This window comes from Streptomyces sp. NPDC096079, from assembly GCF_040303145.1.
In the GTDB taxonomy this organism is placed as follows: Bacteria; Actinomycetota; Actinomycetes; order Streptomycetales; family Streptomycetaceae; genus Streptomyces.
This window is the reverse complement of sequence record NZ_JBEOST010000004.1, coordinates 358958-415412: the sequence shown is the minus strand read 5'-3', so window position 1 is coordinate 415412 and position 56455 is coordinate 358958. Positions and strand designations below refer to the sequence as shown.

At 72.4% G+C, this 56455-nt stretch carries 51 protein-coding genes (1 of these 51 only partly in view); 27 read left to right on the top strand and 24 right to left on the bottom strand.

Features of this window, described 5'->3' with window-relative positions:
- Positions 1–3428 carry the 5' portion of an AAA family ATPase gene (locus ABTY59_RS12225; RefSeq protein WP_352018826.1) on the bottom strand. The gene continues 1075 nt to the left of window position 1, outside the view, so only the first 3428 of its 4503 coding nucleotides appear in the window; the start codon lies at positions 3426–3428; its stop codon lies beyond the left edge, outside the window.
- A gap of 58 nt (positions 3429–3486) precedes the next feature.
- Between ABTY59_RS12225 and ABTY59_RS12220 the strand changes: the two genes are divergently transcribed.
- A complete protein-coding gene (locus ABTY59_RS12220; RefSeq protein WP_352018825.1) occupies positions 3487–4479 on the top strand; it encodes a translation initiation factor 2 in 993 nt (330 codons plus the stop codon).
- Between the two features lie 120 nt (positions 4480–4599).
- On the opposite strand, the gene ABTY59_RS12215 is transcribed toward ABTY59_RS12220, so the two are convergent.
- Positions 4600–5598: a hypothetical protein gene (locus ABTY59_RS12215; protein WP_352018824.1), complete on the bottom strand. Its 999-nt coding sequence runs from the start codon at positions 5596–5598 to the stop codon at positions 4600–4602.
- Positions 5599–5699: 101 nt separating this feature from the next.
- Here ABTY59_RS12215 and ABTY59_RS12210 point away from each other — a divergent pair, with 101 nt between their 5' ends.
- Entirely contained in the window at positions 5700–6116 is a 417-nt protein-coding gene (locus ABTY59_RS12210) for a VOC family protein (RefSeq protein WP_352018823.1), read from the top strand.
- Here the strand turns inward: ABTY59_RS12210 and ABTY59_RS12205 are convergent.
- Positions 6050–6790 carry a DUF6597 domain-containing transcriptional factor gene (locus ABTY59_RS12205; protein ID WP_352018822.1) on the bottom strand — a complete coding sequence of 247 codons (741 nt, stop codon included), beginning with the start codon at positions 6788–6790 and terminating at the stop codon, positions 6050–6052. The genes ABTY59_RS12210 and ABTY59_RS12205 overlap by 67 nt on opposite strands.
- A gap of 20 nt (positions 6791–6810) precedes the next feature.
- Positions 6811–7935, bottom strand: a complete 1125-nt coding sequence (locus ABTY59_RS12200; protein ID WP_352018821.1) for a YihY/virulence factor BrkB family protein — start codon at positions 7933–7935, stop codon at positions 6811–6813.
- A 17-nt stretch (positions 7936–7952) separates the two neighbouring features.
- On the opposite strand from ABTY59_RS12200, the gene ABTY59_RS12195 reads away from it, so the two are divergent.
- The 14 genes from ABTY59_RS12195 to ABTY59_RS12130 all read left to right on the top strand — a co-directional run bounded on the left by ABTY59_RS12195 (position 7953) and on the right by ABTY59_RS12130 (position 21445).
- Positions 7953–9590, top strand: a complete 1638-nt coding sequence (locus ABTY59_RS12195) for an acyl-CoA dehydrogenase family protein (protein ID WP_352018820.1) — start codon at positions 7953–7955, stop codon at positions 9588–9590.
- Between the two features lie 292 nt (positions 9591–9882).
- Positions 9883–11196, top strand: coding sequence for a GAF domain-containing protein (locus ABTY59_RS12190; RefSeq protein ID WP_352018819.1), 1314 nt, complete (start codon positions 9883–9885; stop codon positions 11194–11196).
- A 145-nt stretch (positions 11197–11341) separates the two neighbouring features.
- Complete coding sequence (locus ABTY59_RS12185; protein ID WP_352018818.1) at positions 11342–11911, top strand: GNAT family N-acetyltransferase; 570 nt, start codon at positions 11342–11344, stop codon at positions 11909–11911.
- 144 nt (positions 11912–12055) lie between these two features.
- The gene (locus ABTY59_RS12180; RefSeq protein ID WP_351188065.1) at positions 12056–12139 is read left to right on the top strand and encodes a putative leader peptide; all 84 of its coding nucleotides are present in this window, start codon (positions 12056–12058) and stop codon (positions 12137–12139) included.
- Positions 12140–12275: 136 nt separating this feature from the next.
- Complete coding sequence (locus tag ABTY59_RS12175; RefSeq protein ID WP_352018817.1) at positions 12276–13973, top strand: nitrite/sulfite reductase; 1698 nt, start codon at positions 12276–12278, stop codon at positions 13971–13973.
- The gene (locus tag ABTY59_RS12170) at positions 13970–14149 is read left to right on the top strand and encodes a hypothetical protein (RefSeq protein ID WP_352018816.1); all 180 of its coding nucleotides are present in this window, start codon (positions 13970–13972) and stop codon (positions 14147–14149) included. The genes ABTY59_RS12175 and ABTY59_RS12170 overlap by 4 nt, the downstream gene beginning before the upstream one ends.
- Positions 14146–14853: a phosphoadenylyl-sulfate reductase gene (locus ABTY59_RS12165; protein ID WP_352018815.1), complete on the top strand. Its 708-nt coding sequence runs from the start codon at positions 14146–14148 to the stop codon at positions 14851–14853. Before ABTY59_RS12170 ends, ABTY59_RS12165 begins: the two co-directional genes overlap by 4 nt.
- On the top strand, positions 14835–15416 hold the full coding sequence (gene cysC / locus ABTY59_RS12160) for an adenylyl-sulfate kinase (protein ID WP_502995356.1): 582 nt from the start codon (positions 14835–14837) through the stop codon (positions 15414–15416). Before ABTY59_RS12165 ends, cysC begins: the two co-directional genes overlap by 19 nt.
- Positions 15413–16348, top strand: a complete 936-nt coding sequence (gene cysD / locus ABTY59_RS12155; protein WP_352018813.1) for a sulfate adenylyltransferase subunit CysD — start codon at positions 15413–15415, stop codon at positions 16346–16348. The genes cysC and cysD overlap by 4 nt, the downstream gene beginning before the upstream one ends.
- Entirely contained in the window at positions 16348–17688 is a 1341-nt protein-coding gene (locus ABTY59_RS12150) for a sulfate adenylyltransferase subunit 1 (RefSeq protein ID WP_352018812.1), read from the top strand. Before cysD ends, ABTY59_RS12150 begins: the two co-directional genes overlap by 1 nt.
- 205 nt (positions 17689–17893) lie before the next feature.
- Positions 17894–19003: an aliphatic sulfonate ABC transporter substrate-binding protein gene (locus ABTY59_RS12145; protein WP_352018811.1), complete on the top strand. Its 1110-nt coding sequence runs from the start codon at positions 17894–17896 to the stop codon at positions 19001–19003.
- A gap of 33 nt (positions 19004–19036) precedes the next feature.
- On the top strand, positions 19037–19831 hold the full coding sequence (locus ABTY59_RS12140; RefSeq protein ID WP_352018810.1) for an ABC transporter ATP-binding protein: 795 nt from the start codon (positions 19037–19039) through the stop codon (positions 19829–19831).
- Positions 19818–20702 (top strand): ABC transporter permease, encoded by an 885-nt coding sequence (locus ABTY59_RS12135; protein WP_352018809.1) that lies wholly within the window; start codon positions 19818–19820, stop codon positions 20700–20702. The genes ABTY59_RS12140 and ABTY59_RS12135 overlap by 14 nt, the downstream gene beginning before the upstream one ends.
- 8 nt (positions 20703–20710) lie before the next feature.
- Positions 20711–21445, top strand: coding sequence for a sirohydrochlorin chelatase (locus ABTY59_RS12130; protein WP_352018808.1), 735 nt, complete (start codon positions 20711–20713; stop codon positions 21443–21445).
- A gap of 53 nt (positions 21446–21498) precedes the next feature.
- Here ABTY59_RS12130 and ABTY59_RS12125 read toward each other — a convergent pair whose 3' ends face one another.
- A complete protein-coding gene (locus tag ABTY59_RS12125) occupies positions 21499–22071 on the bottom strand; it encodes a TIGR03086 family metal-binding protein (protein ID WP_352018807.1) in 573 nt (190 codons plus the stop codon).
- A gap of 172 nt (positions 22072–22243) precedes the next feature.
- Here ABTY59_RS12125 and ABTY59_RS12120 point away from each other — a divergent pair, with 172 nt between their 5' ends.
- Positions 22244–22708 carry a hypothetical protein gene (locus tag ABTY59_RS12120; protein WP_352018806.1) on the top strand — a complete coding sequence of 155 codons (465 nt, stop codon included), beginning with the start codon at positions 22244–22246 and terminating at the stop codon, positions 22706–22708.
- Here ABTY59_RS12120 and ABTY59_RS12115 read toward each other — a convergent pair.
- The 5 genes from ABTY59_RS12115 to ABTY59_RS12095 all read right to left on the bottom strand — a co-directional run bounded on the left by ABTY59_RS12115 (position 22705) and on the right by ABTY59_RS12095 (position 27175).
- The gene (locus ABTY59_RS12115; protein WP_352018805.1) at positions 22705–23331 is read right to left on the bottom strand and encodes a mycothiol-dependent nitroreductase Rv2466c family protein; all 627 of its coding nucleotides are present in this window, start codon (positions 23329–23331) and stop codon (positions 22705–22707) included. The genes ABTY59_RS12120 and ABTY59_RS12115 overlap by 4 nt on opposite strands.
- 74 nt (positions 23332–23405) lie before the next feature.
- Positions 23406–23960, bottom strand: a complete 555-nt coding sequence (locus tag ABTY59_RS12110; protein ID WP_352018804.1) for a DUF1697 domain-containing protein — start codon at positions 23958–23960, stop codon at positions 23406–23408.
- 139 nt (positions 23961–24099) lie between these two features.
- Positions 24100–25392: an ABC transporter substrate-binding protein gene (locus ABTY59_RS12105; protein WP_352018803.1), complete on the bottom strand. Its 1293-nt coding sequence runs from the start codon at positions 25390–25392 to the stop codon at positions 24100–24102.
- Complete coding sequence (locus ABTY59_RS12100; protein WP_352018802.1) at positions 25389–26231, bottom strand: carbohydrate ABC transporter permease; 843 nt, start codon at positions 26229–26231, stop codon at positions 25389–25391. Before ABTY59_RS12100 ends, ABTY59_RS12105 begins: the two co-directional genes overlap by 4 nt.
- Positions 26228–27175 (bottom strand): carbohydrate ABC transporter permease, encoded by a 948-nt coding sequence (locus tag ABTY59_RS12095; RefSeq protein ID WP_469541852.1) that lies wholly within the window; start codon positions 27173–27175, stop codon positions 26228–26230. The genes ABTY59_RS12100 and ABTY59_RS12095 overlap by 4 nt, the downstream gene beginning before the upstream one ends.
- 132 nt (positions 27176–27307) lie before the next feature.
- Between ABTY59_RS12095 and ABTY59_RS12090 the strand changes: the two genes are divergently transcribed.
- Positions 27308–28165: a phosphotransferase enzyme family protein gene (locus tag ABTY59_RS12090; RefSeq protein WP_352018801.1), complete on the top strand. Its 858-nt coding sequence runs from the start codon at positions 27308–27310 to the stop codon at positions 28163–28165.
- 44 nt (positions 28166–28209) lie between these two features.
- Positions 28210–29034: an alpha/beta fold hydrolase gene (locus ABTY59_RS12085; RefSeq protein ID WP_352018800.1), complete on the top strand. Its 825-nt coding sequence runs from the start codon at positions 28210–28212 to the stop codon at positions 29032–29034.
- Here ABTY59_RS12085 and ABTY59_RS12080 read toward each other — a convergent pair.
- The 4 genes from ABTY59_RS12080 to ABTY59_RS12065 all read right to left on the bottom strand — a co-directional run bounded on the left by ABTY59_RS12080 (position 29031) and on the right by ABTY59_RS12065 (position 33496).
- Complete coding sequence (locus tag ABTY59_RS12080; RefSeq protein ID WP_352018799.1) at positions 29031–29753, bottom strand: 3'-5' exonuclease; 723 nt, start codon at positions 29751–29753, stop codon at positions 29031–29033. The two genes, ABTY59_RS12085 and ABTY59_RS12080, sit on opposite strands and share 4 nt — an antisense overlap.
- Before the next feature lie 86 nt (positions 29754–29839).
- A complete protein-coding gene (locus ABTY59_RS12075; RefSeq protein WP_352018798.1) occupies positions 29840–31144 on the bottom strand; it encodes a DUF5919 domain-containing protein in 1305 nt (434 codons plus the stop codon).
- A 121-nt stretch (positions 31145–31265) separates the two neighbouring features.
- Complete coding sequence (locus ABTY59_RS12070; RefSeq protein WP_352018797.1) at positions 31266–32588, bottom strand: copper amine oxidase; 1323 nt, start codon at positions 32586–32588, stop codon at positions 31266–31268.
- Between the two features lie 53 nt (positions 32589–32641).
- Entirely contained in the window at positions 32642–33496 is an 855-nt protein-coding gene (locus tag ABTY59_RS12065; protein ID WP_352018796.1) for a Tat pathway signal sequence domain protein, read from the bottom strand.
- Between the two features lie 138 nt (positions 33497–33634).
- Between ABTY59_RS12065 and glgX the strand changes: the two genes are divergently transcribed.
- A complete protein-coding gene (glgX, locus tag ABTY59_RS12060) occupies positions 33635–35755 on the top strand; it encodes a glycogen debranching protein GlgX (protein ID WP_352018795.1) in 2121 nt (706 codons plus the stop codon).
- On the opposite strand, the gene ABTY59_RS12055 is transcribed toward glgX, so the two are convergent.
- Entirely contained in the window at positions 35724–36944 is a 1221-nt protein-coding gene (locus tag ABTY59_RS12055) for an MFS transporter (protein ID WP_352018876.1), read from the bottom strand. The genes glgX and ABTY59_RS12055 overlap by 32 nt on opposite strands.
- 90 nt (positions 36945–37034) lie before the next feature.
- On the opposite strand from ABTY59_RS12055, the gene treY reads away from it, so the two are divergent.
- Positions 37035–39362 carry a malto-oligosyltrehalose synthase gene (gene treY / locus ABTY59_RS12050; RefSeq protein WP_352018794.1) on the top strand — a complete coding sequence of 776 codons (2328 nt, stop codon included), beginning with the start codon at positions 37035–37037 and terminating at the stop codon, positions 39360–39362.
- Between the two features lie 34 nt (positions 39363–39396).
- Complete coding sequence (locus ABTY59_RS12045; protein ID WP_352018793.1) at positions 39397–39960, top strand: hypothetical protein; 564 nt, start codon at positions 39397–39399, stop codon at positions 39958–39960.
- Here the strand turns inward: ABTY59_RS12045 and ABTY59_RS12040 are convergent.
- The 3 genes from ABTY59_RS12040 to ABTY59_RS12030 form a co-directional block, all read right to left on the bottom strand.
- Complete coding sequence (locus ABTY59_RS12040) at positions 39938–40432, bottom strand: hypothetical protein (protein WP_352018792.1); 495 nt, start codon at positions 40430–40432, stop codon at positions 39938–39940. The genes ABTY59_RS12045 and ABTY59_RS12040 overlap by 23 nt on opposite strands.
- Positions 40433–40532: 100 nt before the next feature.
- Positions 40533–41675, bottom strand: a complete 1143-nt coding sequence (locus tag ABTY59_RS12035) for a cytochrome P450 (protein ID WP_352018791.1) — start codon at positions 41673–41675, stop codon at positions 40533–40535.
- 140 nt (positions 41676–41815) lie between these two features.
- On the bottom strand, positions 41816–42367 hold the full coding sequence (locus ABTY59_RS12030; RefSeq protein ID WP_352018790.1) for an FHA domain-containing protein: 552 nt from the start codon (positions 42365–42367) through the stop codon (positions 41816–41818).
- Between the two features lie 136 nt (positions 42368–42503).
- Here ABTY59_RS12030 and ABTY59_RS12025 point away from each other — a divergent pair, with 136 nt between their 5' ends.
- Together ABTY59_RS12025 and treZ are read left to right on the top strand one after the other, a co-directional pair.
- Positions 42504–43493 carry a GNAT family N-acetyltransferase gene (locus ABTY59_RS12025; RefSeq protein ID WP_352018789.1) on the top strand — a complete coding sequence of 330 codons (990 nt, stop codon included), beginning with the start codon at positions 42504–42506 and terminating at the stop codon, positions 43491–43493.
- Between the two features lie 53 nt (positions 43494–43546).
- A complete protein-coding gene (treZ, locus tag ABTY59_RS12020; protein WP_352018875.1) occupies positions 43547–45298 on the top strand; it encodes a malto-oligosyltrehalose trehalohydrolase in 1752 nt (583 codons plus the stop codon).
- 66 nt (positions 45299–45364) lie between these two features.
- Here treZ and ABTY59_RS12015 read toward each other — a convergent pair whose 3' ends face one another.
- The 4 genes from ABTY59_RS12015 to ABTY59_RS12000 form a co-directional block, all read right to left on the bottom strand.
- Complete coding sequence (locus ABTY59_RS12015) at positions 45365–46507, bottom strand: aminopeptidase P family protein (RefSeq protein WP_352018788.1); 1143 nt, start codon at positions 46505–46507, stop codon at positions 45365–45367.
- 92 nt (positions 46508–46599) lie between these two features.
- Positions 46600–47559: a DUF1444 domain-containing protein gene (locus ABTY59_RS12010; RefSeq protein ID WP_352018787.1), complete on the bottom strand. Its 960-nt coding sequence runs from the start codon at positions 47557–47559 to the stop codon at positions 46600–46602.
- Between the two features lie 49 nt (positions 47560–47608).
- Entirely contained in the window at positions 47609–48490 is an 882-nt protein-coding gene (locus tag ABTY59_RS12005) for a LysR family transcriptional regulator (RefSeq protein ID WP_352018786.1), read from the bottom strand.
- 4 nt (positions 48491–48494) lie between these two features.
- Entirely contained in the window at positions 48495–49019 is a 525-nt protein-coding gene (locus tag ABTY59_RS12000; protein WP_352018785.1) for a tetratricopeptide repeat protein, read from the bottom strand.
- Positions 49020–49110: 91 nt separating this feature from the next.
- On the opposite strand from ABTY59_RS12000, the gene ABTY59_RS11995 reads away from it, so the two are divergent.
- The gene (locus ABTY59_RS11995) at positions 49111–49860 is read left to right on the top strand and encodes a CTP synthase C-terminal region-related (seleno)protein (RefSeq protein ID WP_502995359.1); all 750 of its coding nucleotides are present in this window, start codon (positions 49111–49113) and stop codon (positions 49858–49860) included.
- A gap of 357 nt (positions 49861–50217) precedes the next feature.
- On the opposite strand, the gene ABTY59_RS11990 is transcribed toward ABTY59_RS11995, so the two are convergent.
- A complete protein-coding gene (locus ABTY59_RS11990; protein WP_352018783.1) occupies positions 50218–50625 on the bottom strand; it encodes a hypothetical protein in 408 nt (135 codons plus the stop codon).
- 5 nt (positions 50626–50630) lie between these two features.
- Positions 50631–54164 (bottom strand): ALF repeat-containing protein, encoded by a 3534-nt coding sequence (locus ABTY59_RS11985; RefSeq protein WP_352018782.1) that lies wholly within the window; start codon positions 54162–54164, stop codon positions 50631–50633.
- Between the two features lie 399 nt (positions 54165–54563).
- Between ABTY59_RS11985 and ABTY59_RS11980 the strand changes: the two genes are divergently transcribed.
- Positions 54564–55100: a hypothetical protein gene (locus ABTY59_RS11980; RefSeq protein ID WP_352018781.1), complete on the top strand. Its 537-nt coding sequence runs from the start codon at positions 54564–54566 to the stop codon at positions 55098–55100.
- A 256-nt stretch (positions 55101–55356) separates the two neighbouring features.
- Positions 55357–56455 (top strand): S1 family peptidase (locus tag ABTY59_RS11975; RefSeq protein ID WP_352018780.1); only part of this gene is annotated, 1099 nt, incomplete at its 3' end.

Here is a 56455-nt window from a genome sequence, read left to right as displayed (position 1 = left end):
AGCAGTCCCTGACCGTCCGGTTCGAACGCCATGGCGCCCTCCCGGGGGGCGTCCAGAGCGAGCGTGGCCTCGCGTCCGGGCCGGCCGACGGACCAGATCCGGACGGCCACTTCCTCGTATCCGGCGAGCAGCGTTTCGTCGCCGTACCGCCCGAAGGCCAGGCCGCGCGCGTTCGAGGGGTACGTCTCCGCCTTCTCCACGACCGGCCGGCCGGACCCGGCCTCGCACCGCCAGACGTACACCGCGGTCCCGTCGGCCACGGCGAGGAGGCCCTCCGTGGGCGAGACCGTGAACGCCGCCGCGTCCAGCGCCGGTGCCGCCAGGGTCACGCCGGGATCGGTCCCGGACTCGCGCAGACCCGCGTCACCGTTGCGGGCGCGGTCCACCTCGAACAGTTCCACCCGCTCGTCCCCCGCCGCCAGGACGAACATCCGCGTGCCCAGCGTGAGGGCCGCGAGCTGCCGGACATCCGCCGGACGGACCTCCTTCAGCCGCACGTCCAGGCGCGTGCCGCCCTCCCAGGACCACACCCACACCCGGTCGCCGTCGGCCGCCAGGGCCGCACGCCCGCCGCCCAGTTCGGCCGCCGACAGGGCGCGCACCGTGCCGCCCCACCGGTACTCCCGGTCGGGCGTCCGGGAGCTCCCGCGCCAGAAGTACACGGCCTGGTCGTCGCGGGCGACGGTGGCCCAGCCGGCTCCCGCGCCCAGCTCGCGCACCGCACCGAGCGGGCTTCCGCGCTCGCCGCCGGTCCGGGGCAGCCGGCGGGTCAGCAGCCGGGCGCCCGAACGGGGGTCCAGGACGTGGATCTCCCCCAGCCCGCCGGCGGTCAGGGTGTCCGTGCGGGTCAGCCCCGCCGCCCCCGTGCCGGCGCGCCAGCTCAGCGCCCGCGCACCGCCCGGAGGCGCCGCGCGTCGCCACTCCGGGGGGTCCGGCGGGACGTCGGTCCAGTACTCCTGCCAGGGCAGGAAGCCCTCGGAGCGCCGCAGCGTCCGGTACGTCGCGTCGCGGTGGCTGACGAAGGCGGCGGCGCTGAGCAGGGCCTTGCGCTCCAGCAGGACCGACGGCGGCAGCGGGCCGGAGACGCGGGGGAACGCGTTCGCGACCCTGCCGTACAGCGCGGCGCCGTCGCAGTCGCGGGCCAGGCCCGCCGCGAGCGGCAGCATGACATCGGGGTTCGTGCGCAGCAGGAACCCCGCGTCCTCGAAGAGCTCCCGAAGGGCGTCCGGCCCCACCTGGGCGGCGTGGGCGCCCAGGTATTCGAGGGTGTACGCGTCGGCGCGCGCCCAGTCGCCGCCGGCCCGGGCGCGCAGCGCGTCCAGCACCCTGCGGTGCGCCTCCCGTGCGGTCAGTCCGGCGTCGGAGAGGAAGAACTCGCCGTAACTCGGATGGGCCAGCTGATAGCGGATCCGTCCCGCCGTCCGGCGCCCGCCGTCCTTCTGGGTGGCGACGATGCCGCCGTCGGCGCTCCGGCACACCTGGCGCAGGTCCTCCGGTGTGAGCTCCGGTGAGCCGGCGTCGCGCAGTCCGTCGGCGAGCGTCAGCCAGGCCGCGTCCGGAGTCAGCCCGGGGCCCTGGATCACGGCGAGCGCCCGCAGCACCTCGTGGGCCCGCCGTCCGCCGGGCTGCTCGCCGAGGTGGCGCGTCTCCTCCGCCAGGCGGGTGCGCAGGTCCATGCCGCCGTCACGGGGCCAGGCGAGCAGTTCGGCCTCGGCGGCGACCGTGGTCCGCCGGGCGAGCCCGGTCGCGGCCAGCCGGGCCACCAGGAAAGAGCCGTGGCTCTGCCCCGCGACGAGTTCCGCCGTCCACTCGCGGTCCTCCCGCCGCGCCTCGCCCCGGTACGGGGAACGCTCGGTGTCCAGGACGGACAGCATCATGCCGGTGATGCTCGCGCGCGCCTCGTCGTCGTCCCCGAGGACCACGGGTTCGACGCTGAGCTCCAGGGTGTCCAGGAGCGACTCCTCCTCCGCGGGCGCGGTGCTGCGCCGGCGGGGCTGGGTCCGGGTGCCGACGATCACCCGGACGCCGGGCGTGCTCGCCAGGGGACCGAGGACGTGCCGGGCGATCGCGTGCGCCTGGTCCGGGAGGGCCTCGTCGAGCGCGTCGAAGACCAGGTTCACCGAACCCGCCCGGCCGACGAGCTCCTTGAAGGCGTCGGTGAACCTCTCCGACGTCACCGGCTCGTCCGGCAGCGGCGGCGCCCCGTCGATGTCCGCCAGCACCTCCCGCAGATGTGCGGCCAGCGAGTGGGCGGACTGGCCCCGGCAGCTCAGCGCCGCGTGCACGGACCCCGCCCGGGGCAGCGTCGCGGGGTCGAGGTCCTGGCCGAGGGTCTCCCGCCAGCTCGGAAGGGAGGTGAGCGCCAGCCGGCCGAGCAGCGCCGTCTTCCCCGTGCCCGCCAGGCCCGTCACCGCGAGCAGACCCTTCGGGTGGGTGTCCATCCAGCGCACGATCCGGCTCAGCGCGTCCCGCCGGCCCGCGAAGTGGCGGCTGAGATGGCTGTCGTCCTCGAGACCGAACTGCTCGGCCTCGATCCAGGGCTTCCGCCGCGAGAGCACGGCCGGCGTGTACACGGGCGGGTCGGACTGGTGGTAGTGGGGGTTGTCGAGGAAGTCGTTGGGGAGCGCCCGGACCTCGCGGCAGTCCGGTCGCTGCGCGGGTTCGTCGAGACCGTCGTCCGCGGCCCGCGCGTCCACGGCGCGGCAGAGGTAGGGCAGCGGCAGATACAGCGCGGACGGCTCGAACGGGCGGGCCTGGTCGTCCGCCACGAAGTCCGGCTTCGCCAGGGCCTCCTCCAGCCAGGTCACCCAGCGCCCCGCCGGCACCTGCGCGTCCGCCCCCGAGGTGCCGATGACGGCGAAGCCCTTGCGCCGGGTCTCGCGTGCCCGGACCACCGCGGGGTCCCGCTCCAGGTCCACGGCGTGCCGCACGGCCTCGCCCAGGGAGTTGTAGCTCTGCGAGGAGCAGGCGTCGATGACGAGCAGGGTGTCCGTCTCGTGCTCCGGCCGCAGCAGCGTCCCCACCAGCTCGACGAGGGAGACGGCCCGGGCGGGGTCGAACTCTCCCGACTGCCAGGAGTCGGCGCAGGCCAGGAAGTAGCCCTCGTCGCCGCGCTGGACGCCGTGCCCCGTCCAGTAGAGGGTCTTCCGCCGGGCGCCGTCCGCCAGGAACTCCTCGATTCCTGACCACAGTTGCTGCCGGGTCGCCCCGCCCCTGTCGACCCGGAGGGTCTCCCCGAAGCCCAGCCCCTCCCGCATCGTCTCCGTGAAGCGGTCGCGGACCTCGGTCAGCTGCGGGCGCCCCAGCCTCCGCCGCTCCGCCGGATCCGGGTGGAGGTACTCCGGTACGGCGACGGTGCCCACCAGGGAAGAGGACCGCCGCTCGGCCTTCAGCAAGGACAGCCGCCCGTGCGGACTGTTTCGTACCATGAGACCGGCAGCACCCCCCCGAGTGTCCATCACGCCTTATTCAACAGTGGAGTTGGCGATGCGCGACAGGTTCACGGTAGTCGGCCGGGCAACTGGCTGTCATCTCTTCGAGGGGGACGGGACCCGGCCCATCGACGAGGAGAACGTCCACGTCAAGCACACTCCGAAGCGGGTGCAGTTCCCCGAGGAGATCGCCGCCTGGCGGCGGTCCATCGAGGCGGAGGAGGAGCGCAAGGAGGCCGGCGGGCTGCCGCACCGGTGGAACAACGCGCGCTTCGCGGTCGAGCGGGTCGTCGTCACCCGTACGCATCTGTCCGAGGAGCCCGTGGTGTCCCTCGCCCTGCGGGACGCCGACTACTTCGACTTCCTCACCACCTCGCTCAACCTGGACAGCCGGCCGCAGCGCAACGGCCTCACGCTGCGCCAGCAGTACCTGGACGGCAGGGATCCGGTCGACGCGCCCTCGTGGATGAGCTGCAGCTTCGGCGTCAACGTGGCCCTGGAGACCGGCAAGGACGGCAAGATGCTGTTCTCCCGGCGCAGCGCCCAGGTCGCCGGGCCGAACAGCGCGCGGTGGAACTCCTCCGCCAACGAGGGCCTGGCCAGGCAGCACGACCTGCCCCGGGACGGCAGCCCGATCAGCCTGCACGCGGTGGCGCGCCGCGCCCTCTTCGAGGAGCTCGCCGTGCACGACGAGGACGACGTCCGGGTGGAACTGCTCGGGTTCGGGCTCGACCTGGTCAACCACCAGTGGGCGGCGTTCTTCCGCGCGGTGGCACCCGGGCTCGACGAGCCGGCGCTGCGCCTGCGCTGGACGCGGGGCGTCACCGACAAGTGGGAGCACGACCGTTTCGCGTTCGTGGACGCGGACCCGGAGGCGGTGCTCGGCTTCCTCGCGGACGAGCCGGAGGAGCGGTGGACGCCCTGCGCGCCGGCCCTCTTCTACCTCGCCCTGGTGCGCGGGGCGGTGGAGCGCGCCGGCGGTGACGCGGCCGGCCGGGCCGCCGTCGAGCGCGCCGAGCGGAAGGTCCTGGCGGACCGCGGTCTGTGAGCCGAGGGGGCCTGGACGGGGCTCGGCTTCGTTCGGGCCGCGGCTTCGTTCGGGCCGGGACGGGGCTCGGCTTCGTTCAGGCCGGGACGGGGCTCGGCTTCGTTCGGGCCTCGGCTTCGTTCAGGCCGTGGCGAGCAGGGACACCAGGACCGTCGTGAGCACCACGGTGACCAGCAGGGCGGGGGTGCCGGGGGGCGGGGACCAGAGGCGCGGGGCGGGGGCCGGGTCCCCGGCGGCGGCGCGGGCGCGGGCCAGTGCGGCGGCCGGCGGGTCCTGGGGCAGGTCGACCAGCCAGGGGCGGCGGGGGTCGTGACGGACGAGCGCCGCGCGGTGGACGCGGACGTCCTGGAGGTCTAGGGGGTGCTCGACCTCGATCCGGTACGGGGCTCCCCGCTCGGGCCGGACGGTCAGGTCGAAGACGAAGGCGGTCCCCCGGGTGGTGAGGGCGTTCAGGAGGGCGGGCGCGTGCGCGGCCCGCCCCGTGGGGACGGGTCCTCCGGCCACCCCGGGGCGGTGGCTGAGCCGCGCCCGGCCGAGGGCGACGAGCAGCGCCACGGTGCCGTTGAGCCCCAGCATCATGATCCAGCGGGGCCCGTCGAGGGCGGCGAGGACGAACCCGGTGGCGGCGAGGGTCCCCGGGACGGCGGCGAGCAGGGTGGCCGGTGCGACGAGCAGGCGCAGCAGGGCGGGGAGCGCGAGGCGGCCGCGCGGGCGCGGACGCTCGTCCCGCTCCTCGGCGGGACCGCGGCGCACCGCCCGGACCGCGCCCGTCATGACGAGGGCGACGCCGAGCGCGGCGAGGCCGTACGCGGCGAGGAGCGCGTGGTCGTCCTCCCGGCGCACGAGGAGCCCGAAGGCGCCGAGGAGCGCGGCGACACCCGCACCGGCGATGCCCAGGCGGGGCGCGGCGAGCACGGTCGCGAGGACCGCCGAGACCACCGCGAAGGGGATCGCCGGGCCCGCGAGGTCGTTCGTGCCGCAGCCCTCGGAGTCGCAGTCCCAGCGCACGCCCGAGTTCTCGGTGGCGTACACGTGGAAGAGGTACCAGGTCTGCCAGAACAGCAGGACGGCCGCCGCGGCCCAGGGCCAGGACGTCCGTCCGTACGCGCGCGTGCTCATGGCCCGACCGTAGCCGCAGGGGCGGGCGGTACGGGAGGGGGCCGGGTCCCGCGTCCGATTCGTACAAGACCGGCCGCGGACCCCGTGCCTACCGTGCGGTCATGGACACAGCACCGCGCATCACGCCCCGTTTCGACCTCGTCGGCCTCGTCGTCTCGGACATGGCCGCCTCGCTCGCGTTCTACCGGCGCCTCGGTCTGGACGTCCCGGCCGGGGCGGAGTCCGCCCCGCACGTGGAGGCGGCGCTGCCCGGCGGGCTGCGGATCGCCTGGGACACGGAGGACGTCGTCCGCTCCTTCGATCCGTCCTGGACGCGCCCCGCGGGCGGGAACCGGGTGGAGCTCGCGTTCCGGTGCGGGTCGCCCGCGGACGTGGACGCCGTGTACGAGGAGCTGACGGCCGCCGGGTACCGGGGGCACCTGAAGCCCTGGGACGCCGTGTGGGGGCAGCGTTACGCGGTGGTGCTCGACCCGGACGGCAGCGGCGTCTCGCTCTTCGCACCCAGGGAGGCCGTGTAGGCGCCGAGCGTGGTCCCGGCCAGGGCCCGGGTCTCCCGGGCGAGGTGGGCCTGGTCGGCGCAGCCCGCGCGCAGCGCGGCCTCCGCGTAGGGCACGCCGGCCCGGACCAGGGTGAGCGCGCGCTGGAGGCGCAGCACGCGGGCGAGGGTCTTGGGGCCGTAGCCGAAGGCGTCCAGGGAGCGGCGGTGCAGTCGGCGGACGCCGAGCCCGACCGCCTCGGCCGTCTCGGCGACCGGCCGGCCCGCGTCGAGGCGCGCCACGACGGCCCGCAGCAGCGGATCGGGCTCCGGGGTCGCGGCGGCGCGGCGCAGGACGAGCTCCTCCAGGGCGGCGGCGGGGTCGGGGGCCTCCGTGATCCGCTCGCCGAGCCGTCGCGCCTCCGCGTCGCCCCACAGCGCGCCGAGGGCGACGCGGCGGTCGCGGAGCTCATGGGCGGGGACGCCGAAGAAGGCGGGAGCGTCGCCGGGGGCGAAGCGGACGCCCGCGTACCGAGCGGCGAATTCACCCGGCAGGAACGCGTGTGTGTCAGGTCCGGCGACGAGGAGGGCGCCGTCGGCCCAGATCAGGTCCATGCAGCCGTCGGGCAGCACGGGCCGCTCCGCGGCGGGTCCCGCGACGGCGGTCCGGGACCACAGCACGGCTCCGTCGAGCAGGGCGGGGCGCTCCTCGTACACCCTTCGAGCCTACGGCGGGCTCAGTCCTTCTCCCAGCCCGAGTGGAGGCGGGACTTCACGTCGTCCGGCGGGAGGAACCTGGACCAGCGCTCGGGGAACTCGGACGGCATGTCCGGGTCGTCCTCGTCGACGTCCTCCGCCTCGGCCCGCACACGGGCGACGAGTTCGGCGGCCTGGACGGCGCGGGCCCGTTCGTTGGCCTCGCGGGCGGCGGCGGTGGCGACCGAGGGCCAGACGCGGTCGATGGCGGCGTTCACGGCGGCGCCGACGAGGACCGCGAAGGCCGAGATGCCGATCCAGAGGAGGACGGCGATGGGGGCGGCGAGCGAGCCGTAGATGGTCGGTCCCTCGACCTGGCTGGTGAGGTAGATCCGCAGCAGGAAGCTGCCGAGGACCCACATCGCGAGGGCGACGAGGGCGCCGGGGATGTCCTCGATCCACGGCGATCTGACGGGCACGGACACGTGGTAGAGGGTGGTGAGGAAGGCGACCGAGAGCAGGATGACGGCCGGCCAGTAGAGGACGGCGACGACCTCGGTGCCCCAGGGGACGAGTTCGACGACCCGGTCGGGGCCGACGACCGCGAGCGGCAGCACGACGGCGCCGATGAGCAGCGCCACGATGTAGAGCAGCAGGGCGAGGAGCCGGGTCTTGACGATGCCCCGGTGTCCGTCGAGTCCGTACATGACGGTGATGGTGTCGATGAAGACGTTCACCGCGCGCGATCCCGACCAGAGGGCGATGGCGAAGCCGAGGGAGATCAGCTCGGGCCGTTTGCCCTGGGTGATGTCGTCGAGGAGGGGTTCGGCGATCTCGTGGACGCCACGGTCGGAGAGGACCGTGCCGGCCGCGTGGAGGATGTTCTCCCGGATGCTGGCGACGGTGTCGGTGTTGGTCCAGTCGTCGGCGTAGCCGAGGACGGCGATCAGGCCGAGCAGCAGGGGCGGCAGGGAGAGCAGGGTGAAGAACGCCGCCTCGGCGGCGAGGCCGAGGATCCGGTACTCGATGCACGAGTTGACGGTGTCCTTGAGGAGCAGCCAGACCATCTTCCGCTTCGAGACGTTGCGGTAGAGGACGCGTGCCCGGTGGAGCCTGCTCCAGGGCCGACGCTCGGGCCGATCGGGTGTTTCTCTTGCTGCCTGCACCTGCTTACCGTATCGGCATGGCAGCGAGCACCCACACCGTGACCAACCAGGCTCCACCCCTGGTGGGGTACGACGTCTTCAGGAGCGACCGGGCGCTGGCGGAGGCGGTCGACCGGCACCTCGGACCGGACCTCCTGGCGGAGGTGCGCGAGGAGCTGTCCCTGCTCGGCCGGGCGACCGGTTCGGAGCAGGTACGGGAGTGGGGCGAGCAGGCGAACGCGCATCCGCCGCGGCTGCGGACCCACGACCGGTACGGGCACCGGATCGACGAGGTCGCGTTCCATCCGGCCTGGCACCGGCTGCTCGGGCGGTCCGTGTCGGCGGGGCTGACGCACGCGTGGGGCCGTCCGGGGGGTCACGTGCGGCGCGCGGCCGGGTTCCTGGTGGCGTCGCAGGCGGAGGCGGGGCACGGCTGCCCGGTGTCGATGACGCACGCGGCGGTGCCCGCGCTGCGCGCCGAGCCGGAGCTCGCGGCGGTCTGGGAGCCGGCGGCGCTCTCGCACGTGTACGAGCGGGAGCTGCGGCCGGTCGCGGAGAAGCCCGGGGTGCTGCTGGGCATGGCGATGACGGAGAAGCAGGGCGGCAGCGACGTCAGGGCGAACACGACGGAGGCCCGTCCCCTGGCGGCGGACGGGGAGTACGTCCTGACGGGGCACAAGTGGTTCTGCTCGGCGCCCATGTCGGACGCCTTCCTGGTCCTCGCGCAGGCCCCGGCGGGGCTGACCTGCTTCCTGGTGCCGCGGGTGCTCGCGGACGGCTCGCGCAACGCCTTCGCGCTCCAGCGGCTCAAGGACAAGCTGGGCAACCGGTCGAACGCCTCCGCCGAGGTGGAGTTCGACGGGACGACGTGGGCGCGCCGGGTCGGCGAGGAGGGGCGCGGGCTGCGGACGATCATGGGCATGGTCGCGGCGACGCGGCTCGACTGCGCGCTGGGGTCGGCGGCGCTGATGCGGCAGGCGGTGGCGCAGGCCGTGCACCACGCCTCGTACCGCTCGGCCTTCGGCGGGCCGCTCGTCGAGAAGCCCCTGATGCGGAACGTCCTGGCCGACCTGGCCCTGGAGTCGGAGGCGGCGACGGTCCTGGCCATGCGTCTCGCTTCGGCGTACGACGCCGGCACCCCGCGGGAGTCCGCCCTGCTGCGGATCGCGGTCCCGGCGGCGAAGTACTGGGTGACGAAGCGCTGCGTGCCGGTGGTGGCGGAGGCGCTCGAATGCCTGGGCGGCAACGGGTACGTCGAGGAGTCGGGGATGCCCCGGCTGCTGCGGGAGTCGCCGCTCAACTCGGTCTGGGAGGGCTCGGGGAACGTGCAGGCGCTGGACGTGGTGCGGGCGCTGCGGACCGAGCCCGCGGCGCTCGACGCGCTGCTCCGCGAGGTGGGCGAGGCGCGGGGCGCCGACCACCGGCTGGACCGGGCGATCCGGGACCTGCTCGGCGAACTCGCGGACCTGGAGGGCGTGGAGGCGCGGGCGCGGCGGCTGACGGAGCGGCTCGCACGGGTGCTCCAGGGTGCGCTGCTCGTGCGATGGGCTCCGCCGGAGGTGGCGGACGCGTTCTGCGCGGCGCGGCTCGGCGGGGACGCCGGTGCGGCCTTCGGGACGCTGCCGCACACGCTGGACCTGCGGGCCCTTGTGGAGCGGGCCCGGGTCGAGGTGTGACCGGCCGCCGCGAAGTGGTCCGCGCGTACCAGGGGTGGGCCTGAGGGGTGTGCGTGTCGGTCAGGCCGGCACGCGCGGAAAAGCGGGGGTGGTGCTGCGCCGACACGGCACCACCCGCCGCTCGCACCACCCTCACGCAGGAGACGGTCGATCGCCAGAGTTGCAAAGGGTTGCAGGATTACCCGAACCGGGCCTCGCCGGGCGGTCCCGGACGGCACGATGGGCACCGACACTCCGGACATCTGCCCTGTGCAGAACCGATACAGCACCCCGGGGTGGCTGGGAGAGACCGATGAAGAACACGCAGCTCGACATGAAGCGGCTGGCCGCCATGGACGCCGCTCAGGCCACCCGGCTGCTGCATCGGGTGCGCGAGGAGACCCTGGCGGGCCGCAGGCCCCCCATCGCGCCCCGCCCGGTGATCGACGCGTCCTGGCAGCGGATGGCCCGCCTCGGCCTCGACCCGGACCAGGGCACGAGCACCGTGCTGCTCCAGCGCGACGAGCTGGAGCAGCGGCGCAGGACCACGCTGCTCGCCGAGGTGATGCAGACGCTGAGCGGCGGGCTCGCCGGCATCGCCGACGCCTCCCTCCAGATCATGGTGGTCACCGACGAGCACGGCCGGATCCTGTGGCGGCAGGGGAACACGGCCGTGCTCCGGCAGGCGAACGGGATCTGCCTGGAGGAGGGCGCGGCCTGGACCGAGCACGCCACCGGGACGAACGCGGTGGGCACCGCGCTCGCCATGGGCCGGGCCGTACAGGTGCACTCCGCCGAGCACTACGTGCAGGCCCTGCACAACTGGACCTGCGCGGCCGCGCCCGTGCACGACCCCCGCGACCAGCGGCTCCTGGGGATCCTGGACGTCAGCGGACCCGCGTCCAGCTTCCACCCGGCGATGCTGGCGCTGGTCGGCTCGGTGGCGCAGCTCGCCGAGGCCGAGATGCGCGACCGGCACCGGCGCTCGGTCGAGCGGCTGCGGGCGGTGGCGGCGCCGATCCTGTGCCGGGTGGGCGGCCGGGCCGTCGCGGTGGACGCGCACGGCTGGACGGCGGCGGTCACCGGACTCGCGCCGGTGGACCGGATCCCGCTGCCCAAGTCCTTCCGGGCCGGGCGGGTCTGGCTGCCCTCGCTGGGCGTGTGCGCGGTGGAACCGCTGCCGGGGGGCTGGCTGCTGCGCGTCGAGGAGGAGGCGCGCGCCGAGGAGCCGGGCGCCCAGGAGGCGAGCCGGGTGGTGCTGGACCTGAGCCGGCCGCGCCGCTGGACGGTGGCCGTCTCGGGGGTCGCGGGGAGCTGGCAGCAGGAGCTGAGCCCCCGGCACGCGGAGCTCCTCTACGTCCTGGCCCTGCACCGCGACGGGCGGACGGCGGCGGAGCTGGCGGGCGACGTGTTCGGGGACCGCACCCGGACGGTGACCGTCCGGGCGGAGATGTCCCGGGTGCGGCGGAACCTGGCCGGGGTCCTCGCCCATCGCCCGTACCGCTTCCGCGAGGAGGTCGCGGTGGAGGTCCTGCGCCCCGAGCACCCGGAGGACCTGCTGCCCCACTCCACCGCGCCCGCCGTCCGCGCCGCGCACCGCCGTCCCGGGACGGTCCCGCGTCCGTGAGGGGGCGCGGGGCCGGGGCGCGGGCGGCCTCGCGCCCCGGCCCGGGCCGGGTCGTGGCCGGCCCACCGTGTCCGTATGCCGGACAGCCCGTCCGCCGGGCCGGAACAGGGTGGGAATCCGGCGCTCCGCATGATGCGATGGCCCCATGAGCATCACTCTCACCACCTGGTCCCTCGAACAGACCTCGCCGTCCGATCTCCGCCCCTCGCCGGCCCCCGCCGGCGGCGACATCACGATCGCGCGTGCCGAGGTGCCCTCGCCGGAGTACAGCCGCTTCCTCTACACGGCGGTCGGCGGCGACATCCGCTGGAACGACCGCCTGCCGCTCTCGTACAAGCAGTGGCAGGAGATCGTCGAGAAGCCGGGGGCCGAGATCTGGGTGGCGTACGACCGGGGGACGCCGGCCGGATACGTGGAGCTCGACCCGCAGCCCGACGGTGTCGTCGAGATCGTCTACTTCGGTCTGATACCCGCCTTCCGCGGCCGGCGGATCGGCGGCCACCTCCTCTCCTTCGGCACCGCGCGCGCGTGGGACCTGGCCGAGCGCTGGCCGGACCGGGAGGCGACCCGGCGCGTCTGGCTGCACACCTGCTCGCTCGACGGCCCGCACGCGATGGACAACTACGAGCGGCGCGGCTTCCGCCTCTTCGACACCAAGGTGGAGGAGGTCGAGGAGTCGGAGACCCCCGGCCCCTGGCCCGGTGCCCACGCCTGAGCCGGGCGCCCGGCACGGCGAAGGGGCCCCGACCGGGGCCCCTTTCGCGTGACCTGGAGCACACTGTCTCGCAGATCGAGACATCTATGTCCAAATACCGGACGATGCTGGACTGGGTCCAAAGTCCCGTGACACGCTTCCGTCATGTCTGGAACTGGAATTGCCTTGGTGAGTCGGCGGCACGTCGACCTCGGCCGCATGTCCAGCGCCATCTGTTCGGCGCGCTGAGAGAACCAGCACCGCCGCGATCTCCTTTCCACCCGACTCTGCCCCATCCTGCTGCGCACTGACGCGCCACCCTCTGACCTGAGCGCGAGTGTGCAGGTCAGAGCCGCCCTCTCGCAGTCCCGAAGGACAAGACGCCATGGCCGCCACCCCGGAAAACCCCACTCCCGCCGCCGCCCGCCGCAAGGCCGGGCGCCACCGTGGCGAGGGTCAGTGGGCCGTGGGGCACTTCACCCCCCTGAACGGCAATGAGCAGTTCAAGAAGGACGACGACGGTCTCAATGTGCGGACACGTATTGAGACGGTCTACTCGAAGCGCGGCTTCGACTCCATCGACCCCAACGACCTGCGCGGACGCATGCGCTGGTGGGGCCTCTACACCCAGCGCAAGCAGGGCCTGGACGGCACCAAGACGGGCGTGCTGGAGCCGGAGGAGCTGGACGACGAGTACTTCATGCTCCGGGTCCGCATCGACGGCGGCCGGCTGACCACCGAGCAGCTCCGGGTCATCGGCGAGATCTCCGAGGAGTTCGCCCGCGGCACCGCCGACATCACGGACCGGCAGAACGTCCAGTACCACTGGATCCGCATCGAGGACGTCCCCGAGATCTGGAACCGCCTGGAGGCGGTCGGCCTGTCCACCACCGAGGCCTGCGGCGACACCCCGCGCGTCATCCTCGGCTCCCCCGTGGCCGGCATCGCCGCCGACGAGATCATCGACGGCACCCCCGCCATCGACGAGATCCAGCGGCGGATCGTCGGCAACAAGGACTTCTCCAACCTGCCCCGCAAGTTCAAGTCCGCGGTCTCCGGCTCCCCGCTGCTCGACGTGGCGCACGAGATCAACGACATCGCCTTCGTCGGCGTGGAGCACCCGGAGCACGGCCCCGGTTTCGACGTCTGGGTCGGCGGCGGTCTGTCCACCAACCCCAAGCTCGGCGTCCGCCTCGGCACCTGGGTCTCCCTCGACGAGGTCCCCGACGTCTACGAGGGCGTCATCTCGATCTTCCGCGACTACGGCTACCGCCGGCTGCGCAACCGCGCCCGCCTGAAGTTCCTCGTCGCCGACTGGGGCCCGGAGAAGTTCCGCCAGGTCCTGGAGGACGAGTACCTGCAGCGGAAGCTGACGGACGGCCCCGCACCCGAGCAGCCCGCGGGCCGCTGGCGTGACCACGTCGGCGTCCACCGGCAGAAGGACGGCCGCTTCTACGTGGGCTTCGCGCCCCGCGTCGGCCGGGTCGACGGCGCCACCCTCACGAAGATCGCCGAGGTCGCCGAGGCGCACGGCTCCGGCCGGGTCCGCACCACCGCCGAGCAGAAGATGCTCGTGCTCGACATCGAGGAGGCGCAGGTCGAGTCGATCGTCTCCGCCCTGGAGGCGCTGGACCTGCGCGTCACGCCCTCGCCGTTCCGGCGCGGCACGATGGCCTGCACCGGCATCGAGTTCTGCAAGCTCGCGATCGTCGAGACGAAGGGCCGCGGCTCCTCGCTCATCGACGAACTGGAGCGCCGCCTCCCGGAGTTCGACGAGCCGCTGACGATCAACATCAACGGCTGCCCGAACGCCTGCGCCCGCATCCAGGTGGCGGACATCGGCCTCAAGGGCCAGCTGGTCCTGGACGACGAGGGCAACCGCGTCGAGGGCTACCAGGTGCACCTGGGCGGCGCGCTCGGCCTGGAGGCCGGCTTCGGCCGCAAGGTCCGCGGCCTCAAGGTCACGGCCGCCGAGCTGCCGGACTACGTGGAGCGGGTCCTCGCGCGCTTCCAGGCGGAGCGCGAGACCGGCGAGCGCTTCGCGACCTGGGCGGCCCGCGCCTCCGAGGAGGCCCTGTCTTGAGCGAGCGAGCCGCCCCGTTCCACTGCCCCTACTGCGGCGACGAGGACCTGCGTCCGAACGAGCAGGGCCACGGAGCCTGGGAATGCGCCGCGTGCAGTCGAGCCTTCCAGCTGAAGTTCCTGGGGCTCCTCGCCCCGGCGACTTCGGATAACACCCCTGGGAGGGAAGCGATATGACGATCGCTCAGGACGCGACCGCGGCCGACCTGAAGGCACTCGCCGAGCAGGCCGGCCGTGATCTGGAGGACGCCTCCGCGCTGGAGATCCTGCGCTGGGCCGTGGACACCTTCGGCGAGCGCTTCTGCGTCACCTCCTCCATGGAGGACGCGGTCGTCGCCCACCTCGCCTCCCGGGTCCGCCCCGGCGTGGACGTGGTCTTCCTCGACACGGGCTACCACTTCGAGGAGACCATCGGCACCCGCGACGCCGTGGACGCCGTCATGGACGTCAACGTGATCACCCTGACCCCGCGTCAGACGGTGGCCGAGCAGGACGCCGAGTACGGTCCGAGGCTCCACGACCGCGACCCCGACCTGTGCTGCGCCCTGCGCAAGGTCAAGCCGCTGGAGGAGGGGCTCACCGCGTACGGCGCGTGGGCCACCGGCCTGCGCCGCGACGAGTCCCCGACCCGGGCGAACACCCCGGTCGTCGGCTGGGACGAGAAGCGGCAGAAGGTCAAGGTCTCCCCCATCGCCCGCTGGACGCAGGACGACGTCGACGCGTACGTCACGGAGCACGGTGTCCTCACCAACCCGCTCCTCATGGACGGGTACGCCTCCGTCGGCTGCGCCCCCTGCACCCGCCGCGTCGCGGAGGGCGAGGACGCCCGCGCGGGACGCTGGGCCGGACGGGCCAAGACCGAATGCGGACTGCACGGATGACGGACACTCAGACACCCCAGGAGAACCACGTGACCGGTGCCACCATCTGGCTCACCGGCCTGCCGAGCGCCGGAAAGACCACCATCGCGTACGAGCTGGCCGGCCGCCTCCGCGAGGAGGGCCACGCGGTCGAGATCCTCGACGGCGACGAGATCCGCGAGTTCCTCTCGGCGGGCCTCGGCTTCAGCCGCGAGGACCGGCACACCAACGTGCAGCGGATCGGCTTCGTCGCCGAGCTGCTCGCCTCGCACGGCGTGAAGGTCCTGGTCCCGGTCATCGCCCCGTACAACGACAGCCGCGAGGCGGTCCGCAAGCGCCACGGCGCCGAGGGCACCGCCTTCGTCGAGGTGCACGTGGCCACCCCCGTGGACGTCTGCTCCGTCCGCGACGTGAAGGGCCTCTACGCCAAGCAGGCCGCGGGCGAGATCAGCGGCCTCACCGGTGTCGACGACCCGTACGAGGCACCCGAGAACCCCGATCTGCGGATCGAGTCCCAGAACCAGACCGTGCAGGAGTCCGCGGCGCAGCTCCACGCGCTGCTCACCGAGAGGGGTCTGCTGTGACCACCGTCGTCCACACGCACGACAGCACGGACAGTCCGTTCGCGCTGTCGCACCTCGACTCCCTGGAGTCCGAGGCCGTCCACATCTTCCGTGAGGTGGCGGGCGAGTTCGAGCGGCCGGTGATCCTCTTCTCCGGCGGCAAGGACTCCATCGTCATGCTGCACCTGGCGCTGAAGGCCTTCGCCCCGGCGCCGGTCCCCTTCACGCTGCTGCACGTCGACACCGGGCACAACTTCCCCGAGGTCATCGAGTACCGCGACCGGGTCGTCGCCCAGCACGGGCTGCGGCTGCACGTGGCCTCCGTGCAGGAGTACATCGACGCCGGCAAGCTCCGCGAGCGCCCGGACGGCACCCGCAACCCGCTGCAGACCGTCCCGCTGACCGAGGCGATCCAGCAGCACCGCTTCGACGCCGTCTTCGGCGGCGGCCGCCGCGACGAGGAGAAGGCGCGCGCCAAGGAGCGGGTGTTCTCGCTGCGCGACGAGTTCTCGCAGTGGGACCCGCGCCGCCAGCGCCCCGAGCTGTGGCAGCTGTACAACGGCCGGCACGCCCCGGGCGAGCACGTCCGCGTCTTCCCGCTGTCCAACTGGACCGAGCTGGACGTCTGGCAGTACATCGCCCGCGAGGGCATCGAGCTGCCGGAGATCTACTTCGCCCACGAGCGCGAGGTCTTCGCCCGCAACGGCATGTGGCTGACGGCCGGCGAGTGGGGCGGCCCGAAGGACACCGAGACGGTGGAGAAGCGGCTCATCCGCTACCGCACCGTCGGCGACATGTCCTGCACCGGCGCCGTCGACTCCGACGCCACCACGCTCGACGCCGTCATCGCCGAGATCGCCGCCTCCCGCCTCACCGAGCGGGGCGCGACCCGCGCCGACGACAAGATGTCCGAGGCCGCGATGGAAGACCGCAAGCGCGAAGGGTACTTCTAATGAGCACGTCCACCGAGCAGTTCGCCGACGTCTCGGCCACCACCCTGCTGCGTTTCGCCACCGCCGGCTCCGTCGACGACGGCAAGTCCACCCTGGTGGGCCGCCTCCTGCACGACTCCAAGTCGGTCCTCACGGACCAGCTGGAGGCCGTCGAGGCCGCGTCCATCAAGCGCGGCCAGGAGGCGCCCGACCTGGCGCTCCTCACCGACGGCCTGCGGGCCGAGCGCGAGCAGGGCATCACGATCGACGTGGCCTACCGCTACTTCGCGACGCCCCGCCGCCGCTTCATCCTCGCCGACACCCCCGGGCACGTGCAGTACACCCGGAACATGGTCACCGGCGCCTCCACCGCCGAGCTGGCCGTGGTCCTCGTCGACGCCCGCAACGGCGTCGTCGAGCAGACCCGCCGGCACGCGGCCGTCGCCGCGCTGCTGCGCGTCCCGCACGTGGTCCTGGCCGTGAACAAGATGGACCTGGTCGACTACCAGGAGCCCGTCTTCGCCGCGATCGCCGAGGAGTTCACGACGTACGCCTCCGAGCTCGGCGTCCCGGAGATCACCGCGATCCCGATCTCGGCGCTCGCCGGCGACAACGTCGTGGAGCCGTCCGCGAACATGGACTGGTACGGCGGCCCGACCGTCCTGGAGCACCTGGAGACCGTCCCGGTCAGCCACGACCTGACGGCCTGCCACGCCCGCTTCCCCGTGCAGTACGTGATCCGCCCGCAGACCGCCGAGCACCCCGACTACCGGGGCTACGCCGGTCAGATCGCCGCCGGTGCCTTCCGCGTCGGCGAGGAGATCACCGTCCTGCCCTCGGGGAAGAAGTCGACGATCACCGGGATCGACGCGCTGGGCGAGTCCGTGGACATCGCCTGGGCGCCGCAGTCGGTGACGATCCGGCTCGCCGACGACATCGACATCTCGCGCGGCGACCTGCTCGCGCCGAGCGGCGACGCCCCGGCCACCAGCCAGGACGTCGAGGCGACGGTCTGCCACGTGGCGGACCAGCCGCTCGCCGTCGGCCAGCGGGTCCTGCTGAAGCACACCACGCGCACGGTCAAGGCGATCGTCAAGGACATCCCCTCGCGGCTGACCCTGGACGACCTGTCCCAGCACCCGAACCCCGGGCAGCTGGTCGCCAACGACATCGGCCGTGTCGTGGTCCGCACCGCCGAGCCGCTCGCGCTCGACGCGTACGCGGACTCCCGCCGTACGGGTTCGTTCCTGCTGATCGACCCCGCGGACGGCACCACGCTCGCGGCCGGCATGGCGGGCGAGTCCTTCGCCACCGCCAAGGCCGTCGCCGCGGTCGACGAGGAAGAAGGGTGGGACTTCTGATGAGCCAGAACGCTTACGCCACCTTCGCGAAGGAGGGCGGCCGGGTGGGCTCCGGCGCCCTCGGCGCGGGCATGGGAGGTGTCGCGCGATGTGCGTGCTGACCTCGATGTGCCGCGCGAGCGGTACGAACCGGCTCCACCCGCTCCACCCCGAACGACATAAACGCAGACTTCGCTGAGAAGTTGAATCGAGGGGAACACCACCCGTGCCTGCCACCACCCGTACCACCCTGCGCCGCGGCCTCGCCGCCGTCGCCGCCACGCCGCTCCTGATCGGCGCGCTCGCCTCGTGCGGCTACGGCTCCGAGAGCAAGACCGACGAGAAGAAGGTGGCCGCCGAGGGCGAGAAGCTCTCCGCCGACACCGTACGGCTCGGGTACTTCCCCAACCTCACGCACGCCACCGCGCTCGTCGGTGACAAGGAGGGCATCCTCCAGAAGGAGCTGGGCGGCACCAAGCTGGTCGCCACCACCTTCAACGCGGGCCCGTCCGAGATCGAGGCGCTGAACGCCGGCTCGATCGACATCGGCTTCATCGGCCCCTCGCCGTCCATCAACGGCTACGTCAAGACCAAGGGCAGCAACCTCCGCATCGTCGGCGGCGCCGCGTCCGGTGGCGTGAAGCTCGTGGTCAACCCGGCGAAGATCAAGACCCTGGACGACCTCAAGGGCAAGAAGATCGCCACCCCGCAGCTCGGCAACACGCAGGACGTGGCCTTCCTCAACTGGATCTCCGAGAAGGGCTGGAAGGTCGACGCCCAGAGCGGCAAGGGCGACGTCTCCGTGGTCCGCACGGACAACAAGGTCACCCCGAACGCCTACGCCTCCGGCGCCATCGACGGCGCCTGGGTGCCCGAGCCGACCGCGTCGAAGCTGGTCGGCGACGGCGCGAAGGTGCTGCTCGACGAGTCCGACCTGTGGCCGGACAAGAAGTTCGTCATCACGAACATCATCGTGTCGCAGAAGTTCCTGAAGGAGCACCCGGACGTCGTCGAGGCGTTCCTGCGCGGCTCGGTGAAGACCAACGCGTGGATCAACGCCAACCAGGACAAGGCGAAGGCCTCGGCCAACGCCAAGCTGAAGGACCTCTCGGGCAAGGCGCTCGGCGCGAAGGTGATCGACGCCGCGTGGCCGTCCATCCAGTTCACCGACGACCCGCTGGCGGCCACCCTGCAGGCCCAGGCCGACCACGCGGTGAAGGCCGGTCTCCTGGAGAAGCCGGAGCTGTCCGGCATCTACGACCTGAAGCCGCTCAACAAGGTCCTGAAGGCCGCGGGTCAGCCCGAGGTCTCCGACGCCGGTCTCGGCGCGAAGTAACAGCCCGCAGCTGATCCCCAGGAGGTGACGACCATGGCCACGACCGCGACGCTCGCCAAGGCCGAAGACCGTGCGGCGGTGACCCATGCCGCCCGCATCGAGCATGTCTCCAAGTCCTTCGGCGGACCCGCCGGCGGGCAGCTCGTCCTCGACGACATCTCGCTCGATGTCGCCCCCGGCGAGTTCGTCACCCTCCTGGGCGCCTCGGGCTGCGGCAAGTCCACACTGCTCAACCTGGTCGCCGGGCTCGACCGGCCGTCCGCGGGGTCCATCGAGACCCCCGGCGGCCGGCCGGCCCTGATGTTCCAGGAGCACGCCCTCTTCCCGTGGCTCACCGCGGGCAAGAACATCGAACTCGCCCTGCGGTTGCGCGGGGTGCCCAAGGCCGAGCGGCGCGAGGAGGCCGAGCGGCTGCTCGACCTCGTCCGGCTCGGCGGCTCGTACGGCAAGCGGGTCCACGAGCTGTCCGGCGGCATGCGGCAGCGGGTCGCGCTGGCCCGCGCGCTCGCCCAGGACAGCGACCTGCTCCTGATGGACGAGCCGTTCGCCGCGCTCGACGCCATCACGCGGGACGTGCTGCACGACGAACTGACCCGGATCTGGCGGGAGACGAAGCTGTCGGTGCTCTTCGTCACCCACAACGTGCGCGAGGCCGTGCGCCTCGCAGAGCGTGTCGTCCTGCTCTCGTCCCGGCCCGGCCGGATCGCGCACGAGTGGACCATCGACATCCCTCAGCCGCGCCGCATCGAGGACTCCGCCGTCGCGGAGCTGTCCCTCGAGATCACCGAGCACCTGCGTGGGGAGATCCGCCGCCATGGCCAGCACTGACACCAGCCCGAACACCGACGACCTCGCAGGCCTCGAAGCCGGTCTGGACGCCCTCGACACCGTGCACGTCACGCGGACCCCGGTCCGCGAGGTGCTGGTCAAGAAGGTCCTCCCGCCGGTCGTGGCCGTCGCGCTCGTCCTGGTCGTGTGGCAGCTCCTGGTGTCCCTGAAGGTCACCGACGAGTACAAGCTGCCCGCGCCGTCCGCCGTGTGGGACAGCCTGACCACGATGTGGCTGGAGGGCACGCTGCTCTCCGTCCTGTGGACCAGCGTGTCCCGGGCCCTCTTCGGCTTCCTCCTGGCGCTCGTCATCGGCACCCCGCTGGGCCTGCTCGTCTCCCGCGTGAAGTTCGTGCGCGCGGCGATCGGCCCGATCCTCGCGGGGCTCCAGTCGCTGCCCTCGGTGGCCTGGGTCGCTCCGGCCGTGCTCTGGCTCGGCCTCAACGACAGCATGATGTACGCGGTGATCCTGCTGGGCGCCGTCCCCTCGATCGCCAACGGTCTCGTCGCCGGCGTCGACCAGGTCCCGCCGCTCTTCCTGCGGGCGGGCCAGACGCTCGGCGCGACCGGCCTCAGGGGCGCCTGGCACATCGTGATGCCGGCCGCGCTCCCCGGCTACCTGGCCGGCCTCAAGCAGGGCTGGGCGTTCTCGTGGCGTTCGCTGATGGCCGCGGAGATCATCGCGTCCTCGCCCGACCTGGGCCTCGGTCTCGGCCAGCTCCTGGAGAACGGCCGCAACAACATCGACATGGCGGGGATCTTCCTGGCGATCATCCTGATCCTGATCGTCGGCATCGCCATCGACCTGCTCATCTTCAGCCCGCTGGAGCGCACGGTGCTCCGCCGCCGCGGCCTGCTGGCGAAGGGCTGAGCCGCACCGTGAACCGTCCCGTCCTCCTCGTGATCGCCCACGGCAGCCGCGACCCGCGGCACGCGGCGACCGTCCAGGCGCTGGTGCGCCGGGCCGGTGCGCTGCGGCCGGGGCTGCGCGTGGAGACGGCGTTCCTGGACTTCAACCTGCCGTCGGTGCCGGGGGTGCTGGACCGGCTCGCGGCGGACGGTGTCCGGGAGGTCGTGGCCCTGCCGCTGCTCCTCACCCGGGCCTTCCACGCGAAGGCCGACATCCCCGCCGTCCTGCGGCAGGCGCCCCCGTCCCTGAGCGTCCGCCAGGCGGAGGTCCTCGGCCCTTCGCCGCTGCTGATCGCGGCGGTGGAGCGGCGGTTGTACGAGGCCGGGCTCACGCCCGGCGACAAGAGCGCGACCGGGGTCGTCCTGGCCTCGGCGGGCTCCACAGACCCGGAGGCGATCGCGGTGATCGCAGAAACGGCGCGGGAGCTGCGGCGCACCGGTTGGTGCTCCGTGCGGCCCGCGTTCGCCTCCGCATCTCTCCCGCGCACGGAGGACGCCGTGCGGGCGCTCCGTGCGGATCCGGGCGTCCGCCGGGTGGCGGTGGCCCCGTACGTGATCGCCCCGGGCCGCCTCCCGGACCGCATCGCGGCCGGCGCGGCCGGGGCCGACGTCCTGGCGGACGTCCTGGGCCCGTCCCCCGAACTGGCCGCGCTGCTGGTGGAGCGGTACGAGGAGGCGCGCCGCCCGGTGGCCCGGACCGCCTAGGGGGTGTTTCGAAAGTCCACCGCGGGTGCTGTGCGGGACTTCCGAAACACCGCCTAGTCCTTCGGGTTCCGGCCGCTGAGGGCCAGGGCGCGGGTGAGGGCCGGGGTGTCGGCGGGGACGTCCACGGGCGGGGCGAAGCCCTCGTACTGGCGGTAGACCTCGGCGTGCTCCTCGACGACGCCGAGGACGAAGACCGCCGTGTCCTCGGGGACCGTGAAGTCCTGGCCGGTGGAGCGGGCCAGGTCCCAGCCGTGCAGGGCGAGTTCCTTGACGAGCAGCGCGGCGATGGTCGGGGCCGGCATCGTGACGTACCCGGTGTCGACCTCCCCGTCCCAGACGCCGGGCCGCTCCCAGGCTGCCAGGGCGCGGTCGAGCTGGGCCGTGTAGCGCTCGGCCCAGTCGGTGTCGGCGGTGAAGTCCCGCGCGGTGGTCTCCTCGGGGAGCTTCGTGCGCAGGGCTCGGTGTTCGAGGCCGTGCGCGGAGTAGAGGACGAGGTGGTTGGCGAGTTCGCGGACCGTCCAGTCGGCGCAGACGGACGGCGTGCCGAGCTGTTCGGCGGTGACGGCGCGGGCGACCCGGCCGGCCTCGGCGGCACAGAGAGTGAGGTGGTGGTGGATCTCGTTCATGCCGCCGACCGTACGAAGGGCCCGCTCCCCCGGTCTTGAACTTTCGCGACAACTGAGCGTCATCCGCACGCCCATTGAACATTCAATGGGCGTTTCGCACGATTTGCTGGCTTTCTGAAGCCGTCAGTAGACTGAACGCAAGAATGTTCGGATCCATCCCAGAGGAACGAACATGACTATCCTCACTCATTCGAAACTGCACGGTCGGCGGCACACGACCGCCGGCATGGCGGCGGTCGTAGCGGCCGCCATCAGCCTCGCCGTCCCCGGCGCGGCATCGGCGCACACGGCACCGGCGAGCACCCCCAAAGTGGCCTCCCTGGTGAACTGCGGGACCACTCTGCCGTGGCTGTCGCCCTACGAGTTCGGCGGCCATCTGAAGCTCAACGGCGGCTGCTTCACACTCGACCGCCACGTCTTCCTCGTGGTGAAGTACAACAACGGCACCATCGCCTTCAAGAAGTGGGTCGTCTCCAAGGAGCAGCAGGGCCTCGCCGGAGGCTGGGTCAACACCGACACCGGCCTGAAGGCTCCCTGCTCCGGCCCGAGCAACGGCTACGCGCGCGGGTACGACGAGGCCACGGACCGGTGGTCGCCCCGGTATCCCGTGACGATCGGGTGCGTCTCCTTCGACTAGCCGAAGTCGAGGCCCCCGGTGCGGGTGCGCTTGAGTTCGAAGAGGTCGGGGTGGGCGGCGAGGGCGCGGAAGCTGTCGAACAGTTCGGCCGCCTTCTCGCCCCGTGGGATCGCCCGCAGGACGGGGCCGAACCAGACGGTGCCGTCGACGTGGATCGTCGGGGTGCCGACGTACCCCTCGGCCTCGGGGTCCTTGCCCGTGTCGTGGCTGCGGCGGACCGCTTCGTCGTGGGCCGGGTCGTGGGCGGCGGCGGCCAGCTCGGGCGGGAGTCCGAGTTCGGTGAGCGATTCGGCGATCACGGCGTCGAAGTCCTTCTGCTTCTTCTCGTGGATGCGCGTGCCGTACGCGGTGTAGAGCGGGCGCAGGATCTCCTCGCCGTGCTGCTCGGCCGCGGCGGCCGCCACCCGGACCGGGCCGAGGGAGGCGTCGACGAGTTCGCGGTACCAGTCGGGCAGGGTGTTGCCCTCGTTGTGCAGGTACAGGCTCATGACCTTGAAGCGGAGGTCGATGTCCCGGTGGCGTTCGACCTCCAGGATCCAGCGGGAGGTGATCCAGGCGAAGGGGCAGGCGGGGTCGAAGTAGAAGTCGACGACGGGGCGGGGCGTGGTCTCGTTGCTCGTCATGTCGTCGAATCTAGCCGCGAGTTGGCCCGCTTCCACGGGCCAATCGGCGGCCTTGAGACTGGGCCACTCAGCGGTCACTTCTCCCGTGTCATCTCGACGAGCTTGACCACCGTGTTCCAGTTCCTGGCGGTGGCGACGAGCCCCTTCACGACGGACGGGCGGGACACGGCCTCGCCCAGCTTGGACTTCCCGAGGCCTTCGGGGGTGTAGAGGTAGAGCACCCGGTCGCCGAGGGCGTACTCCTCGGGCAGGTGCGCCGCGCGGTCGATCGAGGCGAAGCGTCCGGGGTCGGCGGGCTCGGAGTAGTAGATGGCGTGGAGCTGCTTGCCCTGGAGTCCGGCGGCCGGGAAGGGGCAGGCCTCGGCGACGGCGGAGAGGTAGTCGCCGTCGCGGACGAGGCAGTCGACGGGGAAGCCGAAGTGGTCATCGACGGCCGCTTCCAGCGCGGTCCTGAGTTCCTCCTCGCCGACGCCGGAGCCGGTGGTGAAGACGGCGTTCCCGCTCTGGAGGTAGGTGCGGACGTCGGTGTGGCCGAGGCCTTCGAGGAGGGTGCGGAGTTCGGCCATGGGGACCTTGCGGTGCCCGCTCACGTTGATGCCCCGGAGCAGGGCCGCGTAGGTCTTCGTCATGGGCCCAATGTAGGGGGCCACCGCGCCTCGTGGGGGGCGGCACGGTGACCGGTTCGAACCCTGTCCGATGGAGCGGGCCCGGAGAAGACCCTTCACCCATCTGTGACTTATTCAACAAGGTTTCGTAATGACGAATCCGTCATCTGCGCTGATAGCGGGCGAGGACCCGGTTGCCGTCCTCGACCAGCCGTCTGCGCAACTCGGGAGCGTCGATGGCTCCGCTGTAGTACTCCTGGAAGGCCGGGGTCGCCACCTTGTCCTTCCACTCGGGATAGCCGCGCACCGACTGCGCGGGCGCCGGCCGCAGACGGGCCGCGACCGCCACTCCGGTCGCCCAGCCGTCCCGCGCGGTGTGCAGGGAGGGGTCGGCGAGCGCGGCGGTGCCGGTCGGCAGCATCCAGTCGCCGCGCGCGAGCCGCACCATGTTGGCCGGGCGCAGGAAGAAGTCGAGGAAGGCCGCCGCCTCCTTCTTGTGGGGGCTGGACTCGGCGATCGAAAGGGTCTGCGGGGAGACGCCCTGGGCGAGGCCCTCGCTGCCGACGGGCGCGGGGAGCACGGTCCACTCGAAGCCCGCGGGCGCCTGCTGCGCGATCTGCTGGCGGTAGGCGAAGCCCAGGGGGACCATGGCGTACTTGCCGGCGAAGAAGCCGGGCAGGGTGTCGGAGCCGCCGCTGCCGAGGGTGGTGCGCGGCGCGGTCCGGTCGGTGACGACCTGGTCGTGGACGGTGCCGGGGACGATGCCGTCGGCCTCGGTGAAGTCGAGGGTCACCCGGCCGTCCGGGCCCCGGTGGAAGAGCCGGCCGCCGGCCGAGACCCCGAGGTTGAGGCTGACCGAGACGGGTTCCCTGAGGGGCCAGGCGACCGCGTACCGGCCGGGTCCCATGCTCCGGGTGAGGTCCTGGGCGATCCGCCGGAACTCGGCCCAGGTCCAGGGTCTGTCCGGGGTGGGGACGCGGACGCCGGAGGACTCCAGGATCTTCCGGTTGGCGATGAGCACGCGCGGTTCCTGGAGGAACGGGACCCCGTGGACGCCCTCGCCGAAGGTGGTGGTCTCCCAGGCGGCGGCGGGGATGTCGGCGCGCAGCCGTGCGGAGAGCAGCGGGCGGAGGTCGGCGAGGTCGCCGCCGTAGGCGAAGTCGGCCAGGTCGTCGGAGGCGTCGTGGATGAGGTCGGGTGCCTCGCCGCCCTCGAAGGAGGTGAGGAGCTGGTCGTGGACGGAGTCCCAGCTGCCCTGGACGTAGTCGACCTGGATGCCGGGGTGGGCGGCGTTCCACTCCCGCACCAGCTGCCGGTTGACCTCGACGGACTCCTTCTGCCAGGCGAGGGACTGGAACCGGAGCCGTACGACACCGTCGTCGGGGCCGTCGTCGCCCGCGGTGCAGCCGGTGAGGAGGAGCAGGAGCACGGCGGCGAGGGCGAGGAACCGTCTCATGACTTCACCGCCCCGGCCAGCGTCCCGCCGGTGATCCGTCTCTGGAGGAGGCCGAAGACGACGAGGGACGGCAGGGTGGCGAGGAAGGCCGCGGCGGCCAGCGGGCCGAGGTCGGCGACGCCCTCGGCGCCGAGGAAGTGGGTGAGGACGACCGGGAGGGTCTGCCTCTCCGGGGACTTGAGGAGGACGAGCGCGAAGAAGAACTCGTTCCAGGCGGTGACGAAGGCGAAGAGCGCGGTGGCGACGATGCCCGGGGCGAGCAGCGGGGCGGTGACCGAGACGAGGGTACGGATCCGGCCGGCGCCGTCGACGGCCGCGGCCTCCTCCAGCTCGGCCGGGACGGCCCTGACGTATCCCATGAGCATCCAGAGGGCGAAGGGCAGCGACCACACCACGTACACCAGGACGAGTCCGGCGACGCTGTCGATCAGGTGCAGGTTCTTGAGGACGAGGAAGAGCGGGATGATCACCAGGACGAAGGGGAACGCCTGGCTGATCACCACCCAGCCGGACACCGCCCCGGAGAGCCCGCCCCGCTTGCGGGCCGTCACGTAGGCGAGCGGGGTCGCGACGACCACCGTGATCACGGCGGCGGAGACGGCGGCGAGCAGGCTGTTGGCGGCGGCCCTGAGCAGCGGCTGCTCGTCGAAGGCCTGCCGGAAGTTGTCGAGGGTGGGGTCCTCCGGGATCCAGGTGGGGTGCAGCGAGGCCAGCTCGGGGGCGGGCTTGAAGGCGGTGGAGACCAGCCAGAGGAAGGGGAAGGCGAGGAAGACCAGGTAGGCGAGGAGGGCCAGGTACTGGCCCGCCCGCGCGGGCCCGCTCGTCCGGAGGGCGCTCACCGGTCCTGGTCCCCTTTCAGACGGCGTACGAGGGAGAGGGCGATGAGCACCGAGACGGCGGCGACCATCACGCAGCCCATCGCGGCGGCGTAGCCGAACTGCCCGTAGCGGAAGGCCTCTTCGTAGGCGAAGAGCATCGGGAGCCGGGTCCGGCCGCCCGGTCCGCCGCTGGTCAGGACGTACACCAGGGCGAAGGAGTTGAAGTTCCAGATGAGGTTGAGGGCCGTGATGGCGAGGGCCACCGGCCGGAGCGCGGGCCAGGTGACGGCGCGGAAGCGGCGCCAGGCGCCGGCGCCGTCGAGGGCGGCGGCCTCGTGGAGTTCGCGCGGGGTGTTCTGGAGTCCGGCGAGCAGCGCGACGGTGGTCTGCGGCATGCCCGCCCAGACGCCGACGACGATGACGGCGGGGAGGGCGGTGGCGAGGCCGGAGAGCCAGTCGTGGCCCTCGCCGAGGCCCAGGTTCCGGAGGGTCTCGTTGAGGATCCCGGCGTCCGGGTTGTAGACGAGCCGCCACATGATGCCGACGACGACCTCCGGCATGGCCCAGGGAATGATCGCGAGCGCGCGGGCGAGCCGGCGGAAGCGGAGCTCCTGGTGGAGCAGCAGGGAGAGGCCGAGCGCGAGCAGGAACTGCGGAACGGTCACCCCGACGGCCCAGACCGCGCCGATGCGGAACGACTCCCAGAAGAGGGTGTCGTGCAGCAGGTCCTGGAAGTTGAGGGTGCCGACCCAGCCGGTGGCCTGGGTGCGTCCGGACTGGGCGTCGGTGAAGGCGAGCGCGATGCCGTAGAGGAGCGGTCCGACACTGAGGACGAGGATCGGCAGGAGGGCCGGGAGCACCAGGAACCAGGCGCCGAGGTCGGGCCCCCGCGGCCGGACGCCGGGGGCGGCGCGCGGTGTCCGCGTCCTGCCCGGGCGCTTCGTCGCCGTCACCGAGCTCACCATCCGACCCCCGTCCGACGCCGCCGTGGGAACCCCGTCATGGTGCGGACGGGCCCGGGGACGGTCAAGGCACCCTGCGGGATGAGCTGCGCGGATGGGAGACTTTGGCTCAAACGCACAGGTGAGGAGAGGTCGATGGACGAGGCGCGGGCACGGGAGATCCTGGCCGGGGCGGGGCTGCCGGTCGCGGAGGCGCGGCTGCTCACCCTCGGGGAGAACGCGGTCTTCGCGGTGGGCGGTCACGTGGCGAAGGTCGGCCGCGATGCGGAGCTGCTGGAGCGGGCCGAGCGGGAGCTCGCCCTGGCGTCCTGGCTGGAAGCAGCCGGTGTCCCGGCGGTCCGGGCGGCGGAGGAGAAGCCGCTCCTGGTGGACGGGCACCCGGTCACCCTCTGGCACCGGCTCCCGGACGCGGTGCGGCCCACGGAGCCCCGCGATCTGGCCCCGCTGCTGCGGGCCGTCCACGCCCTGCCCGAGCCGACGGGGTTCACGCTCCCGCGCCGTGAGCTGCTCGGCGGGGTCGAGCGGTGGCTGCGGCTCGCCGGGGACGCGATCGATCCCGCGGACGCGGCGTTCCTCCGTGAGCGGCGCGATGCCTTCGCCCCTGCGGCGGCCGCGCTCGCCCCGCACCTGACCCCGGGCCCGATCCACGGGGACGCCCTCCCGCGGAACGTGCACGTCGGCCCCGACGGCCCGGTCCTGGTGGACCTGGAGACCTTCTCCTCGGACCTGCGCGAGCACGACCTGGTGGTCCTCGCCCTCTCCCGGGACCGGTACGGCCTGGACCCGGTGGCGTACGAGTCCTTCACGGAGGCCTACGGCTGGGACGTCCGGGAGTGGGAGGGGTGCGCGGTGCTGCGGGGGGCGCGGGAGACCGCGAGCTGCGCGTGGGTGGCGCAGCACGCCCCGACGAACCCGAAGGCGATGGCCGAGTTCGAACGGCGCGTGGCGTCCCTTCGGGCGGACGACCCCGAGGTGCGCTGGTACCCCTTCTGACATCATGGCCCCGGCGAACAGGACGATCCGATCGGGGTGTTGAGATGCGGGTACAGCTGTCCGAGGTGACGCTCGACGTCGAGGTGAGCGGGGAGGGACCGGCCGTCCTGCTCGTGCACGGCTTCCCCGACAGCCACCGTCTGTGGCGTCACCAGGTCGCGGCGCTGAACGACGCCGGCTTCCGGACCGTGGCGCCCACGCTGCGGGGCTTCGGCGACTCCGACCGGCCCGAGGGCGGTCCGGAGGCGTACCACCCCGCGAAGCACGTGGGCGATCTGCTGGAGCTGCTCGGCCGTCTCGGGATCGACCGCTTCCACGTGGTGGGTCACGACTGGGGGTCGGGAGTCGCGCAGGGCATCGCGGGCTTCGTGCCGGACCGGGTGATGAGCGCGACCATCATGTCGGTGGGCAACCTCGCCGCGATCCTCGGCGCCGGGTGGGAGCAGCGGCAGCGCCTGTGGCACGTGACGATGTTCCAGCACGAGGGGCTCGCGGAGGAGTGGCTCTCCCGGGACGACTTCGCGAACCTGCGCGACATGCTCGGCGAGCACCCCGAGGTGGACGCGGTCCTGGAACGGTTGCGCGTCCCGGGCGCGCTGACCGCCGCGCTGAGCGTCTACCGGGCCGGGCTGCCGATCGGGGTCCAGCTGTCCGCGCCGGCCGCGCTGCCGCCGCTGGCCGTTCCCGTCATGGGCGTCTGGTCGACCGGTGACCGCTTCCTGACCGAGCGGCAGATGACCGGCACGGCCGAGTACGTCGCCGGGCCGTGGCGCTACGAGCGGGTGGAGGGCGCGGGCCACTGGCTGCAGCTCGACCAGCCGGAGAAGGTCAGCGAGCTGCTGCTCTCCTTCCTCAAGGAGAACGGCTAGCCGGCCACCGCGACGGCGGGACGCAGGGGCCACGTGGAGTCGACGACCGCCTCCGCGTCGCCCTTGCGGCGCAGGAAGTCCTGGAAGTTCTCGGCCCAGGCGCGGTACCAGCCGATCTGCCGCTCGTGCAGCTCGGCCGGGGCCAGGGCGGCCACCTGGGGGTGCCGCTCGGCTATCGCGACGGCGACCCGGACGGCGGCGAGCGCGTCGGCGGCGGCCTGGTGGGCGGCTTCGAGGACCACGCCGTACTCCCCGCAGACCGCTTCCAGGTTCCGCTTGCCGCGCCGGTAGCGGTCGACGGCCCGGTCGATGGTGTACGGGTCGACGACCGGGCCGATGGCCGTCCCGCCGAGCCGCTCCTCCAGGGAGGGCAGGCCGTGGCGGCGCAGCTCGGCGGCGAGGAGCGTGAGGTCGAAGGAGGCGTTGTACGCGACGACGGGCACGCCCTGGTTCCAGTAGCCGGTCAGTGTCTCCGCGATCTCGTCGGCGACCTCGCGCACCGGCCGGCCCTCGGCCGCGGCCCGCTCGCTGCTGATGCCGTGGATCGCGGAGGCCTGCTCGGGGATGCGGATGCCGGGGTCGGCGAGCCAGTCGCGCTGCCGGACCACCCGTCCGTCGTGGAAGCCGACGATCGAGGCCGTGACGATACGGGCCTCCAGCGGGTCGGTGCCGGTCGTCTCCAGGTCGAAGCCGACCAGCGGTTCCCCATGCCAAGCCATCGGGTCCTCCTTACGTGATCTCCCCCGTGGTGCTGACCACCCTCGCACGCGCCACTGACAACGCCTCCGGCTCCCCCGGCGGGAGGTCAGGAGACGGGCCGGGAGTCGAGCCAGACCGACTCGAACTCCTCCCGGTATGTCTCGAAAAGTCCGTGATCTCCCTCACGGGCGGACTGCCCGTGCCGGACCACGTTCCGTCCGCCGCCCCGCAGGACGAGGACCGGAGCCTCCATGCCCCGGGCCCGGCGCAGGTACGACTGGACGACGCCGACCCCGTCCGGTCCGTCGCCGTCCACCAGGTAGGCGGTGAAGCGGGGGGTCTCGTCGAAGACGTGGATCTGGAACGCGCCGGGGTCGCGCAGCTTCGAGCGGACCCGGCGCATGTGCAGGATGTTCATCTCGACCGACCGGCTCAGCTCGCCCTTCTTCAGGCCGAGTTCCCGCTCGCGGCGCTTGACGGCGCTGCTCGCCGGGTTGAGGAAGAGGAGCCGGGTGCGGCAGCCGGACTCGGCGAGCCGGACCATGCGGCGGCCGGAGAAGTTCTGCACGAGCAGATTGAGGCCTATGCCGGTGGCGTCGAGCCGGCGGGCCCCGCCGAAGAGGTCCTCGGCGGGCAGCTGCCGCTGGAGCCGGACCCGGTCGGGGTGGACGGAGACCACGTCCGCGTACCGGTCGCCGACGAGGTCCTCGACCGCGTCCACCGGGAGCCGGTCGGCGGACGGCACGCCGGCCCCGCTGCCGAGGATCTCCAGGATGCGGGCGGAGGCCCGCTCGGACTGGGCGAGGACGGTCAGCGAGAGCGCCCGGTTGCGGGAGACCACGTTGCGCGTGACCTCCAGCTCGTCGAGGGCGAGCTCGACCTCGCGCCGGTCGTCGAAGTAGGGCTCGAAGCACGGCCAGTGCTGGACCATCAGCTCCCGCAGCTGCGGCAGCGTGAGGAAGCTCAGCACGTTGTCGTCGGCGGGGTCGAGCAGATAGCCCTTGCGCCGGGACACCTCGCGGACGGCGACCGCCCGCTGGACCCATTCCTGGCCGGCCGGACCCGCCGCGGCCACCACCCACTCCTCGCCGTGCACGGGTTCGTACACGGGCCGCAGGACGGCGGCGACCACGGCCCGCAGCCGCTGTTCGACGAGATTCAGCCAGATGTAGGCGCGGCCCGCGCGCTGGGCCCGGGTGCGGACCTCGCTCCAGGCCTCGGCGCCCCAGTCGAGTTCCGCCCCGATCTCCACCGGCCGCCCGACGGTGACCGTGCCGGGCGGCAGCACCACGCCCGGTGGTACGGCCGTGCCCGGCGGCGCGACCGCTCCGGGCGGCGCCTCTGCGGGGCCGGCCGGGCCCCCCTCGTGACCCGCGTCACCTGGGGGCAGCTCCAGACCTCCCGAGCTCACCCGCGCACCGCCTTCTGCTCCCGGACACCCGTTCCGGCGGACAGGATGACCATGTGACAACGATCAAGGAAGGGTACTCCCCGAGCGGGAGGCGGTGCAGCAGGATCGTCAGGCTGCTTCCTCAACTCCCCAGATCCGGCTGCCCGTTCTGGGAGGCGAGATCGGCCGGAGTGAGCGGATTCATAGCGGTTACGTCCCTGGGCGCGAGCTGGAAGCCCTGCCAGTGGACCGGCATGGGCTGCTGGTCCTCGTCCCGGGCGATGTGGTGGAACCCGATGTTGACCCACACGGACGGCTGAGTCAGCGTCTCGCCGTTGACCCACCTGTCGACGCTGTCACCGGCGCCCGCGGCGCAGTTGCCGATGTTGTTGCTCGCGAACTTCTCGCAGGCGCGGGCCTGGGTGAAGTACACGTCGTGCTTGGTGAATCCGCGGCCCGCGTGGGTGTCGGTGTGACCCGGCACGATCTCGTACGAGCGGGCGTGCCCGTCCGCGTTCTTGCCGGTGCCGCTGACCACCCGCCACCACCGCATGTTCTTCGCGTCGCCCGCGAGTTCCTTGGTGACGACGGTGCGGGTGGTCTTCACGGTGGGTCCACCGCCGCCGGTGGGTGCGGTGACGGCCGAGTCGAACTGCTCGATCCGGTCCTTGGTGGAGCCGTCGAGACCGAAGTCGAGCTTCCAGAAGACGTTGTGGGCGTGGCTGGTGGCGTAGCCCTTGGCACCCTTGCCGATGGGCCAGCCACGTCCGTCGGTGGCGTTGTAGTCGACGGGCGAGAGGCTGCCGGTGGCACCGACGTTGGCGCCGATGGTGCCGTCGGCGGTGAAGCGCCACTCGGTGATGTACTCGTACCAGCCGACCTTGTTGACGGTGTAGACGAGCAGGTCCTTGGCCTGGGCCGCCCAGACCTTGGCGCCGTTGTCGCTGGCCATGCGGTACGCGTGCCCGCGCGCCCGCGTGGTGGTGCACAGGCCCTTGATGTCGCCGACGTCGGCGACCTTCACGGTGGTGAGGGTGCCGCCGGGGCACTCGGCCGGCTTGAGGTTCTGCAGGCCGTAGCCGAATCCGGCGCCGGTGAGGTCGTCGTACTCGGCGCCGCCGTCGTCGTACGGCACGTGGATCTGGGCGAGCCGGGCGCTGGTGAGGACCTTGATGGGCGCGGTGGCGCCGGGCGGCTGGTAGGTGATCCGGTCGAGCGTGAGACCGGCGTCGGTGTCGTAGCGCCAGCACATGCGCCAGGTGGTGCCGCCGTCGAGCTTCTGCGTGATGCGGTACGCGGCGGAGCAGTCCGGCGTCGTGGGCGCCGGGCGCGACGGCGCGGGCGGGGTGGTCGCGGCGGTGGCGCCGGTCGCGGGACCTGCGGCGGCCGTGGCGGTGCCGAGCAGGGCGGCGGCGGTCAGGACGGCGCCGCGCTTGCGGGCGCGCGTGTTCCTCCGGTGGGACATGGGGACGTACTCCCTCGTACGTGTCGTGGGTCTGCGGAGTTGCCGGGGCGCGGTCAGCCGACCCGGGTGACGGTCCTCGCGGAAAGGTCGACGATCAGGTTCCGGGTGTCGATCCAGGCCCCGTTGAGGACCTTGGTGACGAGCCGGACGCACCGGTGCTCGCCGCACCGGGCGAGCTGCGCGGGGACGTGGGCCTCGCGGTAGGTGCGGTAGACGTCGCCGTTGAACCACAGCTGCGCGGTGGAGGTGAGCTCCTTGCCGGTGGCGTCCTCGTAGTCCTCCTTGACGCCCTTGCCGAGCGGGCTCGCGAGGATCAGCTCCATGGCCTCGCGCAGCTCCTCGGGGTGGGCGGAGGGCTGGACCCCGCGCTGCGCCCCGGACTTCTCGACCTTGCCGGTGTCGAGGTTGACGGTCCTGGTGATGAGCTCGTCGCGCCCGTAGTCGTAGAGACGGACCTCGGCGCGGCGTGTCGCGTCCCCCGGCAGCGGGTCGGCGAGCCGGGTGCCGAGGCGCTGCGGGCCCCGGCCGCCCGTGACGTCCTGCTGCGCGGAGGCGGCGGGCGGGGTCAGCGCCAGCGACTCGGCGCGGGCGAGTTCGTCGTCGGTGAGCGGGTCGCTGCCGACGCCCTTCTTCCCCTCGGCCGCGGGCGGGACCACCGTGGCGGGCGGCGGGGCGGCGGCCACGCCCTGCCCTCCGGCCTCCCCCTGCCCGCCGCTCGCGGCCGGTCCGCCGTCCGCGCCCGGTCCCGCGGTGCCGCCGACGCTCGACCCGGCCCCGGACGGCCCGGCGGTCCCGTCCGCGCCCGCCTGGCCCGGCAGGCCGATCGCGACCGCGACGGCGGTTCCCGTCACCGCCATGGCCGCTCCGGCCACCACCTTCCCCAGGTGGCGGCGCACTATTTCGTACACACTTCCCCCTCGTTCCCCCTCTTGTTCTGCGGTCACCCGGTAGGACGGGGCGAAGTCCTAGGTGGTTGCCCCTCTTTCGGGCAGGATCTGGCCGAGGAAGCCCTATAAAACCCGGACAGAAGAGGAAGAGTCGTATCCATGCAGGTCTGGCCGGGACAGGCGTACCCCCTGGGCGCCACCTATGACGGAGCGGGAACCAACTTCGCGGTCTTCTCGGAGGCCGCCCACAGGATCGAGCTGTGTCTGCTGCACGACGACGGCTCGGAGACGGCGGTGGAACTGCGCGAGACCGACGCGTTCGTGCGGCACGCGTATCTGCCGGGCGTGATGCCCGGCCAGCGGTACGGGTTCCGGGTGCACGGCCCGTACGCACCGGAGCGGGGGCTGCGCTGCAACGCGGCGAAGCTGCTGCTCGACCCGTACGCGCGCGCGGTGTCGGGGCGGGTCCAGTGGGGGGAGGCGGTGTACGGGTACCCGTTCGGGCGGCCCGACGCGCGCAACGACCTCGACTCGGGCCCGCACACGATGGCCTCGGTCGTGGTCAACCCGTACTTCGACTGGGGCGACGACCGGCGCCCGCGCACCGAGTACCACCACACGGTGATCTACGAGGCCCATGTGAAGGGCCTCACCATGCTGCACCCGGACCTTCCGGAGGAGCTGCGCGGCACGTACGCGGGGCTGGCGCATCCGTCCGTGATCGGCCATCTGAGGGAACTCGGCGTCACCGCGCTCGAACTGATGCCCGTTCACCAGTTCGTGAACGACCACCGGCTCGTGGACGCGGGCCTGTCCAACTACTGGGGCTACAACACGATCGGCTTCTTCGCCCCGCACAACGCCTACGCGTCCTGGGGCGACCGGGGCCAGCAGGTCCTGGAGTTCAAGTCGGCGGTCCGGGCGCTGCACCAGGCGGGCATCGAGGTCATCCTCGACGTGGTCTACAACCACACCGCCGAGGGCAACCACCTGGGCCCGACGCTCTCCATGCGGGGCCTGGACAACCCCTCGTACTACCGGCTCGCGGACGACCCCCGGTACTACACGGACACCACCGGCACCGGGAACTCGCTGCTCATGCGCTCCCCGCACGTGCTCCAGCTGATCATGGACAGTCTGCGGTACTGGGTGACCGAGATGCACGTGGACGGCTTCCGCTTCGACCTCGCGGCCACCCTGGCCCGGCAGTTCCACGAGGTGGACCGGCTGTCCTCGTTCTTCGACCTGGTGCAGCAGGACCCGGTGGTGAGCCAGGTGAAGCTGATCGCCGAGCCGTGGGACGTCGGGGAGGGCGGTTACCAGGTGGGCAACTTCCCGCCGCTGTGGACCGAGTGGAACGGCAAGTACCGGGACTGCGTGCGGGACCTGTGGCGGGGCGAGCCGCGCACGCTCGCCGAGTTCGCCTCCCGGCTGACCGGGTCCTCCGACCTGTACCAGGACGACGGCCGGCGGCCGCTCGCCTCGGTCAACTTCGTGACCTGCCACGACGGCTTCACCCTGCGCGACCTCGTCTCGTACAACGACAAGCACAACGAGGCGAACGGCGAGGGCAACCGCGACGGCGAGGGCTACAACCGCTCCTGGAACTGCGGGGTCGAGGGCGAGACCGACGACGTCGGGATCGCCGAGCTGCGCGCCCGCCAGACCCGCAACTTCCTCGCCACGCTGATGCTCTCGCAGGGCGTGCCGATGCTGAGCCACGGCGACGAGTTCGGGCGGACGCAGGGCGGCAACAACAACGCCTACTGCCAGGACAACGAGGTCTCCTGGGTGCGCTGGCCGAAGGAGAACAGCGAGGCGGAGGCCACGCTGCTGCGCTTCACGCGCGCGATGGTCCGGCTGCGCCGTGACCATCCGGTCTTCCGGCGCCGCCGCTTCTTCCACGGCCGGCCGGTGGAGGGCACCCACGACGAGCTCACCGACATCGCCTGGTTCACGCCCGAGGGCGAGGAGATGACCTCCCGCGACTGGCAGGCCGCGCACGCCCAGGCGCTGACGGTCTTCCTCAACGGCAACGCGATCTCGGAGCCCGGGACCCAGGGCGAGCGGATCGCCGACGACTCGTTCCTGCTGATGTTCAACGCCTCGTCGAAGGAGCTGGAGTTCGCCGTCCCGGACAGTCACGGACGGTGCTGGCGGATGGTCGTGGACACCTCGGACCCGGAGGGCATGCCGCCAGGGGAGGGCCCGGAGCTGGCGGGCGGAGAGCGGGTGACGCTCGCGCCGCTCAGCCTGACCGTTCTGCGCCGGCCGGCGTGAGCGCGCGTGCGGGGGCCGTCACCCGCACCGTCCAGGACAGCGCGGCGCAGGCCACGGCCGCCCCCACCGCCACCGCGAAGGCGGCGGGGGCGCCCCTGCCCTCGGCGAGCCGTCCGGACACGGCCAGGGCGAGGGCCTGGCCGCCGACGATCCCGCTGGTGAGGAAGGCCATGGACTCGGCGAGCCGGGAGGCGGGCACGGTCCGCTCGGTGAGGCCGAAGACCGTGATCAGGTGCGGGGCGTAGGCGGCGCCGAGGACGACGACGACCGCGTACAGCGCGCCCAGGGACCCGACGAACAGCAGCGGCACGGAGAGGAGGACGAGCCCGGCGGTCGCGGCCCGCCAGCGGGTGGCGAGCCCGATCCGGGCGGGCACGGCGGCCATGGAGAGGCCTACGGCGGCGCTCATGACGCCCATGGCCGCGTAGACGAGCCCGGCCTGCGCGGGCGCGCCGAGCTCCTCGGTGAGGGCGGTGATCCCGGCCTGCGAGGCGCCGAACATGGCGCCCTGGAGGACCATCGTGCCGCGCAGGGCGTACGCGGATCCGGGCAGGCGCGTCCGTTCGGCGGCACTCGTACGGGTGGACGCGACGGGCGCGATCGCGCGGGCCGTCGGGTGGAGGGCGAAGGCCGTCCCGCAGCCGACGAGGAGCAGCGCCGCCAGGAGCAGCGCGGCCGCCGGGTGGGCGAGCGCGGCGGCGAGGCCGACGAGGGCGGGCCCGAGGACGAAGGAGACCTCGTCGAGGGTGCCCTCGAAGGAGAGCACCGTGCCCACGAGCCGGTCGTCCGCGCCGGAGCGGCGGGCGAGGGCCACGGAGCGGGTCCGGGCGAGCGGTCCGACCTGCGGGACGGTGGCTCCGGCGAGCGCCCCCAGCGCCATCAGCGGCCCGGTGGGGGCGTCGGCGAGGGCGGCGAGGACCAGGGCGGTGACGGCGACCGCGTTGGCGAGGGAGGCGGCGAGGACGACCCCGCGCTGGCCGTGCCGGTCGGCGAGCCGGCCGATGACGGGCCCGGCGACGGTCTGTCCGGCGGCGAGCGCGCCGCCGGTGAGGCCTGCGGTGGCGAGGGATCCGCTCGTCTCGGCGACGAGGAGCAGGCTGCCGAGCTGGCACATGGCGGTGGGCAGCCGGCCGAGGAAGGAGACGACCGGCAGGGCCGGCCCGAGCAGCGACAGAGTGTCGCGATACATCCGGAGCATCACGCGAACGTAACGCGATGCACTCGAACGGGTGCATGGGGCGATGACACAGAAGCCCTCCGGCGGGGTACGTACGTTCGCATGACGCCCAATCCACCCACCTCGACCTACCGGTTGCAGCTCCAGCCGGAGTTCCCGTTCGCGGCCGCCGAGCGGGCCGTGCCGTACCTCGCGGGCCTCGGGGTCTCGCACCTGCACCTCTCCCCGGTCCTGGAGGCGGTGCCCGGCTCGACCCACGGCTACGACGTCACCGACCACCGGTCCGTCCGGGCCGAACTGGGCGGCGAGGAAGGCCTGCGGTCCCTGGCGGCGACCGCGCGGGCCCGGGGGCTCGGGCTCGTCGTGGACCTGGTGCCCAACCACATGGCGGCCTCCCCGCGGCACAACCACGCGCTGCGCGCCGTGCTCCGCGAGGGACCGGACTCGCCGTTCGCCCGCTGGTTCGACATCGACTGGCGGGCGGGTGACGGCCGGGTGCTGCTCCCGGTGCTGCCCGCGCGGCTCCCGGAGGTCCGGGACCGGTTCCGGGTCGCGGACGGCTCCCTGCACCTGGACGGGCAGGAGTTCCCGCTCCGCGCGGGCACCGGGGACCTGCCGCTCGACGAGCTGCTCGACGCCCAGTGGTACCGGCTCGGCTGGTGGCGGCTGGCCCGCACGGAGCTGGACTACCGCCGCTTCTTCACCGTCTCGGAGCTCATCGGGGTGCGGGTGGAGGACCCCGAGGTGTTCGCCGCGAGCCACGCGAAGATCGTGGAGCTGGTCGCGGACGGGGTGATCGAGGGGCTGCGCATCGACCATCCCGACGGGCTCGCCGACCCGCAGGGCTATCTGGAGGACCTGGCGGAGGCGACGGGCGGGCGCTGCTGGACGGTCGTCGAGAAGATCCTCACCGGGGCCGAGACGCTGCCCGCGGCCTGGCCGGTCGCGGGCACCACCGGGTACGACGCGCTGCGCCGCGTCGACGGCGTGCTCACCGACCCGGTGGGTGCCGACGAACTCGCCGACGTGTACCGCGAGTTCGTCGGCAAGGCCGGGGACCGGGGCGGCCGCTGGGAGGCGACCGCGAGCCGCGCGGCGTACGAGGTGGTCACCCATGACCTGGCCGCCGAGACGGCCGCCCTGACCCGGATCGCCGGCCGGGTCTGCGCCGCCGACCCCGCGCTGCGCGACCACGCCCCCTGGGCGCTGCGCACCGCGATCCGGGAGCTCCTCGTCCGGGTCCCCGTCTACCGCCCGTACCGGACGGGCGGCGAGGAGGTGCTGACACCGGAGGCGGCGCGCGGCGCGAAGGCGGCGTTCGCGGTGCCCGAGGAGGCCTCGGCGGTGGACGCGGTGCGGGCGCTGGCGCTCGGCGCGCTCGGCGACGGACCCGAACACCGGGCGTTCCGGGCGCGGTTCGCGCAGACCTCGTCCGCGCTGCGGGCCAAGTCGGTGGAGGACACCGCCTTCTACCGGTACACCCCGCTGCTCTCGGCGAACGAGGTCGGCGGGGACGCGGGCCGCCCCGCGGTTCCGGTGGAGGAGTTCCACGCGTACTGCCTGCGGATCGCCCGGGACTGGCCGGCCACCGGCACCGTGCTCTCCACGCACGACACCAAGCGCAGCGCGGACGTCCGGGCCGCGATCGCGGTGCTCGCGCAGTGCCCCGAGGTGTGGGCGGAGCTGCTGACGGAGGTCGCGGGGGTGCCCGCGCCCGACCCGCACGTGGCGTGGACGGCCTGGCAGACGGCCTTCGGCTTCGGCGCCCCGGACCCGGACCGGCTGGGCCCCGCGATCCTGAAGTCCGTGCGGGAGGCGGGTCTCAGGACCAGCTGGACGGAGCCGGACGCCGAGTACGAGCGGGCGGTGGCCGAGTTCGCGGCGGCCGGGCCCGGCCGGATCCCGCTGCGGACGGCCTCGGAGGCGGCCTTCGCCCTGGAGCCGCACATCCGGGCGCACGCGCTGGGAGCCCTGCTCGCGCAGCTGACGATGCCGGGGGTGCCGGAGCTGTACCAGAACACGGAGCGGGAGTACCGGGCGCTCGTCGACCCGGACAACCGGGCGCCGTTCGCGGCCGGCGAGGACGACGACCGTACGGCTCTGGTCCGGGCGGCGCTGCGGCTGCGGCGCGCGCACCCGGAGGCCTTCGGTCCGGGCGGCACGTACGTCCCGCTGGCGGCGGAGGGCCCGGCGGCGGCGCACTGTCTGGCCTTCGCCCGTTCCGGCCGGGCGATCACGGCCGTGACCCGGCTCTCCCTGCGCCTGGCCCAGGCGGGCGGCTGGCAGGACACGGAGCTGGTGCTGCCCGAGGGGCGCTGGGCCGACGCGCTCGACGGGGTGCGGGAGTTCACGGGCGGTCCGGCGACGGAGGTGAAGCTGGCGGAGCTGTTCGCGGAGCGGCCGGTGGCGCTGCTCGTCCGGGTGGGATGAACGCCGCCGCCACGACCATGACAAGCTGATGATCATGACAAAGGATCAGACCGGGCGGATCATCGGCGCCGCGTTCGGGCTCGTGTTCGTCCAGGCCAACGCGGGCAGCCTGCCCACGGCGGTCGCCATGCCCCTGCGGCTGCTGTCCCTCGCCGCGTTCCTCTGGGTGACCGTCCTCGGGCGGCGCGGAAGCGGCGTGGCGGGCACGGCGACGCCCGCGTCCCGCACCCGGTTCGGCCGGAGCTACTGGTACGTGGTGGCGGCCGAGGTGCTCGGGCTCGTGGCCGGCCTCGTGGTGATCGCACGCGTGCTGCACGCCCCGCAGGCCGCCGTGGGCTGGATCGCCCTCGTCGTCGGCGTGCACTTCTCCGGGCTCGCGGTCGCCTGGCGCAGGCCGGCGCTCCATGTGCTCGGCGCGTCGATCGCGGCCTGCGGCGCCGCGGGCCTGGCGCTCGCGGCCCTCGGTGCCCCGGTGGCCGCGGGCCGGACCGTCGCCGGGATCCTCCCGGGGTTCCTGCTGCTCGCCTCGGTGCTGCGGCCGGGCCGCGAGGACCCGGCCGCGCCCGTGGAGCGGGTCAGGAGCGGGACACCCGCGTGACCTCGCACTTGGTGTACTCGGAGCCGTCGCCGGTGCCGGGGTACTCGGTGGAGAGTTCGGCGGTCTTGGTGGCGCCCGCCGCGACCGCGATGGCGGTCGTCCTCGACTGTGCCGGGGTCACGGTGGCGCCCGCGCCACCCGTGAACTTCATCGTGACGTCGTAGTCATAGTCGAGCACGCCGTCGTTCTTGATGGTGATCCGGCCGACCAGCTTCTTGGTCGCCGGGTCGAACTTGCACTCGTCGATGGTGACATCGCGCAGGGCCTTGTCCGCGCTGCCGGAACCGCCGGACACGGAACCGCCGGAACCGCTGCCCGAGGTGCCGTCGTTGTCGCTGTGGTTGCTGCCGTTGCTGTGGCTGCCGCTGGAGCTGCTTCCGCCGCAGCTGCCGCCGTGCGAACCGCGGGCACCCGTCAGGGCGACCACCGCGATGCCGAACACAGCGATCGCACGGACATGACGCATCTTCATGTTTGAATCCCCGTTGAAAGTGGTAAAACGAACGCCCGTTGACGAGCGCACGTCACCCTAACAGCGGTCGCGGGGCTCCTCGTCGCGCCGCCGATCCGGTTCAACCGCCCGGGCGGACGATCAGGCTCCGGGGCGCGCGCGTGATGAGTCCGGTGGACACGGGACGGAAGCCGTCGGCCAGGCGCAGCCGGGGCATGGCCGCGAAGAGGGCCCGCAGGGCGTACTCCGCCTCGAACCCGGCGAGCAGGACCGCGGGGCAGAACCCCGACCCGTACGTGAGCTGTCCCGGGTCGTCGCGGAAGGGGTCGAAGCGGTCCGGTTCACGGAAGCGCTCCGGGTCGCGGCCCGCGGAGCCGAGGAGCAGGGCGACGGACGCGCCCGCCGGGACGACACCGCCGCTCACCGGCACCTCGGCGCTCGTGCGGCGCACCGCGATCTGCACGGGCGGGTCCCGGCGCAGCGACTCGGCCCAGGCCCGGGCGACCTGACCCGCGGGGGCTTCGCGCAGCGCGGCGACCTGGTCGGGGTCGGCGAGGACGTTGGCGAGGAAGGAGGCGAGCGCCTTCTCCCGTACGGCGATCTGGCCGCCGCACTCCCCGGCGAGCGCGCCCGCCGCCCGGCCGCGGACGAGCCGCATCATGTCGCGGTAGGGCACGCCGACGGCGGCGGCGACGGTGCCGGCCGGCAGCCAGTGGGAGAAGTCGGCGACCAGGTCGGCCTGGGGCCGTTCGGCGATCCTGCGGGCCAGGACGTGGGCGGTGCGTTCGGTGACCGCGCGCAGCGCCTCGATGTCGACGTCGACGTGGACCCGGGCGCACGGCGGGTCGCCGGGCCGGTGCCCGTGGGTGAAGCGGGCGTCGGTGAGGGCGGTGGCCACGTCCGCGTACCGGCTGAGGACCCAGGCCCGCAGCAGCGGGTCGTAGGTGAGCGGGAACTCCTCGCGCAGCGTGCGGTGGATCCCGTGCGGGTCGCGCGAGGCACCGGGGTCCAGGGGGCTCGGCGCGACGGTCCGCCCGCCGGGCGGGACGGGTCCGGCGGCGGACGGGTCCGCCAGGGGCCGTACGCGACCGGTGACGGGGGCCGCGCCCGCGCGGGGGGCGGTCGGGGCGCCGAGGCGCCCGGCCCTCTCGGCCGACGGTGTCGCCGGCGCCATCGACGGCAGTCGCCTCCAGGGATCGCCGGACTCCTCCGGCCGTTCGCTCCGTATGCCCGGGTGCGGGTCGCGGTTCGGCGCGTCGCTCATCTCGCCCCCTGCTCGCTCGGCGGTGGGTACCGCGGCCGGAGATCGTGGCGCGCGTCTGCCCAGCCCATCATCCGGTGGGCCTCCCCGCCCGCCGCATACCGCCGAACGGGTGAAGGCCCGTGAAGCGTCGTTCCGTCGTGTCAGTCGTGCGAGAGCCGGAACGACATCTGGCCGAAGCCGACGACGTCCCCCGGCCGCACGACCACGGCGCCGGTGACCCGCCGCCCGTTGACGGTGGTGCCGTTCGTCGAGCCCAGGTCCCGCAGCACCCACAGACCGCCCTGCAGCGAGAGCTCGGCGTGCAGCCGGGAGGCCGTCTCGTGGCTGAGCCGCAGACCGTTGACGGGGTCGCGGCCGATCCGCAGCGGGTACGGGCCGGGGTGCGGCAGCAGCAGCTTCGGCAGCCGCTCCGCGCTCCAGGCCCGCCCGACGCGCGCCGTGAACGCCGACATCCGTTCCACCGCGCCGACCACCCGCCGGGTCCACGTGCCCTCGCTCCGCAGGTCGGCGGTGAGCAGGGCGAGTTCGTCGGGCCGGCGGGCCTGGAGCGCGCGCTCCATCCGGAAGACGAAGGTGTCGTGCGAGAGGCGTCCCTGGGCGGCGCCCTCACGGAGCAGGACCAGCGCGCGGTCCCGCTCGGCGTCGGTCAGCCGCCGTGGGGTGTTCGCCGGAAGCTCGAAAGGGGTCGTCACATCCGAGATTGTCGGCCCGTCGGGCCCGAAGTGTCCAGAAGGGCCCCGGGCCTGGGGAAACTCCGTACACGCTCGTGACGGTTCGATGTTACGGTCCGGCGTCCTCACCGCAGACATCCCCAGGGGGAACCCAGACGTGACCTCGTCTTCCGCACCGTCCGCCACCACCCTCGTCGTCCGCCCGCTCACCGGCCCCGACGAGCTCGACCTCTTCCTCCGCCTCAGCTACTCGCTCGACCACGAGCTGGCCGACGACCTCGCCACCGGGCGGCGCGTCCCCGCCTGGATGTGGGTGGCGCTCGACGGCGACCGGCTCGTCGGCCGGCTCGCCTGGTGGACCAACGCGGCGGGCGCGGAGCCGCTGGCGCTCGACTTCTTCGACCTCGCCCCTGAGCTCACCCCCGACGAGCGCGCCGAGGTCGGGCTGCGGCTCCTGGCCACCGCGACGGCCGCGGTGATCCCCGCGGGCACGCGGCGCCCCGAGTTCGGGCGCTTCATGCCGGCGGACTGGCGCGAGGTCCCGGAGACCCGGTCGTCCCTGGAGTCCCTGTTCTCCGTCCTGGAGCGCACGGGCGCCCGCCCGCTGGTCGAGCGGCTGCGGCTGGAGTGGCGCCCCGGCACCCCCGTGGCGGAGCCGGAGGGCCGTCTGGAGTTCCGTCCCGTGCGGGACCGCGAGGACCTGCTCGCGCTGATGGCGCCGGTCATGGAGGGCACGCTCGACGCCCACGGCCAGGCCGATCTCGCCTCGGGCCTGTCGGCGCGGGAGGCGGCCGAGCAGCACTTCGACGAGGAGCTCGCGCAGTACTCCTCGCCGCGCGAGTGGTGGCGGGTCGCCCAGCTGCCGGGCAGCGGCGAGCCGGTCGGCTTCGTCGTCCCCGCGCGGAACAACTACCACCACACCATCGCGTACATCGGTGTGCTGCCCGCCCACCGCGGGCACGGGTACATCGACGACATCCTGGCGGAGGGGACCCGGATCCTCGCCGGCACCGGCGTGCCCCGCATCCGCGCGGCGACGGACCTGGGGAACGTGCCGATGGCCGCGGCCTTCGCCCGCGCGGGCTACGTGGCGTTCGAGCACGCGATCAACTACGTGTGGGACGCGCCGGGCGAGTCGGGGTCCTGACTGCCAGGATGGTCGCGGTAGCGGCTGGAGTGACCGTCGACGAGGGGATTCCCGTGCTCTTCGAGGTGTGGGCGCCGAGCGCCCGTGACCGGGTGACGCTGGAGCTGAACGGCTCGGCGCATCCCCTGGACCGCGACGCCGAACGGGACGGCTGGTGGTCGGGCGTCGTGCCCGCCGAGGACGGCGACCGGTACGGCTTCTCCCTCGACGGCGGGCCCCTGCTGCCCGACCCCCGCTCCCGCCGGCTCCCCGACGGGCCCGACGGCCTGAGCGCGGTCGTCGACCACTCGGCGTACACCTGGCGGCACGAGTCGCCCCGGCTGCGGCTGCGCGGCGCCGTCCTGTACGAGCTGCACGTCGGCACCTTCACCCCGGAGGGCACGCTCGACGCGGCGGCCGCGCGGCTCGGGGAGCTCGCGGGCCTCGGCATCACCCATGTGGAGCTGATGCCGCTGTGCCCGTTCCCCGGGGTGCGGGGCTGGGGGTACGACGGGGTGGCGCCGTGGGCGGTCCACGAGCCGTACGGCGGACCCGGGGCGCTGAAGCGGTTCACGGACGCGGCGCACGGGCTCGGCATGGGCGTCGTCCTCGACGTCGTGCACAACCACCTGGGCCCCTCGGGCAACCACCTGCCCTCCTTCGGGCCGTACTTCACGGACACGCACCACACGCCGTGGGGCGCGGCGGTGAACCTGGACGCGCCGGGCTCGGACGAGGTCAGGGCGTACTTCCTCGGGAGCGCGCTCGCCTGGCTGCGGGACTACCGTATCGACGGGCTGCGGCTCGACGCGGTGCACGCCCTTGCCGACACGCGGGCACTGACCTTCCTGGAGGAACTCTCCTCCACCGTCGACGAGTTGGCGAAGGAGCAGGGCCGTCAGCACTTCCTGATCGCCGAGTCCGACCTCGCCGACCCGCACACGACCACCCCGCGCGCGCTCGGCGGCCTCGGCGTGCACGCCCAGTGGAACGACGACTTCCACCACGCCCTGCACACGGCCCTGACCGGCGAGTCCCAGGGCTACTACGGCGACTTCGCGCGCGCCCCGATGGCGGCGCTCGCCAAGACGCTCACCCGGGTCTTCTTCCACGACGGCACCTACTCGTCCTTCCGGGGCCGTCACCACGGGCGCCCGGTGGACCGGGAGCGCACCCCCGCCCACCGCTTCCTGGGCTATGCCCAGACGCACGACCAGATCGGCAACCGGGCCCTCGGCGACCGGCTCTCGGCCTCCCTCTCCCCCGGTCTCCTCGCCTGCGCGGCGACGCTCGTCCTCACCGGACCCTCGGTGCCGATGCTGTTCATGGGCGAGGAGTGGGGGGCGGGCACGCCCTGGATGTACTTCACCGATCACACCGACCCGGAGCTCGCGGAGGCCGTACGGCGGGGCCGCAAGCGGGAGTTCGCGGCGCACGGCTGGTCCGAGGACGAGGTTCCCGACCCGCAGGAGCCGGCCACCCGGGACCGCTCGGTCCTGGACCGGACCGAGCGCGAGCGGGATCCGCACAAGCGGCTCCTCGCCTGGCACCGGCAGCTGATCGCGCTGCGCCGCACCCTGCCCGACCTGACCGACCCGGATCTGGCGGGCGTCAAGGTCGCCTTCGACGAGGAGGCCCGCTGGCTGGTCTTCCGGCGGGGGGACCTGCGGGTGGCCGTCAACCTGGGCAAGGAGCCGGCGGTGATCCCGCTCGGCTCCAACGGCCGCGACCGGGTCCTCGCGTCCTGGGACCCGGTCGACGCCCCGGCGAGGGACGGCGCCCTCCGACTCCCCGGCGAGTCGGCGATCGTCCTCACGGACGGCTGACCACCGCGCGCCCCGCCCGGCGAGCGCGTGCGGGGTGGCCGCGGCGCCCTACCGGCTCGCGGCGCCCTACTCGACGAGGGCCATCTCGTGCGGCGTGTTGTTGAAGCGGCGGCCCGCACCGTCCTCGGTGGCCGTGACGATGTCCTCGATGCGGACGCCGAAGCGGCCCGGGAGGTAGACGCCGGGTTCGATGGAGAAGCACATGCCGGGGACGATGGGGAGTTCCTCGCCCTCGATCATGTAGGGCGGCTCGTGGGTGGTGACGCCGATGCCGTGGCCGGTGCGGTGGATGAAGTACTCGCCGTATCCGGCGTCCGCGATGACCTTGCGGGCCGCGCGGTCGACCTCCTGGCAGGCGGCCCCGGGGCGCACCGCCTCGAAGCCGGCCTGCTGGGCCTCCCGGACCAGGTCGTGGACGCGGCGCTCCTCGTCGGTGGGCTCGCCGACGTGCACGGTGCGGGTGGTGTCGGAGCCGTAGCCGTGCTTGAGGCCGCCGAAGTCGAGGACGACCATGTCGCCGCGCTCGATGACCCGGTCGCCGGCCTCGTGGTGCGGGTTGGCGCCGTTGGGGCCGGAGCCGACGACGGTGAAGTCGACCTGCGAGTGGCCGAACTCCATGAGGAGCCGGGCGAGGTCGGCGGCGACGTCGGTCTCCTTGCGGCCGGCGAAGCGGACCTTGAGGATCTCGCCGTACGCCTGGTCGGCGGCGGCACCGGCGGCCGCGATCCTCGCGAGTTCATGGGCGTCCTTGACGCCCCTGAGCATCGGGAGGGCCGCGGTGAGGGAGACGTACGAGGTCCCGGGCAGGGTCTGCTGGAGGCCGAGGAGGTGCATCGCCCAGGCGTTGTCGCTGACGCCGAAGCGGCCGTCGGCGTCGAGGAGCGGGGCGGTCACGGCGTACGGGTCCTTGCCGTCGGTCCAGTCGCGCAGCGTGAGCGCGGCGGCTCCGGTGGCCTTCTCGGCGTCGGGCGCCTCCAGGGTGGGGACGACGAGGACCGGGTCCTGCCCCGCGGCGAGGACGAGGACGGTGAGGCGCTCGGTGATCGCGGTCGGCTGGTAGCCGGTCAGGTAGACCAGGTCGGGGCCGGGGGCGACGAGCACGCCCGCGAGCCCGGCGTCGGCGGCGGACTCGGCGGCGCGGGCCATCCGGGCCCGGTAGTCGTCCGCGGTGAAGGGCACGACGTCGTCGGTCGCGTGGGTGCTCGACATGGGGGCCTCTCCTCGGCGTCCTCGTCCGGTGCGTCGTACAGCATCCTGCCGGGCGGCGGCGCGGGCCGCGACCGGATGGGGTCACGACGCGTTCAGCGGCGGTCGGGCCCCTGGGCGATGAGCCGTTCCAGGAGCGCGTGGAAGTCGTCGCCGACGACGATCCGCAGGTCGCCCCGCTCCTCGTCGTGCTCGCTGAGCTGGGTGAGGGTGCCGCCGCGCCACCAGAAGACGTACGGGCTGATGGCGCCCGGCACGTCCTCGTACCCGGCGGCGGCGAAGGAGGCCATCGCGCCGAGGGCCGGGATGATCGAGGTGTCCCGGATGGGGTGGAAGGCGAGCTGGTGCCGGAACGGCAGGGCGACGAGCGCGCCGTGCTCGCCGAGCGGGACGCCGGTGACCCGCTGGGCGACGCCGTCGAGGTCGAGGACGCGGCTCGCGGTGTAGAAGGAGTCGCCGAGGATGACCTCGAAGCACATGCCGTCGGCGTCGCGGACGGTCTCGTGCTCCTCCACGGGCAGCCCGCGCAGGTTGCGCAGGGCACGGTCGCGCAGCTGCCCGTGGTCGCCGAGCCGCTCCAGGGCGTCGTCGGTGAGCATCATGACGCTCTCCGGCAGGTCGAGGGCGAGGACCTCGTAGAGCCCGGGGGCGACGGTCCTGGCGTAGCCGAAGGCCGCGGCGTCGATGCCGTCGCCGCTGACGACCCTGGGGTAGAGCTGGGCGCGGATCTGCTCGGGCCGCAGGGTGTCCAGCGCGGACGGGCCGTCCATCGCGCGGACCACGAGGCCGATGTGGCGCTCGATCATGCCGGGCCAGACGCGGGGGCCGCGCCGGTCCTGGTGGCAGACGGCGGCGAGGTTGCCGAGGCCGAAGCGGCGGCCCTTGTCGTCGATGACGTGGTCCGCGTAGACGCTGACCTCCAGGCCCAGCTCGGCGAAGGTCTCGCGGACCCGGCCGCGGAAGAGCGCGGCCTCGCGCTGGGAGAAGTACGCGAACTCGGGGTCCCTCGGTGCGTCGTCGCCGTCCCGCCTGGGTCCTCGTCGCAGCCACCCCACGCCCGTCCGCCTTCCGTCGCCGTTGCGCACAGGGTAGCGAGTGCGGGTGTCAGCTCCGCAGCCGTCGGGCGAACTCGGCCACCGGACCGGACGGTTCACGGCCCGCGCCGGCCGACAGGAGCAGCTCGGTGCGGTGCACCAGCCGGGGTGCGACCAGCGGCACGGCAGCGGCGCCCGGGAGGCCCTCCGTCGCGGACAGCGGCAGCAGGACCAGGCCCTGCCCGGCGGCGGCGAGGGCGGCGAGGGTGCGGGTGTCGGCGCCCTCGTAGCGCAGACCGGTGCGGAAGCCGCGCCCGGCGGGCCCGCCGTGGACGGCCCGGAGCCGGTCGAGGGGGATGCCGGCGGCGGGCGCGTCGAGCCAGCGGGCGTCGACGAGGTCGTCGAGGCGGAGCCCGGTGCGTCCGGCGAGCGGATGGCCGTCGGGCAGGACGACGGCGAGCCGTTCCTCGGCGACGCCGGTCGCGGTGAGCGGGGCGACGTCGGGCAGCCGCAGCGGGTCGCTGGGGGCGGCGATCCCGTCGACGAGCCCGGCGTCGGCCTCGCCGGTGGCGACCGCGACGGGCACCCGCTCGCGGGGCAGTGCGCGCAGCGTGACGCCTGCGGCGGGCAGCGCCGCGAGGGTGCGGGAGGTGAGGGCCAGCGGGGACGCGGCGACGTCCAGGGTCGCGCGGGGCGCGGCGGCGAACCGGTCGAGGTCGGCGCGGGCCGCGTCGAGGCGGAGCAGCAGCGCCCCGGCGTGTTCGAGGAGCCGCTCCCCCGCGGCGGTGGGGGCGACGGGCCGCCGGGTGAGCAGGGGCAGTCCGAGGTCGGTCTCCAGGGCGGCGATGTGCTGGGAGACGGCGGACTGGGTGTAGCCCAGCTCGCGCGCCGCCTCGGAGAAGGACGCGAGCCGGGCGACGGTGACGTACGTGCGGAGGAGGTGCGGGTCCACCGGCTCACGACCCCCAGGGGGTCTTCAGCAGGTCCTTGGCGTAGTGGGCGAGGGAGCGGTTGTAGCGGGGCAGCAGGGGCGCGAGGGCGCCGAGGGCGAGGGAGGCGGCCTCGCGGTCGCGGCCCGTGTCGACGAGGGCGAGGGCGAGGAAGGCGTCGACGGCTCCGGACAGGGCCTGCTCGTCGGCGTCGAGCCGGTCGGCGGACAGGGCCCGTTCGGCGGTGAGGAGTTCGACGCTGCGGTCCGGGCGGCCGAGGTTGCGCAGGCTGCTGGCGAGCTGGATGACGGCCCGGCGGCGGCGCAGTCCGGTGAGGCCGAGGTCCAGGGCGCGCTGGTAGTGGACGACGGCCTCCTCGGGCATGCCGGTGGAGTCGTGGGCGGCGCCCTGCTCGAAGAGGGCGGCCGGGTCGTCGGCGTGCCGCTCGGCGGCGAGGGCGGCGACGCGGGCGCGGAAGTCGGCCGGTTCGAGGTCGTCGAGGCGCTCCCAGAGCGCGGCGAGGCGGGTCTCCCAGTCCTGATCGTTCGTCATGCGGGTCACCCTAGTCGCAGCAGGATAAGCATCCGTGATGGAGTCAGCAGGAATCATCGTTGGACGTGAACGAGGGGGCGCGACGAGCATGATGCCCATGACGACGCACACGACCGCACTCCCCCACACCCCCCGGATCGCCCTGGTCGGCGACCGCTCCCCGCACGTCCGCTCCCACGTCCGCGTCCCCGTCCTCCTCGACGCCCTCGCCGCGCACGACGGCCTCGCCCTCGACGCGTACTGGATCCCGACGGGCGACGCGGAGGCCCCGGGCGCGGTGAAGGGCTTCGACGCGGTGTGGGTGCTGCCGGGGAGCCCGTACGCGAGCGAGGCGGGCGCCCTCGCGGCGATCCGCACGGCCCGCGAGGACGGCATCCCGTTCCTCGGCACCTGCGCCGGGTTCCAGCACGCCCTGATCGAGTTCGCGCGGGACGTCTGCGGCCTGGAGCGGGCGGCGCACGCCGAGAACGACCCGGCGGCCGACGCGGAGGACCTGCTGATCGCACCGCTCTCCTGCTCGCTCGTCGGCCACGAGGGCGTCGTACGGATCACCCCCGGTTCCCTCGCCGAGAAGGCGCTCGGGGCGGAGCGGACGACGGAGCGGTACCACTGCGACTACGGCGCCGACTCCCGTCACCTGGACACCCTGCGGGCCCACGGCCTGCGCTTCACGGGCGCCGACGAGGAGGGCGGGATCCGCATCGCCGAACTCCCCGCGCACCCCTTCTTCCTGGCAACCCTCTTCCAGCCGGAACTCTCGGACGCCGGCACCCGCCCCCACCCCCTGATCCGCGCCCTGGCGATCGCGGCGACGGAACACGCGCGCACCGGGGGCCGCTAGATCGCTCCTCCCGGGCGCGGCGGTCTGACCACGAAAGCCGAACGTGCCGACGACAGCTACTGGCGTCCACTCGCCTTCACGGGATCCAGAACGGCGATCCCGCAGCCATCCGACTGGGCCACCGAACCGCAAGCGGCTCGGTGGCCGTCTGCTGCCAACCTTCGATCGCGAGGCTGGCAAACAGCGCGAGATGGTCGAGCGGTGCATGGACTCCGGCTCGCTGCCGTCTTCATGTGGTCAGCCAGGTGGCCCATAGGAAACCTCAAGGCGCTCAGCTCCACCTCACCCGACACCACACGCGCCGCGCCCACCGCGAAACGGGGGCTTCACCGGGCCAGTGGAGCCCCGGGGCCGCTCCTACTCATTCTCCATTTCGGATTGATACACGGCCTCCACCAGGGTGTGGAACTCCGCATACATCTTCGAGAAGGTGCGCCAACCGTCGCGTACCGCGAGGAATTCGATGACGGACGAGAGGAGGTGTGCAAGACATAGCCGATCCTCGTCCGGAGTCAGCCGGAGATTCTCGAACCCCTGGAAGCGGAAGTCCGGGATCGCCTCCGACAGGAGCCTCCTGATCCAGTGCTGGCTGGACAGCTCTCCCGCGCGAACGGAAAGCCATTCATTAAACCCTCGCAGCACTCCACCATCGCGCGCGAGATCATACCCCTCGATGAACATCGCGGTTGAATGGTAGGTCCCATTGAGGCCGAATCCGCTCGGATTTTCCTGAATCCGAACGAGCAGATCCCTATCCTTCACCATGCCTCCTAGAATCCAAAGTCGATGATATTGTGCCGCAGCCACCTGGCCTTATAGTCTGCAATCAACTCCCCACTTCGGGGCGTCCATGCATCATAAACGCGGTCCTCATAGACTACGACGACATGGAAGAACCAACCGGCATCTACTCCGTGATACTTGGGGAGTATCGCCTCACCCACCGGCCGAATCGTTACAATTTTCCCACCTCCCAGACTCTTACGAATTCTTTCGGCACACACGTCACAGCCGCCAGAGTTCATGATCTCATCCAGGCCCCTAGGGATGCCGGGAACATCATGAGTAAGACAGTCCGCGCCACCGGTCGAGGCGAGCGCCATCGTATTCATCCCTGCGGACGAGCCGACGACCTCACAGAGACGCTTGACAGCCTTCAGCTTGTCAAACGTCTTCTCCAGCGCCCTGAGTTTCGCCCCGACGAGGACATCCGCACCGAGTTCCCAGCAGTTCTCGAAGTCCTTGTTCTCAAGGCATGATTCAAGATTGCCGAAGCCAGTGAGATCCAGAGCAAACTGGCCTCCCTCAGCCAGGGCGTCGCCCACTTCGTCCGCATAGGAGAACAGCTCACAGGAAACCCAGTTGTGCTGACACCAGCGCGTGAATTGCTGAGGATCGCAGGGTACGACGGCCTGGCCGCAACGGTACTGCTGGCGTGCAATGTAGCCCGGGTCCTGCATGGCCTTCTGCTTGGCCTCGAGGGCTGCCTTGCGTCGAGCCTCTTCCTCTTCCCTGTACTTCTTGACAGAGATCGTGAACGCCTCGGTCGCCGCCGTCAGTGCGGCCTGAGCATCCTCGCCGGCAGCGACGGAGGACTGACGGGCCTGGTCTGCGGCCGCCCAAGCAATGGAGGCCGACGCCTGCGCCATCTCGGAGGAGAGGGTGGCGTCCGATGCCGACAGCGCCGCATCCTTTGCAGCGGCTTTGGCTTGGTTCGCCGCATCCCGCGCCGTTGCAGCGGAAGCTGCCGCTCGGGCGGCTGAAGTCTCCGCCTCCTGAGCATACTTGGCCGCCTCCGTCGCGTTGCTCTTCGCTTCCTCAGCGGCATCAAGGGCCTTTTGCGCCCATTCGGCGGCCTCCGTAGCCGCCTTGCGCGCCTCTGCGGCCACCTTCTGGGCCAGCGCCGCATTCTTCTGCGCCTCGGCTGCGACCTTGGCCGCATCAGCGATCAGCTTTCGGACCTGCGCGACGTGGGTGGCAGTGAGGTTGTCCTTACGTGCGGCCGTGTACTGGCCGGACACTATGAACGCGTGCAGGGTCTGCGGCGAACCCTCGAAGGCGATCCTCGCCGCGGACTTGACCTCGGGCGTCCCGGCGTCGATCAGTTGCACGGCACGTACACGCTCGTCCTGGGTGCGAGCCGTGAACTGGCCCTTGGTCAGGAACTCGCTGTATCGCTTCGGGTCGCCGCTGTTGAGAGCCGCCCTTCCCGTGTCGGCAAGCACGGGGCCGGCCGTCGAGATGATCTGCGCGATGGCAACGCGCATGGGCTGGGATGCCACCTGATACTGACCCTCGTCGATGAAGGCGGTGACAACGCCTGCATCGCCATCGAGCGCGGTCTCGGCCGCTGCTCGTATTTCCGGGGTCTCACTCTCTTCGGCGAGACGCTCGACGTACGAGCGGTCGTCTTGCTCCTTGGCAGTCCTCCAGCCGTTCTTCACGTAGTCGAGGACAACCTCGTCCGGTCCCGCCAGAGCCGCCTCAGCCGCAGCACGTGCCCAGGCAGTCCCGTTCTGCATCACCCGAAGCGCCAGCTTCCGGCTGTCCGCAGCGACGACCGCAGGGTCGACTCCCGCTTCGGTCATCTTCGCGACAAGGCGACTCCGCTCGGCCTCCTGGTCCTTTGACGCCTGCTCCCGCTCTGCCGTCCTGGCCACGCCGGCTGCGTAGTCCGCCTTCTGGTCACGAGCCAGCTCAATACCCGCATTGGTGCGGCCCAGCAGCTCCTCTGCCTCGACCTTCCGAGCGAGTTCGTAGATCTTCTGAGCCTCAAGCACGGCTTCCGACGCGGTGTTGGCTGCTTGGGTGGCGGCATTTGCATGCGCTGTGGACTTGTTGGCCGCGGTTACAGCATCGCCTGCGTGGTCGGCGGCGTCCTCGGCAGCAGCTGCTGCATTATTGGCCCGCGTGGCAGCCGCGCGGGCCGCGTCGCGGGCCTGCCCGGCTGCGCTGGCGGCATCCCGGGACAGCTTTTCCGCGGCGGTGGCGGCGCGACTCGCCTCGTCAGCATGACGCTTGGTCGCGGCGGCCGCGGCGCGGGCCTCAGCGGCAGCGGCGCTTGAGCTTCCCGCGTAGTTGCCCGCCTCAACAGCCGCGTTGGCCGCAAGATTGGCGTTGGCACCGGCGCTGGCGGCGGAGACTGCGGCGTCGCCAGCGGCGGACGCGGCCTTCGAGGCCTGGTCAGCTGCATCGGCCGCAAGGTTTGCGTCCTTGGCGATGTTCCGCGCGTCCTGGGCTGCGGCACGTGCCGCAGCGGCGTCCTTCGCATCTACAGCTGCTGCAGCGGCTGCACCCTGAGCGCGCGCTGCAGCCTGGGAGGCAGCCGCGGCAGCGGCAGCGGCTCGGGATGCCGCGTTCGCCGCGATGCGTGCCGAGTTGTTCGCGGCATTGGCCGCGGCAATTGCCTTCTGCGCAGCCTTGGCTGCCAGCTTCGCTGCTGCGGCAGCACGGCCGGCAGCGTCAGCGGCTTCCTTCGTCTTGTCCTTGGCCGCTTCGGCCTCAGCCTGCGCCTTCAGGGCTGCGTTCTTGGCGTCCTGAGCGGAGTCCAGAGCCTCCTTGGATCGCGCCTTGGCAGCTTCGGTCTCCTTCGCTGCCTGCCTTCCTGCCTCCTTCGCCTGCGCCGCGAGTTGGGCGACACTGGCATACTCCGCGTCCTTGTTGCGGGCGACGAACTGACCGACTTCGATGAACTCCCTGCGGTCATCGGGTGTGCCGTTCAGTGCGATGCGACCCGCGGCCCTCACGTTGGCGCCGCCCACGCTGATGATCTGGACAACCTGCACGCGGTCGTCCTGCTCCTGCGCGAGGTGCTGACCCGTCTGCAGGAACTCGCTGACATCCTCGGACGTGCCGTTGAGCGCGGCCCTTCCCACCTCTTGGACGACAGGACGGGCAGTGCTGATGATCCGCGCGATCTCAACGCGTTGATCCTGCTTCATCGGAGCTTCCCAGCCCCAGCTGACGAAGCTAGCCAGGTCCTCCTCGCTCCCGGAGATAGCCACTCGGGCGGCTGCCATCAACTCCGAGCCACCGACACTGGCCAACTGCGCGGCGGAGGTGCGGTTGTCCTGGTGCAGGAGCCCGTCTGCGGCGGCGAGGAACGCCTGCACGTCTGCATCACTTCCAGTGAGTGCAGCCTCGGCGGCCGCCTTCACCTCGTTCCCCCCTGCCTGCCAGTACTCGAGGACTCGCGCGCGATCCGTGGGTGCCGCTCCCGTCAGGGCGGCGAACTCCACGGCCTGGCCCTGATCCACCCGACTGGGCACCGATCCGAGCAAGCCCAGCAGCAACGCCGTGGACAACAGTCCCAGCGTCGAGGTTCTTAGCGCACGCTCAGCAATCCCCGCTCTACGGCGCCGTCTGATTCTTAGATTCACTAGACACTCACCTCATCCACCAGCACTGCAGGGTGCTGCCTTGATTGGAATTCCGAGCGATCCTACGCACTCGGCGGACTCGGCTGCGCCTAGAGACCTCTCACACGTGAGGCAGAATCACACATGGGCAACGATTGGACAAAAGAGCCAGGAATACACAAAGCAGACTGTGACCCACGGCACACATGAGGGCGGTTGATTCAGAGCTAAGATGATCTCTCATTCTGTTCGTTGCCAGAACGGCGTGATAGGGGCGGGGGTTCTCGGGGGGGAACACGGTTTTCGGACTTGGCGTCACCTCACGCTGTCCGAAAGGATCCCTCAATGGCCTCTCGCACTCGTCGGCGCTTGCTCGTCGGCCTCGTCGGGACCCTAGCGACCGTACTCAGCGCGGCCACCCTGGCCGCTGCCTCGCCATCCACCACAGGTGCGACCGCCGCTCTTGGCGTGACCACAACGGAGGACACGGCGCCATTCGCCCTCGAGGACTTCTCCTATCCCGGGGCTGCCCGAGTCCTTACTCTTGAGGGGATCTCCCTCAAGAGAGGTGACGGGCACATCACCCTTGCTGCCTGCAACACCACCGTGGATCAAATCATGGTGCACACCATCGCGGACCCCTCTGTGGGCCGCAAGCAGACCTACTGCTTCGAGGCAAATGCCGCCATCGGCTACCTCTCCCTCGACCTGCCTCGGGTAATCGCCCTGGAATCGACAGGTCCGTCCTTCAGTGCCTCGCTGACTGCGGGTGAAGAAAAGTCCACTGTCAAGGTTCCCAAGGAGGGCTTCCTCAGCGTTGGCGAAGGCGACCTTTCCTCGGGAAAGCGCTCCGTCCTGGTTGAAATCCGCCTGGCTAGCTGAACTGAACCAGTAGCCGCGGACCAGCCGGATCCGCGTCGAGATCAACGAGGGTTCCGCCAGGAACGGCTCCTGCCCACCAGCGGTGAGTGGCAACTCGCATCCATGCGCCTTCGCCTGGAGTGGACAGGCCCTCGCCACCTCTCGTCGCCGGCAATGCACCGCGCCTTCCCTCCACCTTCACACCCACCTCAAGGAACCCCAAGTGCCAGCTACACGCCGACGACTCGCCGTCGCCACAAGCTTCGTTGCCGTCACCATGGCTGCCGCCACCCTCGCCGTGCCCGCCCGCGCGGTCAGTGGTACCGCGGCGACCGACACGTCCTACTCATTCACCGCCAAGCTGGAGATCGGTGACAGCGAAGCCACCATGCGCGCCTGTTCAGGTGCCCTGGTCGAAGCCCGCTGGATACTGACAGCGGCCTCCTGCTTCACCCGCGGTCTGACCGAACTCTCCCCCGGTGCACCGCCCGAGCGGACGGTCGTGACCGTAGGTCGCCGGGACCTGACCGATGCCGGGGACCAGTTCCACCCGAACGGCCTCATCACCACGGTGACCGAGCTGTACCCCTACCAAGGTCGTGACCTTGTCCTGGCGCGCCTCGAACAGCCGGCTTCCGGAGTCACCCCGGTATCTCTGGCCGCCGCACCGGCCGCGACGGGCGAGACCCTGAAGGCCGCGGGGTTCGGCCGGACCAAGACGGAATGGGCACCGACCACGCTGCACACGGCCGGCTTCACCGTCGAGGCCGCACAGGGCGACACTGTGGTCATGAACGGCCAGGACGGTGCGGCTGTCTGTGCGGGCGACACCGGCGGCCCCGTCGTCCGGGAGAAGGACGGCAAGATCGAGCTGGTCGGGATCAACAGCCGCTCCTGGCAGGGCGGCTGCTTCGGCGCAGATCCGAACGAGAGCCGCACCACAGCCTTCCCTGTCGATGTCGCCGATCCCGCCGTGTCGGCATGGCTGAAGAAGGAACGCGAGATCGTTCACATGGCTGACGCCAATGGGGACGGCCTGGATGACATGATCGTCCAGAGCGCAACCGGCGAAGTGCGAGTTCGCCTTGCCAAGAACTATCCGATTGCTGTCCAGGCCGGTCACCCCATTTACCGTTTCGATGAGGCCGTCCGCTGGAGCAGCGGCTGGAGCCGATTCTTCACGGGCACCGACCTCGGCCGCCTCTACTTCGCCGACATGAACGCCGACAACAAGGCCGACATGATCGTCCACACCACCGACGGCAACATCGCCATCCGTCTCAACACCGGCGCCGGCTTCAACGGCGGCACCAACTGGAGCACCGGCTGGAGCCGATTCGTCACAGGCACCGACCTCGGCCGCCTCTACTTCGCCG

What these genes read in the sequence shown, in the direction of transcription:
- cysC (WP_502995356.1), top strand. Translation starts at nt 14,835, where the DNA reads ATGCGGACTGCACGGATGACGGACACTCAGACACCCCAGGAGAACCAC.
- ABTY59_RS12080 (WP_352018799.1), bottom strand. Translation starts at nt 29,753, where the DNA reads ATGGCTTGGCATGGGGAACCGCTGGTCGGCTTCGACCTGGAGACGACC.
- ABTY59_RS12055 (WP_352018876.1), bottom strand. Translation starts at nt 36,944, where the DNA reads ATGTATCGCGACACTCTGTCGCTGCTCGGGCCGGCCCTGCCGGTCGTC.
- ABTY59_RS12180 (WP_351188065.1), top strand. Translation starts at nt 12,056, where the DNA reads ATGTCTGGAACTGGAATTGCCTTGGTGAGTCGGCGGCACGTCGACCTC.
- ABTY59_RS12045 (WP_352018793.1), top strand. Translation starts at nt 39,397, where the DNA reads ATGACAAAGGATCAGACCGGGCGGATCATCGGCGCCGCGTTCGGGCTC.
- ABTY59_RS12135 (WP_352018809.1), top strand. Translation starts at nt 19,818, where the DNA reads ATGGCCAGCACTGACACCAGCCCGAACACCGACGACCTCGCAGGCCTC.
- ABTY59_RS12220 (WP_352018825.1), top strand. Translation starts at nt 3,487, where the DNA reads ATGCGCGACAGGTTCACGGTAGTCGGCCGGGCAACTGGCTGTCATCTC.
- ABTY59_RS12105 (WP_352018803.1), bottom strand. Translation starts at nt 25,392, where the DNA reads ATGAGACGGTTCCTCGCCCTCGCCGCCGTGCTCCTGCTCCTCCTCACC.
- ABTY59_RS12085 (WP_352018800.1), top strand. Translation starts at nt 28,210, where the DNA reads ATGCGGGTACAGCTGTCCGAGGTGACGCTCGACGTCGAGGTGAGCGGG.
- ABTY59_RS12215 (WP_352018824.1), bottom strand. Translation starts at nt 5,598, where the DNA reads ATGAGCACGCGCGCGTACGGACGGACGTCCTGGCCCTGGGCCGCGGCG.
- ABTY59_RS11995 (WP_502995359.1), top strand. Translation starts at nt 49,111, where the DNA reads ATGCCCATGACGACGCACACGACCGCACTCCCCCACACCCCCCGGATC.
- ABTY59_RS12195 (WP_352018820.1), top strand. Translation starts at nt 7,953, where the DNA reads ATGGCAGCGAGCACCCACACCGTGACCAACCAGGCTCCACCCCTGGTG.
- ABTY59_RS12090 (WP_352018801.1), top strand. Translation starts at nt 27,308, where the DNA reads ATGGACGAGGCGCGGGCACGGGAGATCCTGGCCGGGGCGGGGCTGCCG.
- ABTY59_RS12095 (WP_469541852.1), bottom strand. Translation starts at nt 27,175, where the DNA reads ATGGTGAGCTCGGTGACGGCGACGAAGCGCCCGGGCAGGACGCGGACA.
- ABTY59_RS12190 (WP_352018819.1), top strand. Translation starts at nt 9,883, where the DNA reads ATGAAGAACACGCAGCTCGACATGAAGCGGCTGGCCGCCATGGACGCC.
- ABTY59_RS12210 (WP_352018823.1), top strand. Translation starts at nt 5,700, where the DNA reads ATGGACACAGCACCGCGCATCACGCCCCGTTTCGACCTCGTCGGCCTC.
- ABTY59_RS12140 (WP_352018810.1), top strand. Translation starts at nt 19,037, where the DNA reads ATGGCCACGACCGCGACGCTCGCCAAGGCCGAAGACCGTGCGGCGGTG.
- ABTY59_RS12015 (WP_352018788.1), bottom strand. Translation starts at nt 46,507, where the DNA reads ATGTCGAGCACCCACGCGACCGACGACGTCGTGCCCTTCACCGCGGAC.
- ABTY59_RS12040 (WP_352018792.1), bottom strand. Translation starts at nt 40,432, where the DNA reads ATGAAGATGCGTCATGTCCGTGCGATCGCTGTGTTCGGCATCGCGGTG.
- ABTY59_RS12000 (WP_352018785.1), bottom strand. Translation starts at nt 49,019, where the DNA reads ATGACGAACGATCAGGACTGGGAGACCCGCCTCGCCGCGCTCTGGGAG.
- ABTY59_RS12035 (WP_352018791.1), bottom strand. Translation starts at nt 41,675, where the DNA reads ATGAGCGACGCGCCGAACCGCGACCCGCACCCGGGCATACGGAGCGAA.
- ABTY59_RS12115 (WP_352018805.1), bottom strand. Translation starts at nt 23,331, where the DNA reads ATGACGAGCAACGAGACCACGCCCCGCCCCGTCGTCGACTTCTACTTC.
- glgX (WP_352018795.1), top strand. Translation starts at nt 33,635, where the DNA reads ATGCAGGTCTGGCCGGGACAGGCGTACCCCCTGGGCGCCACCTATGAC.
- ABTY59_RS12120 (WP_352018806.1), top strand. Translation starts at nt 22,244, where the DNA reads ATGACTATCCTCACTCATTCGAAACTGCACGGTCGGCGGCACACGACC.
- treY (WP_352018794.1), top strand. Translation starts at nt 37,035, where the DNA reads ATGACGCCCAATCCACCCACCTCGACCTACCGGTTGCAGCTCCAGCCG.
- ABTY59_RS12175 (WP_352018817.1), top strand. Translation starts at nt 12,276, where the DNA reads ATGGCCGCCACCCCGGAAAACCCCACTCCCGCCGCCGCCCGCCGCAAG.
- ABTY59_RS12110 (WP_352018804.1), bottom strand. Translation starts at nt 23,960, where the DNA reads ATGACGAAGACCTACGCGGCCCTGCTCCGGGGCATCAACGTGAGCGGG.
- ABTY59_RS11980 (WP_352018781.1), top strand. Translation starts at nt 54,564, where the DNA reads ATGGCCTCTCGCACTCGTCGGCGCTTGCTCGTCGGCCTCGTCGGGACC.
- ABTY59_RS12125 (WP_352018807.1), bottom strand. Translation starts at nt 22,071, where the DNA reads ATGAACGAGATCCACCACCACCTCACTCTCTGTGCCGCCGAGGCCGGC.
- ABTY59_RS12185 (WP_352018818.1), top strand. Translation starts at nt 11,342, where the DNA reads ATGAGCATCACTCTCACCACCTGGTCCCTCGAACAGACCTCGCCGTCC.
- ABTY59_RS12150 (WP_352018812.1), top strand. Translation starts at nt 16,348, where the DNA reads ATGAGCACGTCCACCGAGCAGTTCGCCGACGTCTCGGCCACCACCCTG.
- ABTY59_RS11990 (WP_352018783.1), bottom strand. Translation starts at nt 50,625, where the DNA reads ATGGTGAAGGATAGGGATCTGCTCGTTCGGATTCAGGAAAATCCGAGC.
- ABTY59_RS12165 (WP_352018815.1), top strand. Translation starts at nt 14,146, where the DNA reads ATGACGATCGCTCAGGACGCGACCGCGGCCGACCTGAAGGCACTCGCC.
- ABTY59_RS12070 (WP_352018797.1), bottom strand. Translation starts at nt 32,588, where the DNA reads ATGTCCCACCGGAGGAACACGCGCGCCCGCAAGCGCGGCGCCGTCCTG.